The following is a 57,671-nucleotide window of genomic DNA, read 5'->3' on the forward strand; positions in this document are numbered from 1 at the left end:
GGGGGGGGGGGGGCTGCTTTACTATTGTGACACAGTCTGTTGTCCGGAATCGTCACTTAAATGGTTGTTTTATGATGATTTTGCCTATTCTGAGATATAAGGACAGATTCCGGACAAGCCGGAATGACAGACAAAGAAGAGAACAGTCTGGAAATCATTGCAACTTCCCATGAGAACTTGTTTTATCCGTCAGAACAAATTTACCGTGATATTGGAGGGCTGGGGGTGTAAGAAAATCATTGAAAAAACTTCTGGTTATAGTTATAATAATCATCATGAAAAGAGACGAATCGGTGGTTAAGTATCCGCTTAAAGATGGGGCAATAACTTGTGGATTTCCATTGCGTAAGATGCGCGATTCCTTGTTGGACATATACAAGGAGTGCTCAAGCGTGGATTGGGACGGTTATGGCGCATGTGCCGTTACCGAAGACGCATTCGAAGAGGCGCAGAGGATAATTGACGCGCTCGCTTTTTCAATCCCACTTTCAATCCCAGCACCGGAGATTGTTGCCGAGCCAACCGGCGACATAGGTTTTGAATGGTACAGAGGAAATGGGCAGGTTTTTGTTATGAGCGTAAGTGGTAAACAACGAATTACTTATGCGGGACTATTTGCCGGTAATAAGGTGCACGGCTCAGAGCGTTTCAGTGGAATATTGCCGAGTACGATTATACAGAATCTTATGAGATTATATTCGTTGTAATATGGTTAAGGTAGATACGTCAGAAAATTTAACGAGGTTCATATTCTCCAAAAATGATTTTAGAAGTTCGGATGAACATGTAAGATATTCCGCTTTTATGCCGCCATCAAACAAACTCTTATCTGTGTTTCGCATTTTCGATCTTGCCGACCCTGAAGTGTGGGAGCTTGGTGATAAGGTGGGAATCCTTCGTGAACGTACATTGTTGGCACGTGCGGATATCAAAGTATCAAATGTGAACGATTCGGGTCTTGATGTTGACGCCAATGATGACCCTCCTCGTCATGCCAACATAGTGGGCTGGCCTGAGGAAAAGTCTGAAATCAAGTTGAAAGCGATAGAACTGGCGGACAGAGCACAGCTTCATTTGAGACGGTAGAATATCATTATGAAGCCGCTTGAAGAGGACTTAACGGAAATCATAAATGGCGTGGAAGTGCTGATGACATTTTTAAGGACTAATAACCCTATGTCGAATTGCTCTGAGCATGACTTACTATATTAGCGCTACACCGGGAAGGCTTAGAATTCAGAGTCCACGTCTCCATAACAACCGTGAGGAGATTAAGGGGTTCGAAAAGTTCATAGCCTCAGTTTCCGGCATAGAAAAGGTTGAAACGAATTATTATACCGGCAGTGCCTTAATGCACTATAACGAGAAAAAAATGAACTGCGAAAAGCTCATCGGCATTTTGGAATCTAACGGCTATTTTGATCTGATGAAGGCAGTAACCTCCGACGATGTGGTTGAAGAAGGCGCTGAGGAGGCAGCCAGGGTAATCGTAGAGATTATTTCTGACGGATTGTTGTAAAGATAATGTTACTGTTTTACAAAACGCCCTCTTACCAGGGCCAGCTCCTCCTCGGCTGTGGTGAGGGTTCCCCTTAGTTTTTCTTCCAGTATGGCCGTAAATATCTCTGTGTATATCGGGCCGGGGGGGATGCCTAGGGTTTTTAAGTCGTTGCCCTTTAGCTCCGGTTTCATGTCCTTGTGCTCTGTCAGAAAAATGGATATTGATTTTCTCTTTTGGTCGTTTTCTGCTGTTGACATCAAAAATATCGCCGTCTCTAACGATGTGCCCATAAGGTGGTTATACACCGAGACAGGGTCTTTGTAGTAGAACGGCTCGTTGAGTTTGGCCAGGCCTAAGAGGATGTGTTTCTTAATTGTGTCAGGGGTTGCAAGCCTCTGAAGGGCGGCCTCACGGTCATCCGCTGTCAGCGGCACAATCAGCGCCATCAGATATAACACCCCAATGTCAATCTTGTCCTCCCTGAACAGCAAATTGTACCACGAGATTGTCTCCCTCACCCGCTGAAATAGTGCGACTGACTCCCTCGAAAACCGTAGCTCCGCGTGGACGGCCCTCAGGAGGCCAAACCCCTCAAGCCTCCGCAGTGCCTTTATCGGGTCGGCCTCCCTGAATATCAACATAAGCTCATCGTAAAGCCGTGCACCCGATAGCTTCTCAAACAGGTTAAACCTGATTGCCGTCTTTATCAGCCTCTCTGTGTGCTTGCTTATCCTGAAATCAAATCGCTCGGAAAACCTCACCGCCCTAAACGCGCGCGTCGGGTCCTCTATGAAACTCAGATTGTGCAGTACCCTGACCGTCCGTTCCTTCAAATCGCGCTGGGCGCCAAAGAAATCTATCAGACGCCCGAAATCCCTCTTATTAAGAAACACGGCAAGGGTGTTAATCGTGAAATCCCGCCGATATAAATCCTTCTTGATGGAGGACATCTCCACTTGCGGCAGGGCGGCAGGGCTTTCATAGTACTCCGTGCGGGCAGCCGCGATGTCTATCGAAAAATCACCGCAATTATATAATTTAATATCGAATACCTTTGCTGTCTGAAACCGTTCGTGCGTCTTTAGTTTGCCATTTAAAACCTTCGAAAGCGCTGAGGCAAATTTGATTGACGCGCCCTCAATTACTATGTCTATGTCGAGATTCTGCTCCCCTCTTAGTAAATCGCGCACTGACCCGCCTACCAGATAGGCCGACACGCCGACTTCCTCCGCCACCTCCGCCACGGTCTGAAGTATCTTATACACATACGGCGGGAAACGTTCCCGCATGATTGTGGCGAGAGACCTGCCGGTGGGATGTTTACTCTCGAATTGGGCCTGTTCTATGCGGCTCCTCCTGATGTGTCCCTCGTAAAGAGAGCGAAGCAGGTCTGTCCTTGTAATTGCCCCTATTATCATGGCACCGCTAATAACGGGCAAAAACCGCTGATTGCTCTCAACCATCGCGGCCTCAACATCTCCTATGGCGGCCTCAGGGGGCATCGTAATCGCGTCGGTCGTAATAAAGTCGTCTATCTTGCTCGTCCTAAAGCCGTGAAACAGCGCCTTTTCCACTATCTCTCTTGATATTGTACCGGCGTACTGCGCGTCTTTTATTACGGGCAGGACATTTATCTCGTATTTGGTCAAAAGCGCCTCGGCCTCTTTAATAGTCGAGTCCCAGACAATGGAAATAACAGGGCTTGTCATCACGTCCCTTGCCGACTTTTCCGGCCTGATTATTTCGTGAAGGGTTGTAATTACCATTTCTTTGACTATATCTGCGATGGTCTCTTTCATTGAGGCGGACGCCGCCGAGGGGTGCCCACCGCCGTTAAAGCGCCGCATGACATCGCCTATGTTAAGTTCGGACACCCTGCTTCGTCCAATGAGCATGGTCTTACCGGCCATGTTTAATATCAACACCACCGCGTCAATGTCCTCCATGTCCATAATGGCATGGGCTATGAAGGCGGCGTCTCCTGAGTAGTTTTCCCTTGAGGCTGCCCCTATCTTCACCCTTATGCCGTGGACTATGGCCTCAGACAGAGACGCTAATAACTCATTTAATAGCTCAAGGTCGTCTCTGCTCAACTGCGGCCTGATGAATGTCGAGACGATATTGAGGTCTGCGCCGCGCCTGAGCAGATAGGCCGCTGCGAGCATGTCCCGTTCAGTTGTCGAGGAGAAGCGCATCGAGCCGGTCTCCTCATATATGCCCAGACACAATATAGTGGCCTCTATCGGTGATAATGGGATGTTTTTTGAGTGCAATATCTCAGTGAGCAGGGTTGCCGTTGCCCCAATGGCCCCGACTAATGAAACCGTGCCTGCAATATCTCCTTGTCGGGCGGCATGATGGTCGTATATAAATGTCTGAATGCCCCGCTTGCCTAATATCTGTTTAAAATCGCCAATCCTCTCAGGGTCTTTTGTGTCAACGATTATCAGACGGGTAATCAGGGAGATATCTATTTCCTTCACTTTTGAGATTTCAATCGGGAAGGCCTTTAAGAACTCCCTAAGCGGCCTTTCGGCGGCGCCGGGCAAGACTATCTTTGCCTCAGGGAAGAGTTTCTTTGCCGCAACCATAGAGGAAAGACAATCAAAGTCGGCATTTGTGTGGCATGTGATGATGTCCATTGCCAGTTACCGCGGCTCGTGCATGTCAGACGGTCTTTTTCTTGTTTATGTAAACCTGCTGAATTATGCTCAGTACATTGCTTACCAGCCAATAGAGCACCAGCCCGGAGGGGAAGCTCAAAAACATAAATGTAAATATAACGGGCATAAACATCATGACCTTCGCCTGCGTGGGGTCCATAGTGGTAGGCGTCATCTTCTGCTGCAGGAACATCGTGCCGCCCATGATAATGGGAAGCACATAGTGTGGGTCCTTGGCCGAGAGGTCTGTTATCCAAAGCATAAACGGCGTGCCCCTAAGTTCAATGGACACGAGCAGCACCTTGTAGAGGGCAAAAAACACAGGTATCTGCACGAGCATCGGCAGACACCCGCCCATTGGGTTTACCTTGTGTTTCTTGTACAGCGCCATCAGTTCAGTCTGCATACGCTGGGGGTCTTTCTTGTATTTCTCCCTGATTTCATTCATCAGGGGCTGCACCTTCTGGAGTTTCTTCATTGACGATTGCCCCTTGTTTATCAATGGAATAAACGGGATTCTTATGATAAGGGTAAGCAATATTATTGACCATCCGAAGTTGCCGATGTATTTATTTATGAACATCAACATCCAGAAAATCGGCCTCGCTATGATAGAGAAAAAGCCAAAGTCAACGATATGCTCAAAGGAGGCGTTAATGGATTTTAAGACCTCGTACTTCTTCGGGCCGGCGTAGAACATGAATTCGTTTGTGCCTGCGCCGGTCTTAATCGCGCCGAGTATTGATTTATCGCCGTCATTCCACATCTGAGCGCCTTTGGTCGGAGTCAATGGAGCAAGGGCGTCGAAAAAGTACTTATTCTCCTGTGCTATCCACTTGATGTTGCCGTCGTAGAGTTTTATGCCGTCCAGTTTTTTGTCAGTCTTAAGTTCTATCCTGTCCATATCCTTGAGGATTACAGGGCCGTTGTGGGCACCGTAGCTGTCGGCACCCTCAGAGCTGAAATCGCTGCCAGTGGTAATATAGTAGTCGTCTATGCCAGCGACTTCGTCCTTTAAGGTAATCTTATAGCTGTCGCCGTAAAACGTGAATGTCCTCTTTATATGGACATCGTTGTAGTCAAGGGCAAAGGCCAGTTGTTTGGTTTCCTGTCCGGTGAGCGTGAGGCTGTCCGGTGAGGTCGTAATAAAGGCGGCCTTCATAAATGTAAAATCGGTATTATAGCCTGAGGCAAGGGCGGGGATTTTTGCCTTTTCATCAATAAGATATATCTCGCTGCCGTTTTTGTCTTTATAGTCCTTGAGTTTAAGCGACGTGACAACGCCGCCGTTGGTGGAAATTTGGGCGGTATATAGTTGAGTGTCAACCTTAATAGTCCTGGCCTGTGGGGCTGCTGCCGCCGGAGGGGCTATAGAACCCGCCTCTGTCTTGCCGGCCGCGGGGGCCACGGCGGGTGAGGGGGGGGGGGATGGTGGACGGCTGCGCCTTTGATGAGGCCACAGCAGGGGCCTTTGTGCGATTGTCTATGGCGGCGGCAATCCTTGATGCCTCCTTCATCCTCGGATTGACATAAAAAAACTGGTACAGCATTAAGATTGAGATAGAAAGAACGATTGCAACGAGTGCCCTTTTTTCCATAGTTATATAGGTTACCTTTTAATATTCATATTTTTGAAACCTGTAAATGTCCTTCTAATAAAAGAACTATTTAACGGGGTCATAGCCGCCTTCGCTAAAGGGATGGCATCTCAAAATCCTCAGAACGGCCATGCCGGAGCCTTTCAGCGCGCCATACTTTTCGACGGCCACCGCGGCGTACTCTGAACACGATGGATCAAACCGGCAACTCTGCGGCAGAAACGGTGAGACCGCCGCCTTATAAAGCCAAATCACAAAGATGATTATCTTTTTCATTTCAACGCCGCATAATGCCTTTCAAGCACGAACCCCAATTCCTTATAGATATCTCTATAAGCGGCCTGAGGGGTAGTCGGCCCGGCAAGCAGCACAATGTCCAAAGGCACACCAAAGGCGTCAACCACGGGAAGATTCCTCATCGCCTCACGAAACCGCCGTTTAACCTTGTTCCTGACAACGGCGTTACCGACGCGTTTGCTCACGACAAGGCCAACTCTCACTCCGCGTTTCTTACCCTTTGAGATATAAACGCCAAGGTGGGCGGCCTTATACCGCCTGCCGTTATGGAATACGTATTTGAATTCAAAACTCTTTTTAAGGCTTTCTAATGTGCTCAGGCGCTTAAGCTCTTGCGTCCCTTTGCCCTCCTGCGATTAATCAGCTTACGTCCAGCCTTAGTACTCATGCGATGCAAAAAACCGTGCTTGCGTCTCCTCTTAATCTTATGAGGATGATACGTAGTATAAGCTCCACCCATATTCAGTTCCTTTAATGACCGTTATTTTTTTGAAACTGAATTATAACCGGTTAATCAACTTTTGTCAAGGCAAATAAAACTTTTTCAGCGATTGCGCCGCAGTATTGACAAAAAACCTCCCTTCGTATAACATAGATGAAATGTTTGCGATAGTGGTTTTCCCGGGCAGCAACTGTGACCATGATTGTTATCATGTTGTCAGACACGTCATTGGCCGTCCTGCGCGTTTTATCTGGCACAAGGAAAGCGGCATAGATAAAGACGTGAAGGTCGTGGTCTTACCGGGTGGGTTTTCCCACGGCGACTATCTGCGGGCGGGGGCGCTTGCCAGGTTTTCGCCGATTATAAAGGCGGTTACAGACTTCGCAAACGACGGTGGATTTGTCATCGGCATATGTAACGGTTTTCAGATACTCCTTGAGTCTGGTCTCTTGCCGGGGGCGATGCTTAGAAACAGGGCGCTCAAATTCATATGCAAAGACGTCTTTGTAAAGGTGGCCAACCCGAAGAAGACCCCTTTTGCCTCCGGATACAAAGAGGGCAGGGTGGTCAGGCTGCCAATTGCCCATGCCGAAGGCAATTATTTTGCCTCTGGCAGCACAGTTGAAAATATTATAAAACACAATCAGATTATCTTCACCTACTGCGACAAGGACGGCAATGTCTCTGATGAGGCAAACCCCAACGGCTCGCTCCTTAATATAGCCGGAATATCAAATAAGGAAGGCAATGTCATTGGCATGATGCCCCACCCGGAGCGCGCCTCAGAGGAAATCCTTGGAAATTCTGATGGTAGGCTGCTCTTTGAATCCGTTGTACAATACATAGAAAGCAGCACATAGAAGGTGCATAAGACATTGAACGAAAATATAAATAAGACAAAATCGGCCATACTGAAAAATATCCCGTCAATTGACAGCCTGTTAAAAATCCCCAAGGCCATTAAATGGCTAAAAGAATACCCAAGAAATCTGGTACTGAAGGCCTTGCGCGACGCCGTTGATACGAAAAGAACAGAGATACTAAGCGGTGAATCTCAAACAGTCACGGTGACATCTCTCATATCAATAGCAAAAGACCGGCTCTCAGCGCACACATCCTTTAGTCTGCGCCCGGTGATAAACGCAACCGGCATAGTGATTCACACGAACCTCGGCAGGGCACCGCTGTGTAAATCGGCCATTGAAAACACCGCCCTTGTTGCCTCAGGATATTCGACCCTTGAGTATGACCTCAAAACTGGCAAGAGGGGCAAGCGCTACGTCCACATCCAGGGCATTTTAAGGGATTTGACGGCGGCAGAGGATGCCTTTGTGGTAAATAACAATGCCGCGGCGGTGTTTTTGTGTCTGATTGCCCTTGCTAAAGGCCGGGAGGTCATTATATCAAGGGGAGAGCTTGTGGAAATCGGCGGCTCGTTCAGAATCCCTGACATAATGGCACACACAGGTGCAGTCCTCAAAGAGATAGGCACTACGAACAAGACGCACCTCTATGACTACGAAAGGGCGATAACAGAAAATACTGCTGTAATATTAAAGGTACACCGCTCGAACTTTCAGATTACGGGATTTACGGAGGAGGTGGGTATTGAGGAAATCGCCGCCGTCGCTAAGCGGGCTGGCATTCCGGTAATGTACGACCTTGGAAGCGGCTGCCTCGCAGACCTTCTTCCCTATCGTATGCACGATGAGCCGGTGGTTGGGAACATTGTAAAAAAGGGTGTTGACATAATAACATTCAGCGCTGATAAGCTTCTTGGCGGCCCGCAGTGCGGGGTAATCGTGGGAAGGAAAGATTTAATTGAGGCCGTGAGAACGCATCCTCTGGCGCGCATGGTGAGGGTTGATAAGTTTGCCATATCGGCGCTTGAGGCCACGTTGATGGAATATGTGGACGCTGACAAATCATTCAAGAACATACCCGTTTTAAGAATGCTCACCGAGGACATAAAAGAGATAAAGAAAAGGGCGGTGCGCCTTGCCGCTGGGATAAAGGGCCAAACCTCCGGTTCTTTGGAAGTGGCGATGATAAAGGATTCGTCGTATGCGGGTGGCGGGTCGCTTCCAGGGCATGAGTTCGCAACGTATGCCGTCACGTTGAGGCCCAAGGGGCAGACGGTCAATGAGCTTGAGGCCCGCCTGAGGAGTTCAAATCCCCCTGTTATTGCGAGGATAAGAGGCGATATGCTTGTCCTGGACGCCAGAACAGTAAATGATAAAGAAGTCAAGGCCATAATAGATATGTCAAAGACATGGCGTGTGGCCTAAGTGATATTTGAAATAGATATTTGCCGTGCCAACAATGTATAATAGAGCGGGTTAGTAATCCGGGAAATCGGGGCGTAGCGCAGTCCGGTAGCGTACACGGTTCGGGACCGTGTGGTCGCTGGTTCGAATCCAGTCGCCCCGACCAAGGTTATAGAAAATCTGTTGAAGGCGCTGAATGGTTGGCTTTACGCCGAACGAATATTTATCCTCCATGTATGCGACAATGTTTGTGTCTAAAAGATATTGTTGCATCGTCTATTCAGTAAGATTACTTTTAAAAACAAAATCATCTCTAAATGTTTTTGTAAATTTCAAGAACTCCTCACTTTGCCCTCCCAACAAATTCTCCTCTGCAATCGCTTGTGCTATTGTTGCCCATTTACCCGTAGCGCAAGCGTCATCATTGCTATCATTTTCGATGGTTACTTTCAATCCCTTACCCTCCGGTAGTTCCACACATTCTCTTCCCGAGATATTCCCCCGTTGCCGAACGCTGGTTTTGCATAATCTCCTCCGGTGTGCCTTCGGCTATGATGTATCCGCCGTGGTCGCCTCCCTCAGGTCCGAGGTCTATAATATGGTCGGAGAATTTAATCACGTCAAGGTTGTGTTCTATTACTATTACCGTATTGCCAAGCGCCACGAGACGATGGATTATTCGCAGCAGCCTTTCGACATCCACAAAGTGAAGCCCCGTGGTGGGTTCGTCAAGGATGTAGAGTGTCTTGCCGGTTGCTCGTTTTGTTAGTTCACGCGATAGTCTGAGGCGCTGTGCCTCGCCCCCTGAGAGCGTGGTTGCAGGCTGCCCAAGGTGGATGTAACCCAGTCCGACCTCCTCCAACAGCATTAGTTTTTCCCTTAACGGCGCAATCGGCGCGAAAAACCCGCCCGCCTCGCTTACCGTCATTGAAAGTATGTCAGATATGTTTTTCCCCTTATAACGTACGCGCAGTGTCTCACGATTGAACCTCCTGCCAGCGCATGTGTCACATTGCACATGTGCGTCCGGCAGGAAGTGCATCTCATATTTTCTTATCCCCGCCCCCTTACATGTCTCGCATCTGCCGCCTTTTACGTTAAAACTGAATCGTGAGTTTTTATATCCCTTTGTCTTCGATTCGAGCAGTGCTGAAAACAGTTCCCTTATATGGGTAAATATGCCGGTATATGTCGCAGGGTTGGAGCGCTGGGTCTTGCCAATTGGCGATTGGTCAACGCTAATAACCCTGTTAATCTGCTCTGTGCCGGTTATGCCCTTGTGGCGTCCTTCGCTAAACCCGCTCCGTAGTAGTGTGTTGCAGAGGGCAGGGTAAAGCGTATCAAGAATGAGCGTACTCTTCCCCGAACCCGATACCCCTGTTACCGAAATAAAGACCCCAAGGGGGATTTTAATGTCAATGTCTTTCAGGTTGTTTTCACATGCCCCGGTTATTGTTATGTAACCGGAGGGGGTTCGCCTTGTGTTCGGGGCGTCGGGGATTTCGATTGTCACGGCGCGGCTAAGGTATGCGCCGGTCAGTGAGTTTTCGTTTTTCATTATCTCATCAGGACTGCCCATGGCCGTCACATGCCCCCCCCTTAGGCCAGCACCCGGCCCGATGTCAATCACTACGTCAGAGGACAGGATGGTTTCCTCGTCATGCTCCACGACTATTACGGTGTTGCCCCTGTCTCTTATCTCCTTCAGGCCATCAATCAGCCTGGCGCAGTCGCGCGGGTGAAGCCCTATGCTTGGCTCATCAAGGACATATAATACCCCTGATAACGAGGAGCCGAGCTGCGTGGCAAGGCGTATACGCTGCGCCTCACCCCCTGACAGGGAAAACACAAGCCGGTTCAACGTTAAATAGTTGAGGCCGACCTTTTCCATAAACATGAGGCGGTTGGTTATCTCTTTGAGTATGCGCGCGGCAATAAACCTGTCCCTGTCGTTGAGAGCCAGGGTAATCAAAAAATCACCGGCGGCCTTTATAGACATCCGCGTCAGTTCCCCGATATTCAGACCTCCGATTTTAATGCTCAGCGCCTCTTTTTTCAATCTCAGTCCGCCGCATAAAGAACACGTTTTAAGGGAAAGCAACGGTGTGTCATCGTCTTCATTGAGGGGTTCATAGCCTATCCCCCTGCACTCAGGACACGCGCCGAGGTTACTGTTAAATGAAAAAAACATCGGCGTCAGCTCCGGTATATTTATGCCGCAATCAGGACATGCCATAGTCTTTGACAGGACTATATCAGTGTTGTCTTCAATCAGGTTTAGTACCACAATAGAGCTGAATCTCATGGCGGAGTTCACCGCCTCCCTGAGTTTTCTATCTACGCCGGTCTTGATTATCAGCCGGTCAATGACGATTTCTATGGTGTGGCGCTTGTTTTTGTTTAGGGTTATGTCCTCGGTCAGGTCACGCATTTCACCGTCTATGCGGGCGCGCACAAAACCCTCGCGGCGCATTGCGAGAAGTTCTGCTGTATAAAGTCCCTTGCGCTCTTTGACTATCGGGGAGAGTATTTGTATTCTTGTGCCCTGCGGCAGTGTTTTTACAGTCTCAAGGATGGTCTCAGTGTCTTGTGATATGATGGCCTTGCCGCAGTTGTAGCAAAAGGGTTTTCCAATTCTTGTATAGAGCACTCTCAGATAATCATAAACCTCTGTGAGGGTTCCAATTGTGGAGCGCGGACTTCTGGATATAGTTTTTTGCTCAATCGCTATGGACGGCGAAAGTCCCTCAATTGAATCCACATCAGGTTTCTGCATCTCGCCAAGGAACTGCCTCGCATAGACTGAAAGGCTCTCAACATAGCGCCTTTGGCCCTCGGCAAATATCGTATCAATGGCAAGCGTGGACTTGCCCGAACCAGACGGCCCGGTGATTACGATAAACTTATTTCTCGGTATATCGAGATTTATGTTTTTGAGGTTGTGTTCCCTTGCCCCTTTTATAACTATATTTTCTTGCATAGTATCGTAAATACAACTGCTAATATAACTTATTTGGCAGCAACCGTGCAATTCTTTTAAAGGATTAACGACGAAGGGGGGGTAACCCCCCCTTCACCCCGTAAATCTCGCCACGTTTTGTCTATTTATTTCTGGCTGCCGCCCGTTGGCGGCTTCAGTACTCCGGGGGGGCTTTTACTGATATTGTGTAATATGATACAATACCTCTGATGACAGAGAAAGCGAAGTCCTCACGGGCACTGCAGATTAATATTGCGGATTACAGCGTCAATGTGGACATTGACCCTATGTATGAACCTATACAAGAAGTCATGGCGCGCTATCACGGACTTCAGGACGGTCTTACCGTTTATTTAAAAGAACTCTGCCACCCCTACAAGAACTGGCAGTACATCGTCAAAGAGACATGGACGTATTGCCTGGGATATTTCTATGAGCTTAGCACCCATCCAAAAGGGCCTGAGGCGGCGGTACTCTATATGAATGTTATTTTTGAGGCCATCAACTCCGCAAAAGACGAGCAGGTTCGCTCCGACGCCTTCAGCCTCTTTTATCTGTTTAGCCAGAAACTTATTAAAGACGCCCCTAAGGACATTGAAAAAAAATATATTTCTGTTGCCAATCGCGGTTTTGTACTGGCAGACGAGCTGCCAGATGAGCGGTTTATTATCATTGCTAAAAGCCACTACCGATTAAACAGACTTGCCGGATTGTTTTATGACTGTGTTGCTGAGGATTCAGAGTTCGATAAAATTAACTCACTTATGATTCATTATCTGCGGTTTACCTACTCATACTGGCTCACCGAAAAAAATCCAAAGGACTGGTTTGCCGAGGACATAGGCAAGGAAATTAACCCGCTGATGTCAGATATATTGCAGCCCATCTCCCACGAGGGAATTAATGGTTACGCCTCATGTCTTGATGGTATTGTTGACAATAAAAACAAAGCGTTACTAGATAAACTTAAAGAAATGATTGACTTGCCTGGGTACGGGGACATCGTCGCTCATTTTAATAAGATCCCCTCGGTTATATACCAGGGCCAATTAGATGAATTGGACGAAAAAATAAAACATCAGTATGAGCTTATCTTCCTTTTTCATATAATGAACACCCCCGGGCTTTCCACAATTCACGAAGAGACTATCAGGGAGATTAACAGGATAATCAAATACCTGATTAACCACGATGACTATGACAACAACAAGGCGCTGATACAAAAAACAATCAGCATACTGAAAAACACCGTAGGGCAATACCCTGCCACAGTGTTGCGCAGTGTGCTGAACATGGGCAAGGGCGTTTACGAAAGTAATAACACCGCGCTTGTGAATTTCTTTAACCACTCGATTCTATCGCTTGGATTTCAAACCCCGGATTTCGGGGGCATCAGCAACGATTGGCAGATAATCGGCAACTCAGCCCACATAGATAACATTCGCACATATATGGAACTCATAAGGCTCAACCCCATGTGGTCTAAAAAACTCATCTCATCTCTTATCGTAAACCTTTCCCTCTGCGGCGTTATAATCAAGGACACGGATTTATTCCCGCGCGATATTACGAATTTCTTAAATTCTGATATACGCCTGGTCTATAACTTAGTGAAGCAGCTTATGAGGCTTTACCCCGCCTATTTTAACGAATTGGGCGCAGAGGGGCAACTGCGGGATATCTCCACCAGAATGGACGAGGCCTGTAACCGCCATGACACCCTTGTCCACTTTCTCAGAAAACAGAGCCACGTGGAAAGCTCCAACAAGATTCTCTCTGTCGTGGAGGCCGCCCTTGAGTTCTGGATGACCCGTAATAAGGAGGTGCTCAGGCAGTACCTACCGCCGGATATCTATTCGGAGCAGGAAAATTCAGGCCAATACGTTGACGGCGTCCATACGGTTATTAATCAGATATTTCAACTACATGGGCTGCGATGTGTCAGCGATTTATTAACCCTTGGGGATGATTATTTTGGTGGCGTTGTCAATGCTATAGGGCAGGATTACGCCGCTGATGTTGAGAAGGTTGCCCTTACTATCTCCTTTTATAAACTCCTTCACCAGAAATACAGCTCCGGCTTCAGTGAAATAGACAGTGTAATTGCGCAGGTTCACAGCAGCGCCTTCCCCGAGCTTGGCAACCTCGTTAAGGCTATTTCGGAGCCAAACACCTACGACAAACTTGCAGGAGTACTTGAACATTTAGTAAAACTTAAAGAGCTGATTCAATCGCCAACGCAATTCGAGGTGCGTGAGGATATTTACCGGAAGCGCCATATCTCCACTGAGATACCCTCCATGTACGGCAGCTACCATGAGGTGAAATTCGACGCGCTTGGGCTTACCTTCAGGCTCGAAACCCTTGTCAATACCCTCTTTGAGGAGCTGATAGAAGGGTTTGATCTGAATTTTATCACGCGCGCCACACTATGCAGGATTTACGATTACCTGAAACTCTACAAACAGGCCCTGATAATTGACGGCATTGCCGTCCGGGAGTTCGACAGGCAACTCTATCTGCTTGGGACGGCCTTGTCGGTAAGGGGATTTACGTTTTCTCAGTTTGTTGATATATTTAAGGAATTATCGCATGTTATGAGAAATATTGTAAATGATTACTTTAATAATATGCACATGGAAACCCTCAAGACTATTCTGGATATATTGCCTAAGGAAAAGCTGCTTCCCAAGTATCACGCCGAGGATGATTCCAGATTATTTAACAGGGTATCGGAGATATTTCTGAGGGACACTATTGCATCGTCGTTGGGGCTTCAGAGCCTTGATGTGTTTATAACCAGAATCCTCAGCACACTGCGGCGTGAGGCACAGAGGATTCCCCCCGATAAGCACCACCTGCTCGTAATGTATAATCCAGAGGAGGCTGTCACCTCAATCGTTGAACCTGTTACCGCTGTATCTACCATCATTCACATGGGCGGCAAGGGGTTTAATCTTATGAGAATGAGGTTGCTGGGGCTGAGAATTCCCCCAGGTTTTTTGATAACTACCGATGCCTTTAAGTGCCGGGAACTGTTCGATATATATGAATCTGCCGATAAGAATTTCAAAGAACGGGTGGATGTCGAGATTGCCAGACTGGAAAAACTTACAGGCAAGGAATTTGGCAATCCTGATAATCCGCTTCTTGTCTCCGTAAGGAGTGGCTCTGCCATATCGCAGCCCGGTATGCTTGATTCCTATTTAAATGTGGGTATGAATGAGGCCATAGTCAGGGGGATGATAGAGGCCACAGGCAGGGGTATGAACGCAGGCAGGGAGTGGTTTGTGTGGGACTGCTACCGGCGGTTTATCCAACACTACGGCATGTCCTTCGGCTTAGACCGCGACAGCTTCGACGCCATAATGAATCTTTATAAAGACCAATACCATGTGTCTTTCAAAAAGGTTTTTACGTCGGCGCAGATGAGAGAAATAGCCATGTCCTATAAGGACTTCGTAGTTGGAAAGGGGATTAACGTAGAGGAAAGACCTAAAGAGCAGCTTTATATTGCCATTAGAAAGGTATTGGATTCATGGGATACAGATAAGGCTAAAAGTTACAGAAAGATAATAGGAATCTCTGACGACTGGGGTACAAGCGTGACGGTTCAACGCATGGTATACGGCAATATTGATGACAAATCAGGCTCTGGGGTACTGTTTACGCACAATCCCAAGCTCTCGGAGTATGAGCTTAAGCCGTGGGGTGATTATGGCATATGTGTCCAGGGCGATGACATCGTCTCCGGGTTGGTGCAGACACATGCCCTATCCATTAATCAGGCGAGGCGGGAAAACAGGTCTGTTGAGGATTCTCTTGAAAAACGCTTCCCTCAGGTATATGAAGAGCTTGTCAAAACTGCCCGTTTCCTGATAGAAGACAGGCAGTGGAATCCCCAGGACATAGAATTTACGTTTGAGGGCGGACTTAAAGAAGATGTTTATATATTGCAGTCCAGAGATATGGAAATAAGGGAAAAACAGCATGAACATCAGTTTGAGATAACCGCAGAGTTATCAGGGCGTCTGCTTGGGCATGGCATCGGGGTAAGCGGCGGGGCGATGGCAGGGCGCGCGGTATTTACGATGAAAGACATAAGATATTACAGAGAGACAGAGCCGCAGACGCGGCTGATTCTGATAAGAAGGGACACCGTCCCGGACGACATCAACGAGGTCTCTGCCTCAGATGGCCTTCTGACAGCGCGCGGCGGGGCAACGAGCCACGCGGCAATTGTGGCATACCGGCTGGGCAAGACATGCGTGGTTGGCTGCGTAGAGATGCTATTTTATGAAAAGGAAAAGAGATTTGTCCTGAACCAGAGGACTGTGGCCTCAGGGGATTTTATAAGCATAGACGCCGCTGATGGGGCTGTCTATGAGGGCGAGATGAAGATATGCAAGAAGGGGATAAGATAGAATGAGGATAAGCAAAAAGGAGATGAGATAGAATGGGTGGAAGATTAGGCATAAACGGGCTTGGAAGGATTGGGAAACTCGTATTGTGGCGGCATGTGGCGGCACGGGATTTTGATGAGATAGTGGTGAATGTTGGTCGCGCCGTTGGTACGTCGCTTAATGACATCGCCTATTACATCGGCAGGGACTCCACGTATGGATCGTTGGGGAAGTATCTGTATGGCTTTAAAGACCAGCCGGCAATCGCCAACATTGATGACGGTACGGGGACGATGACGATAAACGGTGTAAAGGTCACTGTGTTGAGGAAATCGAGAAACCCCAAAGACATAGGCTGGGCAGGGCACGGAGTGGAAGTCGTTGTTGAGTCATCGGGGGCGTTTGTTGATCCCACCATCCCCGCCGACGACCCTAAAGGCGCCCTTGCCGGGCACCTCGACTCTGGTGCGAAGAAGGTCATTCTCAGCGCCCCGTTTAAGATAAAGGACAAGTCCAAACCCATGCCGGATGACGCCGTAACGGTTGTCATGGGAATAAATGAGCATGACTATAACCCGGCCAGGCACAGATTTATCTCGGCGGCCTCGTGTACTACGACTTGCCTTGCCCACATGTTTAAACCACTGATAAATAAAATAGGGCCAAAGAAGATTCTTACCGCCTCAATGGCCACCGTCCATGCCGCCACAGGTACTCAGGAGGTGCTTGACCGCCTTGCCAAGCCCAAAGACAAGGATTTAAGAAAGAACCGCAGCATTTTTAACAACATTATCCTTACGACCACCGGCGCTGCTGACACTCTTGCGCTTGTTATCCCTGAGATGTCGCAAATTGGGTTTATCGCCGAATCTGTAAGAATCCCCACGACCACCGGCTCACTCGTCATTCTGGTCGTCAATATTCAGGAGGAACCCGACAGGATTATAGTTGACCGTGACTACATCAACGGTATCTATAAAGAGGCCGCCGAAAACTCCCCGCACAGGCTTGTCGTTTACTCTGAGGAGCAAAACGTGTCAAGCGATATAATCTCGATGCCCCTTGCCGCCGTGATAATTGAGGCGCACGAGACGCACACGCGCACGGCCGAGATAACCTTCGACGCGGGGCGTCTGGTTGGAGTGAAGAAAGAAATACTTGAAGGCCTGAAAGACAACATGGTACGCATTCCCCTGACTCAGGCCGTGATATACGGCTGGTACGACAACGAAATGGGTAGTTACGTAAACGCCCTCTCAATGCTTACAACAATGGCTGCGGAGGATTTTTAGCGGGCTGTGAACAGGGCTGGAGACAACCGTCTGTTCAGCAGGGAGATTTTCAGTTGGTGCCTTTATGACTTCGCCAATTCAAGTTTTTCCGCCATCATCGCCACAGTAATATTCCCTGTTTATTATGTAAAGGTCATCGTAGGAAACGCCTCCGGACTTGGGGATTTGTGGTGGGGCAGGGCGATTTCCCTGAGTATGGCGTTTGTGGCCCTGAGTTCCCCATTTTTAGGCGGCATAGCTGATTATGGTGGGCTTCGTAAAAAGTTTTTGATCGGTTATTCAGTATTGGCGGTTGTTTCTGTTGTGTGCATGTCGGCGCTTGTGCCGGGGATGGTGGTAACGGGGTTTTTGTTGATGGTTGCCGCCAATATCGGCCACGAGGGCGGGATGGTGTTTTATAACTCATACCTGCCGGTGATAGCCGAAAGGTCACATCAGGGGAGGGTATCGGCGTGGGGGTTTGGATTAGGCTATATTGGGTCGTTTACTGCCCTGATAATGGCGCTGCCGCTTGTGAAGTCAGAGAATTTAAGCCTTCTGTGGCCGCTTGTGGCGGTGTTTATTGTTGTATTTGCGTTGCCGGCGTTTATTAATTTGCCCGGCGATAATAAGACGCAAGGGGCTGGCAGACCCATTGTTGAGGCTGCCATATACAATGCCACGCGGATATTAGGGTCACTGCGGGAATTGTTAAGGCAAAGGGAGCTGAGGCGATTTCTCCTCTCTTTTTTCATGTACCAGGACGGTATGAACACGGTAACCGTGTTTTGCAGTATATTTGCCGCCGCGACGTTGAATTTCGATAACGCCGAACTGATATATTTGTTTATGACGGTGCAGGTGACGGCCTTTGCGGGGTCAATGATTATGGCAAAGCCGATAGATGTGTGGGGGCCGAAGAGGGTCATATCCATATCGCTGGTGTTGTGGAGTGCTGTGGCGATAGTGTCATATTTCGTCACGACGAAGGCGGAGTTTTTTGTGGTAGCCACCACGGCAGGGCTTGGGCTTGGGACGGTTCAGGCGGCGTCGAGGGCATTTTTTGCGGGATTTATTCCAGAGGGGCGAGAATCCGAGTATTTTGGCGTCTATTCGATGATAGGAAAGACTTCGGCCATATTAGGGCCTTTGTTATTTGGCATGACGTCTGCGTATTTCAAGAGCCAGCGCCCGGCAATAGTGTCTATTTCAGTGTTTTTTGTTGCAGGACTTATCTTATTGTCGAGGGTTAAATCCCCGCAAAAAACATAAAGATTCCTTCGGAAAAAAACCTTTAATATCACGAGTATTGACAAGCCTCATATTTTTATGGTTGACTAGTGCGGCGGGGGCCGTTGGCATAGTCGGCGGCTTTGGCCTATGCTGAGAGGGATTGGCACGCGGGGATACACGAGAGGGTTGCACACGCAAAGGAAAGGATTGAGCACGGGATTCGGGACGGGTCGCTCACACATCATGAGGCAAAGAGGCTGCATGGTGAGTTTGACAGGATTCTTGGTGATATTGACCGCATGAAGGCAGAGGGAAGGCTTACTCATCATGATAAAGAGCGGGTACATCACGAGCTTGACAGGTTGGAGAGCGATATCAGCAAACTAAAACATAACGATGAACGCCGCCACTAGGCAATTATAGTCTTTGCCTGGCGCGCTGTGTGCGGTATCGCGCCGGGTTTAGTCTCAGTTGCCGGATATGGCGTTAGTGCTGAGCTGAGTCGGCTTGATAAGCGTTGAGGCATTACTTTTTTCAGAGTCTTTATCTGCGAACACCTCTTTCTTCCAGCGTCTGAAGGAGTCGAATCTTTTCCTCCAATAATAGAGCCATCCCTCGGACTGTGTTGAGCGTTCTATGACGCCTGAGGAGGACGACGCCTGGACAAAAAATATCGTGTCGTCTTTTTTCTGGGTGATAAGGCCGAGGTGGTTTTGCTTCTTTTGCACATCTCTAAAGAAGATTATATCACCGGGTCTCGTCTCGGATTTTTCGATTTCATACGTATATTCATATATCTTCCACGAGGGGAAGTAGTAGGGCTTAAACTCGTAGTTGGTGCCGATCAGGCTGTTTCTTGCTATCGCGCATACAAGATGGGAACAGTCTGACTCAACGAGTTTGTCAGGGTTTGCGCCCAACTTGTAACCCTTGCCGAGATAAATTTTCGAGAGGGTGGGTACATTTTTCTCCATAACGTCATATGGGTCTTCCACCGGTGGGGGGGCAACAACGGGCGGGATAGTCCTTTTCACCTCGCGGGTAGCAGAGGAGCAGCTTGTTAACACAATTAATGAAATAATAACCACAAACGCCTTATAATGTCGCCTAATCATAATATATAACCTCCGTCAATTTATTGGCTGCCACCGTCGTGTTCTCACACGCCATAACCGCAAAGACACAGGCCGATGTGCCAATGTCTTAGTTCTAATTGCTGACTCACATGTTTTATATGCAATTGCCGTACCAGTTTTTTAACTGCTGCTGGTCAACACCGTCATGGAAAACGCGGTGTGCGTTTTTTAAAGAAATGTGTCAACTTCTCGTTGCTTTGTTTAGGCTGGATGGCTCTTCGTCAAATTGACAAAATCATTGGCAAAGGCATAACATTTACTCGTGGCCGGATTAACCAAACTAAAGGAAGGCACGGTTGTCGTGCTGCTTTGTGTGCTTTTGATGGGGGCGTATTCTTTCGGCGCTTATATTTATTTTAAGACGGCAGGGATAGAGTTCAGCGATTCCGCCCGATTTGGCTGGGATACGTGGGAGTATCAGTCAATGGCGGCGAATTTTGCCGCTGGACATGGCCTGAAATTCGGCGCTATCGAGGAGTTTAGTTTCTATAAATTCACCCAGACCGGCGACCAGGTCTTTGGCGATGCCGGACTTAAAGGCTATGAGAGTTTTCTTGAGATTGGAAGCCGCGGCGGTAGTTATAATTTCTACAGGACACCCGGATACCCCGTCTTTCTCGGCCTGTTATATAAGATATTCGGCGTATCGCCAAAAGTGGCGCGGGTTTCTCAGGTGTTTCTCGTAATCTTAATTGCCGCTTTTCTGCCCTTTGTTGGCTTTGCATATTGGCGGTTGAGTGGGTTTGCCGCGGGGGTCGCCTCCGGCGCTATCTTGATGAGCACGTATGTGTATATCCACAATATGCAGGACGAGCTGTTGACTGAGCCGCTTATTATGTTTTCAGCTTTTCTCTGTGTGCTTATGTTCGTTCTATGGGAAAAAAGAAAGTCGTCTGCCGCCGCCGCTGCCCTGCTTGGTGCTGTCATGGGGGCGGGAATTCTGGTTAAGGGTTCTCTTATTTTCACGCCGGTTCTGACGTTTTTTTATTTCCTGTATTTGGTTAGACGGCGGCGGCTTGGGCCTGTGCCGCTTTTGGCCTTCGTATTGGGGGTCGCGTTTGTTATCATTTCGTGGTCGGCGTTTGCCAGCGTAAAAGAGGGTAGGGCAATCTTTATCTCCACCGAGGGCGGGCAGCTCCTGCTTGAGACCAACAGCACTGTCTCAAAAGACGGCACATGGCACGCCAAACCCCTTGACGCGTTTTATCAAAGGCCAGAAATTAAACCGCTTCCAGGCCCGATTAAGGTCGTTTTGTATTATCTGAACCATAGAAATCTGTTGCCCTCAATATTCGTCAACAAGATAAACTCAGGATTTAGCGGGTTCTTTTTTTTCAAAGCCGCCGTCCTGTTTCTCCTTTACGCAATGATTATGAGTACGCTTAGATTTTTTGATAGCGTTAGTAAATGGATAAAAAATATTTTGGCGTTTTTGTTGGTAATTTATATAGTATGGACAGTCTTTGCGGTTTGTGTGGTGGTGTTTAAATTAAATCTGCCACCGGTTGCCGCGCTGGTTTTTGCTAATATTATTAATCTCATGCCAGGTGCCACACTTCTCATCTATATATTTATCGTGTATTTTTGCGTATCCTATGTGATTACTAAGAAATCTTACGTCAATGTCCCCGCGTCATTTGCGATATTATTTTTGAATTTCTTTCTGATTACGATAATCTTCTACGGGCATCCGAGGCATGTCAAGGTCATTGATTTTATATTTATTCTGATGGCAATGCAGGGTGTCTTCAGGGGAATAAGGATCAACGACGAAGGGGGATAATCCCCCTTCACCCCGTATTTTTGCCAACGTTTTATTTATTGATTTTCATCTGCCGCCCGTTGGCGGCTTCAGGACTCTGTGTCTGCACGTACCATTTCGGCAGGTTATAGCCTATGCCAATTGTCGTGGGTTTGATACCCATGAATTTTTTGTTCACGACAACAAGTGCATCAGGGACATAGAGAAACACGTACGGGAGTTCATCAGCAAGGATTTCCTGAATTTTATAGTATGCCGCCTTGCGCTTTTCAATGTCGAACGTACGCCGACCTGTCTCAAGGAGTTCATCAACTTCGGGGTTAGCATAACTTACGAAATTGAACTCCTTCTCCTTTGTCTTGCTTGAGTGCCAAATATCATACTGGTCGCCGTCCATCCCTATCCCCCAGCCAAGGATTACGGCGTCAAACCGCTTTTTGTCAATAAATTCATTCAGAAACGTGCTCCACTCAAGGGCGCGAATGTTTACCTTTATGCCGACTTGCTTGAGTTTCCACTGGATAATCGCGGCGGTCTTCATTCTGAGGGGGTTGCCCATATTCGTAAGGATGGTAAACTCAAACGGGACGCCGTTGTTAGTTAAAATACCACCAGCGCCGTCCTTCCAGCCAGCCTCAGCAAGCAGGGTTTTTGCCCTTTCGGGGTCAAACGGGTATTTTTTTACTGCAGGGTTGTATGGCCATGTGTTCGGTACGTACGGGCCGGTTGACGCCGTGCCAAGTCCATAGAGCACAATGTCTATTATCTCCTCTTTATCTATCGCATAGGCGATTGCCTGTCTGACCCGTTTATCTGCGAAAAAAGGATGCTTTAAATTGAATCCGAGGTATGTATAGGAGAAGACCGGATAGCGGTATTTATTAAAATGGGCATTAAAATACGGGGAGTCAGTCTGCCTCTTGTATTGAATCGGCGTAACCCCCATGAGGTCAACCTCCCCGGCCTGAAGCGCCATAAACATGGTGGATTGGTCTGGTATTACCCTGTAAACATACTTGTCTATATAGGGGCGGCCCTCGAAATAATCATGGTTGGACGACAGCGTAAGCTCCTGCCCGCTGACCCATGTGTCGAGTTTATACGGCCCCATGCCGATGGGATTTCTGATTAACGGGGTCTTGGTTATATCCACACCCGCAAGGAGGTGTTTTGGTAAAATCACAAGGTCACCCCAACTGTTCAGTGCCGGTGCGAAGGGTTTGCCGTATGTCACCCTGAATGTGTGGTTGTCGGGGGTCTCGGCGGTCTTCACCTGCAAGAAATCCTCTTTATATGGCGTAGGGGTCTTGTCGCTGATGATTGTCTGATAGCCGAAGAGGACATCTTCGGCGGTAAATGCTGTGCCGTCTGTCCAGTGGACGTCTTTTCTCAGGTGAAAGGTAATAGTGAGGCCGTCGGAGGAGATGTCCCAGCTTTCTGCAAGGTCACTAATAGTGCTGAGGTCAGGGGCATATTTTACGAGGCCATTAAAGATATTGCCGGAGACGGAGTGCGAGGCGCTGTCACCAGCCAGCACGGGCAGAAGGACATTCGGCTCTGCCGTCACGCCTTCAACCAATGTGCCCCCATAGGCGGGCTTGCCATCTGAGGCAGGTTGAGGCAAAGGGGCTGCCTGATTTTGCCCCCCCGTCCGCGAATCACACTCGCACAGGATAAGGGTCAATATTAAAAATAATATCTTTGCGATATGTATGGTTTTCATTATAATTTTAGTTTCTACAGATGATCAGATATTTAACAAACCATTTTCGAAATCAATCTCTTCCTGAAAAGGGATGTCTGGTTGTCCTATAATCAGTGGAGGCTTGCCTATTTTACCATTAAGGTTTATCAGATATTTATCAAAAGTGTCTATAATGGGGATTTCGGCCTCTATAGCGGACGCTATATGTATTGCGTCATTAGGTCGAAGGGCACCGTAATCCCATAATAGATTTCTTGATGATTCCGCGATGTGACGGTCAACGTTAATCAGGACGATATATTCGTTATCAAAAAAACTACAAATCTCATCTGACTTACGTCGGTCTATTTTTGGCTCAGTCCTTAAATAGATTACCTCAGCCATAGTCAATACGGATGTCACTATTTTAATCTCTCCCGCTTCGGCTTTTGCAATGACTCCTTCACACTTCTCATATCCCGATTCTTTTTTTAGCCAACGTAAACAACAACACGAATCCCAATACCGTAGTTTCAATAACTATTCTCCTAATATGCCGCATATTTGCTCGGCAGATGGAATATCTTCTTTTTTCCTAAACAATCTCAATTTACGGACTTGAATAGTTTTAGGTGTCCCATATTGATCATAACTAATCATACCGAATACATATATGCGTTGTCCAAACGCCTTAGCCGCTACATCCAATGCCTCGCAACGGAGGTTCTCCGGAATATAACATCTGACAGGTCTATCGTCTAAAGAATCATAAATCGTAAATTTAAGGCCGCCTCTTTCTGAGATAGTTTGTAGTGTCCCCTCTACCGAACCTAAACTCTTGTAACGCAAACCCAAAATTGTATCAATGTTAGCGGTAGCACGCCTTGTTAAGACATGGAAACCTCTATTAATAGCGATATTAATTTCAGTGAGTTCATCGCTTCCCGCACTCGAAACAGACACAAGATTCTGTAAAAGTTCCAATGCCTTATCAGTAAAATATGCCGGTCTCTCGGTTTTATTTTCTAAATTAGTGATGCCATAGTGTAACGCGTCAACTGTTTTTTCAATAATATCGATATTTTCTTCTTTAACTACTGGATTATTAAGTAATATTACACTACCATGCCTGACAGTTACAATCCATTTTACAGGTTCTCTCATGCCAGAGACTTGTGCCGATATCTCAGTGACAAAGTCATAAAACGCGCTGATGCTGTCCCTCAGCTTATCAGACGTAATATTCTCGCCCTTTAAGGCAAGCGCAATTGTATTGTTTATTGTTTTGCCCATCATGCCGGAGGATATTCCAGATTCTGTCACTATATGTCCTGTCATAGTCTCCTCTTCTTGGGTTTTCACACTACTTGCTGCCATGATTATAGAGTAACAATTATGGTTGGGCTTGTCAAGGGTGCAAGTGTCTGAAGATAACATATTCCAGCACCGGTACGATAAGATAAAGCAGGACTGCCGGGATTATTTTTTTATACAGCCCCCATACGTCCGCCTTAAAATAGTACCTCGTCAGAATCAGGCATACGTGCACCGGCGACAACAGCACACCCGCGTAACCGGCCGCAAAGGCAAATGAAAACGAATGCGCGTCAAGCCCCGGCAGGCTCATAAACAGCGGAAAGGCACTCCCCACAAAGGCCAGCGTAAACCCCGTCAGTATCCCCGTCACAAACGGCAGCACGAACAGTATCGGCATAAGCGGTATATGGCGGGCTATGAAATAATTATTGATATTCACCACGGCGCCTGACCTGTCAAGGGTGGTAAGAAACAGCATCACCCCCAAAATCAACAGTACTACCTCCCTGTTAAACCCATAGCGCAATACCTCCAACATCTTCGTAAAACTGTACCGGAAATAAATCATCAGCATGAAGACCATCGCAACCAGGGCATAGTGCAGCTTTACGCCGAATACGATAACCAGCACAAGCAATATAACAAAGGGCATAAAACTCAGTAGCGCCCTGTATGACCGGTTCTCGACTTTAGGAAATTGACCCCTTACGCCCTTCATGCAAAACAACAGGCCTATTGCCATCATGGCCACGGCATAGCTGAGGTTTAAGACAACCATCTCCCTCATCCCGACATGGGTAATCAGCGTGGCCAGTATGAGGCCCGGATAAAGCGGCAGGATGGACTCCCATGGATGTCTGTACCAATAGTTGGTAAAGGCCTTATCCTCCTGAGTTAAATCAAGCCCCCTTGCTGAGTCATCCACCATCGGACAGGAAAAATACGCCCCACCTATTGACGGCAACATCCCGATTAACAGGGGCATAGAGATGAGTACGCATTTCTTGTTTCGTAACACGCCCTTTACCGCCTGGGTCATCACGTTGAGTATGTTGTTCTCTCTTAGAATCATCTCAAGCATCCTGATAAACGCCAGGGCAACAGTAAGCTCAAGTGTTTTCTGAGACACTATGGCAGAGTAAACAGTCGCGGCTATGGCGGCCGGTCTCATCAGATATATGGCAAAAATGATTGAGGAGGCGGCGGTCAACACATAGCCGACGTGCCATTTCATCCTAAGAAGCACTATCATCACCACAAACACCGCGGTTATCCCGATTATGTCAAACATCAGCTCATCCCCTTTGCACGAAGGAACTCCTCAACCAGTGAGGCGGCCTTGTCCTTTGAGTCTATCACCCCCTCAAGGGTTTTTAATTCGATAGCGCTAAGGATAACGCTAAACAATGGCGACGGAGCAAGGCCAAAAGTCTCTATTAAATCCCTGCCTGTGATAAACCGCGGGGCGGTCTTTCGGGGAAGGTATTCACACTCGTAAAAATCCAGAATGTCCCCGCATATGATTAGGGTATCTTCATGGCCTTGGGGCTTTGCGCTTGCGTCCGCCGCCCACACGATAACAAGGGCGTAGATATTGTCTCCAACGGCGTTTAAAAGCCTGATGAGAGGTTTTTTCATTGAGGCAAGGACGTGGTGCCCAGCTTGTTTGAACGCCAAAATCCTCATGTGGTGCTTTACGAGCATGGTTACGAATTCGGTCTCTTTTGCGGAGGCCTTAAATCTGCTCAATACCTCGGCGGCAATCCCCGTGCCTTCGTGTTCGTGGCGATGAAACGTGCAATCTCCATCTGCTGAGAGCCGCCGCGTTGGATATTTCCCTGCGTCGTGAAGCAGTATGGAGAGTTTTATGAGGGCACCTTTGTGTGGTGACATTGCCAGCCACGCATCAAGGTTGCCGGGAGTCTGCAATGGATTGTTAATTATCTCGTCGGCAGCCTCATATGCGGCCATCGTGTGGTCAAACACGTCGAGGTGATGAAAGCGGTTTTGTTTCAGGCCCCTGAGTGGTTCAAGCTCTGGCAGCAGCACCAAAAGAAGGCCGGTCTCACACGCTGATTTTATAATTTCTGTGCAGTGGCCGGTGCTCAGGAGCATCTTAAGCTCTGCCCACAGACGTTCGGCGGCAGCCACTGAAATCAGCCCCCTGAGGTCAGAAATTGAGGTAAGTGTATCGTGTTCGATGGTAAAGCCTAGCTCTGCCGCCACCCTGAAGGCCCTCAACAGCCTGACAGGGTCTTCGGCCAGATTATCCCTTGAAACCATCCTGATTATTTTGTTATCAATATCGGCCAGTCCGCCAGTTACATCAATTACGGTATGCGTGGGATCAAAAATCGAAACGGCAAGGGCATTGACCGTAAAATCACGGCTGCTGAGGTCGCTCCTGATGCTTCCTCCCCTTAGGGAAGTAAAATCAAATATGCAGTCCCCTTTTACGACCCTTGCGGTTGGAAATCTCTCATGCAGCACCACATATGCCCCGTTTATGGCGTCGGCAAAGCGTTTCGCATTAGAAAAAGGACTGTCGCCAAGGACAAAATCGTAGTCCCGTATCTTCCGGTTCAGGATGAAATCCCTGACCGTACCGCCCACCAAATAAGCCTCGCGGCATGAGCCAAGGTGCCTCATCAGGATGTCAATATAGGGTATCTTATTAGTCACCGCTGCAACCGGGGAGTTTGTCCTTCTATATGAACGCCCTTGACTGGATTGCCGCTATGCGGGCTGTTGAGCTGTCCGTCAACCCGGCCAAGGCAGCCTCATCGGTATCAAGATGCAGCTCAAGCGTATAGTCAGGGCCTACCCTGACAAAGACATCACTGAGTATGGTGTCTGAGATGGCCACACTTATGACGTCATGGTCTCTGATACCGTACGAAAGGGCGTCTTCGGGGCTCATGTGGCAATGTCTCCGGGGGCAGATGGCACCGTTGTCAACTTTTACTGTGCCGACAGGCCCAACAATCGTAACAGAGGCCGCGCCGTCAAGGTCGCCGGAGAGCCTTACAGGGGCGTTTATGCCGAGTTTAAACTCCTCCGTGCGGCTTATCTCCACCTGCGTCTCTCTTTTGAACGGGGCAACTATCCTGACGTCTTTTATTGTGCCCATAGGGCCTGCCAAACTAAGTGTCTCTTCGGCGATAAACGACTGCGGCTGCCTGAGCTGGTGTTTCTTTGTAAGTGTCTTTCCCTCGCCAAAAAGCGCGGTGAAGTCTGCTTCGCATAAGTGGACATGGCAGCCTGTAACATAAACTGGAATCTGTCTTGTTGTTTTCGGGGTGGGTGTTGTCTGTCGCAGGGCCAGGGCATGGAGGGTCTCTCTGGCAATCATTCGTTCTTCGTCAGCGGCTACGACAAGGATTTTAACTGGTGCGCCTTCAGCGGAGATTTCCTCAATATGGCCCCTCTTAACCTTTGCCCTCTCGTTTGCCTCTTTTGAGATGATAAGGCCAATATTGTCAAGGCCGTGGCATACCCTGCCGCGAATCGCCGCCGAGTTTTCGCCGATTCCAGCCGTGAATATCAGCGCGTCAATACCGCCCAACACAGCCGCATACGCGGCAATGTATTTTTTTAGCCGGTAGCAAAACAATGACACCGCGGTCTTTGCCCTGGCGTTACCGGCGTCGGCGGCGTCAAGTATTTCTCTCATATCGTTACTAAGTCCTGTGAGACCTTTAAGCCCACTTTCCTTGTTCAGCAAGTTATCAATGTCCTTGACGCCGAGCCCGGCGTTTAACAGATAAATCAGTACTCCTGCGTCAATATCGCCGCTTCGCGTGCCCATGACAAGGCCCTCCAAAGGGGTCATCCCCATGCTCGTGTCAACACTCGTGCCGTGGTCTATGGCGCATATGGAGTCCCCGTTGCCAAGATGGCATGATATGATTCTCAGTTCCCGCACGCTGCGCTTAAGATATGCCGCCGCCATCAATGAGACGTAATTGTGGTTCGTACCGTGAAACCCGTAACGGCGGATGTTTTCACCTATGTGGTATTTTTCCCCAATATCGCGGGAGATGGCGTATAAGAACGCGCTCTCAGGCATGTTCTGATGAAAGGCCGTGTCAAAAACCGCTACCGCGCCCTTGTGCGGCAGGAGTTGCCGCATCGCCTCAACTCCGGCAAGGTTATAGGGATTGTGAAGCGGTGCAAGGGGGATACACTGCCTGATGCCCTCAATGACATCGTCAGTTATCACCGCCGAGTTCTTAAACTTATCCCCGCCATGCACTACCCTGTGCCCTATGGCGTCTATTTCGTCAAAGGCGGCGATAGCGCCCATTGAAGTGTCGGTCAGGGCGGCCTCCATGTCAGCGAAGGCCTTAGGGAAATCATGGACTTCAACTTCTCTTTTCACCTCTGATTTTTGTGATTTTATCTTGTGGTATGACGCGCTTGTGCCGATTTTCTCTATAAGGCCCTCCATAAGGGGGACGGGATTAGACGTGTCAAAGAGCGAGTATTTTAATGAAGAGCTGCCGCAGTTAATAACCAGAATCTTTGCCGGTTTAAGCACGGATGAGAAGTTTAAATCATAGGGGTCGGGGTTTTCCTGTCTTGACGCCTTGTATAGGGCGATAATGGCCTCATTCTGAGCCTTTTGAAGCATTCTTTTATTAATCAGCGCGGCCATTTTAGCGATGGCCGCTGTGTTTGCCACAATCACCTGAGATAATATATCGCGGTCAAGGGCGATACAGCGTGTGGATGCAACGGCAATAACATCGGCCACCTCAGGCTCACCCGTGATAATGGACATCTCACCAAATACATCGCCTGATTTTAATGTGGCGGTGAATAATTTACCGCCCATGGAGTCCATAAAAATCACCTCGCCCCTGCCTTCTATGATGATATAGAGAAACCTGCCCGGCTGCCCTCGCGATATTATCTTTTGTCCTGAGGAGTAGTCAGCAACCGTTGAGACCGCAAGTAGCTCATTAAGTTCACTATCCGTAAGGTCTGAAAAATAATGACTCGCCATAAGAAACGCCTTTGTATCCATTTCGCCACACTCCTTCTATTTAGTAATACATTTAACTATCTCACCCACATACATCCTGTGATAATCCTTCAGCGGGTAGTTGGCCTCTATTGCCGGGTCAATGAAACGGCCTGGGTCTATGTCGTGGGTATATATCTTTCTGCACAGAAACACGAGGCGAGCCTCCTTAAAATATACCGTCTCGTCGCCAGCAATGGGGGTAAGGCCAGTCCCGGCCATCTTGTCTGTGTCTCTGCCTGAGTGCGTGCCGCAGAAAAGGAGCGTTTTCTTGTACTCCTCCGCAAAGAAAGAGAGACTGAACATGGGGGATTTTTCCATAAAGCCATACGTATGGCGGGTAGGGCGCACGACACAGGTGCAAATCTTTTTTGCCCACATGACGCCAAACCCACCCCAGCTTGCCGTCATCGTGTTAAAAGACTCCGCAGTGCCGGCCGTAACGAGCATCCACTGGCTGCCAATGGCCTTAAAGGGATTATCCGGCAGCTCCTCAGGGTCTGCCTCAATGAACTCATCTGACATAAATATCTCCTTATTGCATTTGTTATCAACTGTTTAATATAACATACCTAAGCAATAAATTTATCGCCTGCTGAGTTTGTAAAGAAGAGGGTGGGGCGGGTGTGCCGTAAGCCCAAACGTGTGAAAAAAATTATCCTCAATTATCTATTACTACCATGACACTTTCAGGTGAAATACTGTACAATACCACAAGAGGAGATGTCTGCCGGCTGAAACGCAATGGAACAAAATCTTTACGACATGATAGCGGATTATATGGAGAAGGGGTTTTTGGACAACATCATTGATATGTTCAAATATGAGCCGGAGGTCTATCCGGCGGTGCTCCGGCTGATGGGCGACGAGCGAATGCGTGTGCGCATTGGGGCTATAGCCCTTCTTGAGTCCTTGGCCGGGATGAACTTTGTCCATCTTGGGGAGATTGCCGATTCTATAGCGCCACTTTTGAAATCGGAGACTACACTTATCAGAGGTGACTCGGCCTATGGCCTTGGCATAATAGGCGTAAAAAGACATATACCGCAGTTGCAGTGCCTGTTAAACGACGAAATACCGGACATAGTCGAAACGGCCATTGACTCAATCGCGGCGATAGAACAAAGGGAGGCATGAGGTAACTAAATGATTAAGGGGCATAGGCGTGGATAGAATATCTCAACCGTTGTTTGTCATAGCGGCACTGGTGGTGTTTGCCGCCGCGGCAGCCATCATATATGTATATCTGAAGAGGAAGGAAAAGAAAGAGGCCTTTGATGAGATCGTCGAAAATGCCGGCAGGCTATTTGAGGAGCGCTCCTCCTCAAAGGCGCTGCAGGGGCATCAGAACGTCCTGGAACAGATAAACAAAAAGAGTAACCCGTTGCTCTACGCCCAGGTAAATCATCGTATTGGAATCAGCTACAGAAGGCTTGCCGAGGAGGCAGATAACGAGAAGAATCTAATCCTGGCCATAGACTCATATGAAGAGGCACTGTCGGTATATGCCGGAGGCACGGTGGCAACAGTGCCAAATGAAGAAATGCCGTCCGACGAGTATGCCATGATATGGTTTGATATAGGAAACGCCCTGTGGGCGCTGTCGGAACTGAGAGACGAACAGGTAAACATTCAAAAGGCAATCAACGCCTATGAGCATGTATTAAAGATTTATAACATGGAAAATAACCCCGTGAAATACGGCACAGTGCAAAACAGCCTTGGCCTTGCCTACTGGGAGTTGTCGCCGCTCAGCAACAAAGAGGAAAATCTGTCAAAAGCCGCAGCGGCCTATGAAGAGGCTATAAGAAGCGGGACGTTCGATAAGTACCCTCGTGCCTGTGCCGAGATTAACCACAACATAGGCCTCGTCCTTTGGGAACTCTCCGCGCTCAGAGACAAAAAAGAGAACCTGACAAAAGCAGCCGACTTCACCGAGGCATCCATACGGTTAATTGACATGGACAAAGACCCTGTCCAATATGCCATAGCACAAGACCACCTTGCCGGCATCTATGACGACTTATCAGAGGTAACTGACAACAAGGCCGAAACCCTGATAAAGGCCGTCGCCGCCTACGAAGAGGCCCTAAAGGTTCGCACCCCGGTCGAATATCCGATTGAATACGCAGTCCTAAAAAACTGCATGGGAAACACCTTTGGGGCATTAACTGACAGTGGTGGCAGTGAAGTATATATGATGAAGGCCGTAGCGGCATTTAAAGACGCCCTCAAAATATACACCCCCGAAGACTTTCCGAAAGACTACGCCATGACGATGAACAACCTTGGCAATGCCTATACGCTCCTGTCAGAAAAACAAGAAACAGAGGGGAATCTTAAACTGGCTGTCTATGCGTTTAAAGAGGCGCTCAAAATATTCTCGCCAGAGGAATTAGAGTACTTCTATACACAAAGCAACATGGGAAACGCCTTCCTTGCCTTGTCTGAGGTGTGCGACAAAGAGGAAAATCTCATGAAGGCAGTACGCTCATACGAAAAGGCGTTGAAAATCGAAACCGCAAATCAGTTCCCGTTTAAATATGCCCAAACACAGTATAATCTTGGAATTGCCTGCCATGCCCTGTCAAATATGCAAAATAAAAAGGAAAATCTCAACAAGGCCGCATACGCATTCGAAAAGGCTATGGGCGTCTACACCCCCGAGGACAACCACATGAAATACGCTGAAATAAAGAACAGACTTGACTCTATCCTCCAAAACCTGACTACGATAGGGCAATAGCCACATCCTGCAGAGGGGGATTGTCCTTGTTATCTAATACCTGGTTGCATCCAAATGAGTAATAATCATTCTTATAACATAATCATCGGCAATGTCACACAACGCGCACATATAACAAAGGCGGTTAAGCGGCAGAGACATTTTATAGGCATGACGGTTTACTTATTAATGGGTACGTAAGTATGAGGACATGCTCTCGCACAAAATGGCCTTTCATTCATGGTTGACTTGTCGTCATTCCGGCTTGTCCGGAATCCGTTTCTACGCATCCTCAAGGCAAATAAGATTCCGGACAAGCCGGAATGACAGACTAAGGTAAATTCATTGCGATTTAGCAGTAGGCAATGTCACCTTACTAATGTACGCCTTAGTACTTATGTCCCTAATTCTATCACAAACTCCGCCCCGCCATCTACATTGCTGACCTCAAGGCTGCCGCCCATGTTTGTCTCAATGATTGTTTTTGACATATATAGTCCAATCCCAGTGCCCTTTTCCCCCTTTGTCGTATAGTAGGGGTCAAAGATTTTGTCCATTATATGCTCTGGTATGCCGCCACCATTGTCTTTTATCGAGATTATTATCTTATTTCCTTCTGTATTATTAATTATATTAATATCAATCCGCCCCTGTATCGTATCTCCAGCGTCTCTTTTTGAAGTAATGGCGTCTTTTGCGTTATTAATAATATTCAGTATCACCTGTTTAAACTCATTGGGGTATCCTTCTGTAACAAGTATTGTATCTTGAGAAGTTATCATGGAAATATCCACATCGCTTTTCTTAAACATCTGTTCAAACATTGAGAGAAGTTCCTGTATGGTAGTTTTTATATCGAATCGAACTTTTTTCTTTGACGGCTTGAAAAAGTCCTTGAAGTCTTCTATCGTTTTTGACATAAAATACACTTGATTCATGGTTGTATCAACGGTCTCCTGAATATACTTCTCGTTGAGTTCTCCGTAGTTATAGGCCTCTTTAATGTCCTGCACCACCATACCTATGGCATTTAGGGGCTGCCTCCACTGATGCGCTATCAACCCTATCATCTCACCCATGGCCGCCATCTTGGATTGTTGTATAAGCATTTGCTCCTGCTGCTGCCTCTTCTGTGTTTCTTCAGCTACCAACTCCATAAGATGGTCATTTAATCTTTTCAACCGTTCTTCCATTATTTTACGCTCTGTGATGTCGGTGGAAACACCGCACAGCCCATATATTTTCCCCTCAGCGTCATAAAGAGGGCGCTTTATGGCCAAATAAATTGTTTTTTCCCCACTATTTTTCAGTATGAGATATTCTTCTATTTCAACTATTTCATTATTCTCAATTACACGTCTATCATTGCGCGAAAGTTCCTCAGCCGCCTCAGCGGTGAAGAATTTTGAATCAGTGCAACCAAGCAACTCTTCCATTGTACTGTTGGTGACTTCCAGTGCAAGACGATTCGCGTAAACATATCGTAAATCCATATCTTTGATAAAAACGCACGTGCCGACATTATCCAGGGCATCGAGAAGCCGTTTGTTATAATCATATGATTGTTTCAAATCCTCTTCCATTCTTTTACGCTCAACAGCCAGGGCGTAAATCGAGGCAAGGCGTTTTATAACATTTAAATCATCGTCGTTGTAATCTCTTTCGGCATTTGCCAGGGCAATCTGTCCTATAAGTGTATTTCCTATCACCGCGGGTACAGAGAGAAACCTCTTTATTGGAACGTGTCCTTGTGGAATTACTCCTTTATAAGACAAGTGTGTCTGAGGATTATTTGTGTAAAATCCTTCTTTTGTGTTTAACGAATGTCCCCACATTGCGTTATAACCATTCTTACCTTTGGGGAAAGCCAAACGGGTGCGCTTCGTATCCACCCTGCATATCTCCTGATTTGCCATATCACTGAAAATATGCCCGACATCCTCTTCTGTAATGGGGTCAACCTCGGACACATAACCGTGCAAACTTTCTGTGAGCCGCATAGATTTTTGATGGACTATCGCGGCAATATCGTATATGGTCTTATCAGGAGACAGCAGCGCCGCGGAGACCTCCGCGACAGCCGTCTGAAAATCAAGTTCCCTTTGAATCATAGCCTGAGCGTTTTTAATATCTGTAATATCATGAAATATCTCGAATTTATATATCGTCCCATCACTGTTTCTTAATGGAGTGTCAAACAGCGAATATGTCCTGTTATTCTTTAATGAGTGCCATTGCCACGTAACGCTTTTACCAGAAAATACCTCTTCATTTTTACACCACGCGCATGGCTCGCTCTTATCGTGGAAATACTCATGGCATTTACGTCCTTTCACTTCTCCAAAGTCGCGCATCAGCGCTCTATTGATAAAATATATTTCATGTTCTTTGGTTGTTATATACACACCGTCTTCCATTGTATCCATTATTGATTTGAGCTTGTCGCGCTCGGCACGGAGTTCTTCTTCCATGCGCTTATTTTCGGTGATGTCCTCAATCATGGCTATGCAGTAATCAACGCTACCGTCTGCGCGGCGCTTGCAATTGACAAAGAGCATCGTGTGGATAATCGCACCGTCCTTGTGAATAAATCTTTTTTCCAAATTATAGCCGTTTATTTCCCCGGCAAGGACACGGTTAAACTGCGTCACGTCTGGCTCAATATCGTCGGGATGAGTTATTTCAGCCCATGTCATACCGCGTAACTCGTCCTTGGAATAGCCAAACATTTTGGTCACTTTGTCGTTAACTTCTATCCAGCCCTTTTCTGGTGATGTTATTGCCGCCCCTACTGTGCTGAACTCAAATGCGGTGCGAAAGCGTTCCTCTGCCTCTGTCAATTCCTCAGTGCGTTTTACAACCATACGCTCAAGTTGATTTTTGTATTCTCTCAATTCCTCCTCTGCCTTCTTTCGCTCGGTAATGTCCTGAGTTGATCCTCTCAATTTCACTACATTGCCGTCAGCGTCCAACAAAGGTTCCCCTATAATGTTAGCGATTATTTCAGATTTATCAGGACGGCAAATGCGTATATCTAACTCATAAGGTTTACGTAGTTGCACCGCTTCCCCTACCACATCGTCAAAGCGCTGCCAGTCGTCGGGGTGGATATAGTTTTTGAGATCGGGGTAGAGCAGTGGGCCTTGTTTGGGATCTACACCCCATATATTGTACAGTTCTAATGACCATTTCGATTGCTGGCTTACCGGGTCATAAATAAATGTGCCAAAGTGAGCCTTAGCCTGTGCCTCTATTACGTCAAGTTCCTTTTCTTTCAGCGCGGCTTCCATCTCTTTCTTCTCTGTTATATCCTCAACTATGGCAAGATTAAGTTTTGGTTGATTTGATCGCATTTCCAATGGGATACTTGTAATGGTTACCCATGTAATTCTATTACTCTTGTGAATATATCGTTTCTCCATGCTAAAAACTGATATATCGCCTCTGTACAAACGTTCTAACCCTTCCAATTGCCGCTGAATATCATCGGGATGCGTGACTTCCTGATGTGTGCGGCAAGTCAGCTCCTCACAAGTATAACCGATAATATCGCAGTACTCCTCATTAACCTGAACAAAATTGCCGGAATCTGCCTCTGTAATGGCAGCCCCAATCGGCGCTTTCTCAAAGATAATCCTGAATCTTTGCTCACTCTCTCTAAGTTTGTCTTCTAATTCCTTTCTCTCTATCGCAACCGCATATATCGCCGCCAACCGCTCGATGACATATACGTCTCTGTCTGTATAATCCCTCGTGGAATTTGCCAGCGCTATTTGACCGACTATCTTGTTTCCCGATTTTACGGCAACGGATAAGAAATTCCTAATATCAACATGCCCGGGTGGAGTACAATTCTTATAGGACTGATGCCCTTTTGGCGTGTTGGTGAAGAAACTCTCTCCGGTGTTTAATGAGTGCCCCCACAGGGCGTTATAACCATCGGGGCCTTTAGGAAATCGGGCCGTTCGCCGCTCTTGTACAACCGTGCAGTTATTAGCCATCATCTCTGTAAGATTAATGGCGACGTTGTCTTCATTTTCGTCTATCAACGACACGTAGCCGTGTTCACTTTCGGTAAGTATTAACGACTCACCGTGTACGACTTTTGAAATGTCGTATTTATTAAATGCTGGATTTAACAGGGCTTCTGTCACCTTGGCGATTGAGGATTGAAGTGCTAATTCCTGTTTTAATTGTTCCTGCATTGCCCTTTGTTCGGTGACGTCATACACGGAGCAATAGGTTATGCCTTCTTCCGGGACAGGATTCGACATCCACATCAGACGCTTATACGAGCCGTCTTTACATAAATATCTGTTTTCAAACCGCATGACCTGATTGCCCTCAGACAATTGTTTGATTGCGTCCAATGTTGATTCTATGTCGTCGGGATGTACAAATTCCAGATATGGTTTCGATCTAAGCTCTTCAGCCGTATATCCAAGCGTTTTTTCAAACGATGGACTAAGCATTCTAAAATATCCATTAATATCGGCGGTACATAACATACTTATTGAAAGGTTAAAAAATCTGTTCAACTCTTCCTGCGCCTCTTTAGTCCGGGTAATGTCGGTGTGTATTGATATCCACACCGTGCCGTGGTGCGTATCCTCAAAAGTCGAAACGGTTGCAGAACACCAAAAATGCTCGCCTGTCTTTTTGATATTATGCACTTCGCCATGCCATGAATTTTTGTTATTTAATGATTCTATTATTTCATTTGCCACCTCTTCGGGAGTTTTATCGGTGGGGGCGTTGACTACGGAGATATTCCTGCCGATTAACTCGCCGGCATCATAGGCAAACATCTGCTCAAACTTCTGGTTGCAATAAAGGATTATTCCATCGTCGGCCCTGATAAGAACGACGCCCTCAGCCATATTGGACATTACTTCGTCCTGAAGCCTATGCTCTAAGACTAATTTATCCTGAGACGCCTCAAGCTCTCCCACCCTTGCTTGTAGCTCTTCTATAAGTTTGTCTTTCGCCTTATCGTCGTCTTTCACAAAGAAACCCCGCCTTTAATTGAATGTACGTTCTGATGGATGCTGACAAATAAATTCTACCACATATTGATGGGGAATTGCAAAATAAAAAGAGCATCCTTCGACAGGCTCAGGATGATTCGATTGTGGATGATTCGATTGTTCAAGTAACTTATATCTGTTCAAGTACCTTATATCGAATCATCCTGAGCCTGTCGAAGGATGCCCCGCACCCAACGTTATCACGAACTCCGCCCCGCCATCTACATTGCTGACCTCAAGACTACCGCCCATATTTGTCTCGATGATTGTTTTTGACATATATAGTCCAATCCCCGTGCCTTTTTCCCCCTTTGTTGTATAGTAGGGGTCAAAGATATTATTTATTATGTGCTCCGGTATGCCGCCGCCGTTGTCTTTTATTGAAATTATTATCTTGTCTATTTCTGTATTATTGATGATATTAATATCAATCCGCCCCTGTATCATTTCACCATCATCTCTTTTTGAAGTAATGGCGTCTTTTGCATTATTAATAATATTGAGTATCACATGTTTAAACTCATTTGGGTACCCATCTGTAATAAGTATTGTATCTTGCCCTGTTCTAATAGAAATATCTACATCGCTTTTCTTAAACATCTGTTCAAACATTGAGAGCAGTTCCTCAATTGTAGTTTTTACATTGAACTTTACCTTTGCCTTTGACGGTTTGAAAAAGTCCTTGAAATCATCTATCGTCTTTGACATAAAATGTACTTGATTCATGGTTGTATCAACAGTATTTTTTATATAATCCGCATTGAGTTCTCCGAAATTATAAGCCTCGTTTATGTCTTGTACCGTCATGCCTATGGCGTTTAGAGGCTGCCTCCATTGATGGGATATCATGCTTATCATTTCACCCATCGCCGCCATTTTTGATTGCTGAATCAGCATCTGCTCATGTTGCCGCCTTTTCTGGGTTTCTTCCACTACTGCACTTTCAAGTTCGATATTTAACCTCCTCAGTTCCTCTTCCATGCGTTTACGCCTTGTGACGTTACGAACAACATGCACCGCGCCCATTACCTTGCCCTCAGTATCCCGGACTGGACTGAAATGAAGCTCGTACCAACTTCTGTCCAGCTTTGTGTCTCCAAATTGTTGTGTAACCGTGAAATCCTCACCGCCAAGGGCGCGGCCCCAGAAGTCCATCGCATTGGCAAGATCATCCGGAAGGTCTGCAAGCGCTTGTCTCATCGAGTCGCCTTTGTTGAGATCCACGCCAAATATGCGCTTGAACTCATCGTGGAAGGCGGTATTAAACATCACATACCGGTACTCTGTGTCCATCATAGCGATGACATCCCTTGTGCTTTCCATGATTTTAAAGAGTTGTTCGCTGACCCCGTTTAACTCTTCCTCCACGAGCTTGCGTTCAGTGACATCCTGCAGGATTCCAACGGCCTCCTTCGCCCTGCCTTCATTGTCAAACAGGAATTGAACCCTTACATATACCCATTTTATCTGGCCATCCACAATGATGCGGTGTTCCCATTCACCCGGACCTCCACCGTTCATTGCAGCAGACCACGATTTCATGACAGACGCCTTGTCTTTTGGGTGCATACTGTCAATGCCCGTCTGCATTGTGAGTTTCATATTGCGTGGATGTCCATAGATATTGTACAGTTCATCTGACCCGCTCCACTTGTCCCCATCGTCTGAAAAAACCACGCGCCAACTGCCAATGTGGGCGATTGACTGCGCTAAATCAAGGTCTGACTTACTGTTTTTTAGTTCCTCTTCCATCGCCTTTTGTTTTGTAATATCATAAGAGAAGCCGCACACACCAGCAATATTATCTCTCTCATCCTTCAGGGGAAACTTTAATGCCAGATAATATTTGCATCCCGTTTCATGTAATCCCTTTGGGTATCCTACTTCCTCAAACTCCATCACATTGCCGGTATCCATAATATGCCTGTCATTGGCACGAAGCTGTTGCGCCATCTTATTATCAAAGAAATCGTAGTCCGTATATCTCCGGTTTCCTAATTCCGCCCTGGTTACATTAAACAATTCTTCCGTCATTTTATTGATAAAGGTATAATTGCTATCCTTGTCTTTAATATAAACATAGGCGTTGATGCCATCCATATATGATGAAAATAATCTCTCTGATCTCTCCAGCGCTATTTTTTCTTTCAGCAGTTCAGACGTGCGCCAGGCCACCTGCCGCCTAAGTATCATTATCCACGAGGAGATGAGAATAAGCACCACGCACATGATGCCTGCCGCCCATTTTACCTCATGCCAAGGGATTTCAGCATCCACGCCTCTTCCTGCCTCCTGACTAAAAAAACTACCTTCTTATGAAAATATTGTAACACAATCATGATCAGATCATATAGCCTCCAGCCGGAGTGCCGAGGCCGCCAACGGGCGGCAGCCCAAATTAAGTAGATAAAACGTGGGCGAGATTATGGGGTGAAGGGGGGTTACCCCCCTTCGTTTTTAATCCTTTACTCCGCGCCAATACCAATATATGCCCGAAGTTTTTCCTTTTCGAATTTCTCCTGCGCCTCTGGCTCACTGCTCATCAGCGACACCAGAATGCCTATTAAGAAGGCGGCGCCCATGGATATGAGTCCGGGGTTTTTGAGGGGAAATATGGCCTGTGGCATTTGAGCTGTCAGCTCCTTTTTCTTTGCGGCAAAGGCGGCCTTCTCATCAGTTACCGCCTTAGGGTCGGCGGCAGCCTTTTCTAACTCTTCCACCTTAGCCTTTGACTGTGTCTCGGCCTCGCTTATCTGCTTTTCTATGGCGGCCTTTTCCTTTACGTGGAATACATCAACCCACACCGTCGGGCTTATGATAATAAGTCCAACTGCCAGAATAAGACCCGTCCATATGCTGGCAACAGCGCCCTTAGTAGAGAATTTCTTCCACATTATAGACATGACAAGGGCGGGGAAATTGGCGCTGGCTGCCACAGCAAAGGCAAGCCCTACCATGAAGGCCACATTTTGCCCCTTAAACAGTATGCCCAGGAGCATGGCAGATACGCCAAGCCCGATTGTGGCCATTTTGGCAACCCTCACCTCGTCCTTTTCGTTGGCCTGCCCCCGTTTTATTACGCCCACATAGAGGTCGTGAGACAGCGCCGATGCCCCGGCCAGTGTTAAGCCCGCCACTACGGCAAGTATTGTGGCAAACGCCACAGCGGCCAAAAATCCGAGAAACACATGCCCGCCAAGTGCCTCAGCCAGCAGAGGGGCCGCCATGTTGCCGCCCTTGTCTATGGCCATTATAACCTTCTTTCCAACCAGCACCGCGGCACCAAACCCTATCGTCACCGTGAGGATATAAAAATACCCGATGAAGCCGGTGGCGTAGAAGACCGATTTTCTTGCCTGCTTAGCGTCAGGTACAGTATAAAACCTCATGAGTATATGAGGAAGGCCGGCAGTGCCAAACATTAGCGCAAGTCCCAGAGAAAACGCGTCTACGGGGCTTGTAATAAGTCCGCCGGGTTGCAGAAACTCAGGCCCGTACATTTTGGACGCACTGCCAAAAAGCTCCCCGTAATTAAACCCAAACTTTGACAGCGTAAGTATTACCAGTATCGTAGCGCCCCCAAGCAACAGTACCGCCTTTATTATTTGAACCCATGTGGTGGCCAGCATACCGCCAAAAAGGACATAGGCTATCATCAGGCATCCCACTATTAGTATGGCCCACTCATAAGGAAGCCCAAACATCAGCTTTATCAGCGTGCCTGCCCCAACCATCTGGGCAATCAGATAAAAGAGCACCGTAATGAGCGACCCCGCGGCAGCCGATGTCCTGATAGGCATACGCTTGAGCCGGTAGGCAACTACATCGGCAAAGGTATATTTGCCGAGGTTGCGAAGGGGTTCGGCTATCAGAAACATTACTATTGGCCAGCCCACGAGCCATCCAACTGAATAGATGAGGCCGTCGTAACCTTTTGTCGAGACCAGTCCGGCGATTCCCAAAAACGAGGCGGCGCTCATATAGTCCCCCGCCAGCGCCAGGCCGTTCTGAAACCCGGTGATGCTCCTTCCCGCCGCATAAAACTCCTTCGTCGTCCTCGTGCGCTTCGCCGCCCAATATGTGATACACAGCGTAGATAGCACAAACACAAAGAAAAACGCTATGGAAACAGGATGTACCTGTCCTATGATTGACTGAGCCATTGCTTATCCCTCCACCTTATCTCTTACTTTTTTTACCAGCGTGTCGTAGGTGTTATTTGCCCAGTAAACGTAAATACCGGTCAATACGCACGACATCACTATGACGCCCACGGCTATGGGAATCCCTATGGGAACACGCTCTGTGAGCATGGATGACAGAAAGGGCTTGTTAAAGGCTATCAGGCCGATGAATCCGAAGTAGAAGAATAGTTCAAGTATGGTCAGAACTATGGACACTGCGGATTTCTGTCCTGAGAGCTTTATGAAATCTTTGTCGTCCTTAAAGTTAAAGACTGCTTTGTTTGTTGACATATATAATCCTCCTTTTGTATTTTTACGGCATACAGGGCTGGCCTGTAGTACTAATTAGAAATTACTGAATTCTCCTGATTTTATGGCACCTCCTTGATTGCCAATCCTCAGCAAGTCGCCAATTCGCTCTACGCCGCAGCAGGCCAGGGCGGCAATAAAGCGCTGAAAAAGCTGGGCCGTTATGTAGGCGTCCATTATGGCGTTATGGCTGACTGACGTGGGTATGGCAAAATGTTTAGCGATTTCATAAAGTGAAGGGTTTGTTTCCAAAGAAATACTATCTGAGTGGTAATGTCTGTCTGAAAGCCATTTATAGACGGCCAGCGTGTCTATGGATTTGTTTCTGAACGGCCGTCCGGTGAGTCTTTTGGTTTCCCTGCCCAAAAAGGCCAAATCAATCTCCACGCAGTGCCCGATGATAACGCCATCCCCACAGAAGTCTATTAACTCCTGCAGCACCGCCTCTATGCCCTCTGAGGCCTGAACATCTGACGGCGTGATGCCGTGAATAGTAACGCTTGGGCCGCAAAGGGGGATTTTGGGATTGACAAGCCTGTAAAAGGTGTCTGTGAGGAGAATCCTGCCGCCTGACATTTTCACTGCCCCTATGGAGACAATAGCGTCTCGTTTGTAGTCAAGGCCGGTAAGTTCCAGGTCAAGCGATACTGCGTCAAGCGATTCAATTGTGGCGTTACGGCGCGTCCCGCGGTTGTTGAAGAGTCTGTCTATGAACGCTACCATATCATCTCCCTGTACCGCTCTATGACCATGCCCTGAATCTTTGATATTATCTGAAATGCCTCCTTTACAGTTCTCTTCTGAAGATTTGTTAGTCTGTCCGGTCTGATAAAATTATCAGGCGGCAGGGCGTTTCTTATCTTTTCGTACTGGTGCTGGATTCTCAGGAGCATTATAAACTCAAAGGCGTGGATAAGCTCCTCGGCATATTGTTTTACTATGCTGTGCTTATCCGCAAGCTCCTCTATGCGTTTAAGCGTGGGAGTTGAGCCTACTCCTTTTTCAAGGGCAAACAGTCTGACAAGGTCAACTATTGGCGACACTCCCTTGACCTTCAGATTGAGCATGTCCTTGTGTTCGCCGCTTTTTTCAACGACAAAGGTCTTGAGAAAGCCGATGGGCGGGGCATTTTTTATGGCCAGGCTTGCCGCCTTGCCAATCAGCAGTCTGTTGTCCGCTATGTGGGACTGAAGGTGTACTCTGAAGGCGTCTGCGAGGCCATCTTCACCACAGATTGCCCTGAAGTCGAAGAGGGTTACGGCATTGAGGACGGCCTCTGGCGTGGGTGTGGCAGTCCAGTTAGCGGCGTACCTCTTCCACGATTTCAGCGGTTGGCGCCACATGGGATTAGACGCCATGTAGTTGGCAGGGCAGGGCGGGAAGCCGACCTTAAACAGGGCGTCGCGCACTAATGCCGAAAATCTGGAGAAATAGTCCTGAGCCTCACGCGCCTCTGCCTCGTTTACCGGGTCGCCGTAGATAATTGCATTGTCCTGGTCTGTCTTAAATGTCTGCTCTTTCCTGCCCTCACTTCCAAATCCAAGCCACACATAGGCAACCGGAGGAGGGCCAAGCTCTTTTTCAATGAGCGTTATTACCTTCCTTACGAGCCTGTCGTTTATCTCGGTGATGATTCTAAGGACATTGCCAGCCCTTGCCCCGTCACTAAGCAGCATATTATAGACGCCATTTATCTTGCCTGAGACGGGGATAAGCCCGTTGACAGACGACTGCGCCTCTATGTCCTTTACGATGGCAAGCGGCGAGGTGCCCTGCAAAAGCATTAAATCATGGTTTGTAAGTATGCCCCAGAGGCGCTTTTCTTTCATTACTAAGAGATGGTGGACGTTATTTTTGACCATGCTCAACACCGCCTCATAGCAGTACTCATCCGCGTCCACGCTTTTGAGGGAATGGCTCATAACTGTGTTAACCGGCTCGTTTACATCCTTGCCACGGGCGACAACCTTATCGCGCATGTCGCTGTCGGTGACGATTCCAACAGGGGCACCACCGGCGTCGAGAAAGATTAGTGAGCCGGTATGGCGTTCTGTCATAATGCGGGCTGCCTCTCTTATGGATATGCCGTGCGGGGCGGTTGAGAGATTTCTCTTTGCCACCGCCCCCACGCGGGTGTTAAAGAGGATTTTATCGCCGCAACTGTAAGTGAAATGCTTGTATTGGAGTTCCATCACGGCATCGTTGGCAACGGGATGCAGAAAAGACTTCGAGAACAGGTTTCTTGCCTCGTCGTCAGTGTCAATGAGTTTCTTTATCTGGTCCTTTCTCAGCAGATAGCATATGGTGTCATCTACGGCCTTAACATCAGTCCAGGGCACGTCTTCACCAAAAAGAGAATGGTAACCGATGACATCACCTTCGCCCTTGTAGTCAATCAACACCTCTTGTCCTTCGTAATCCAGAGAGTGTTTTGCCCCGCCTTTTCTTATGACGAACAGATAGGCCTCGCCGGGGCCGTCTTTCTGAGTGATTACCGCGCCCTTAGGGTAGAACTCTGACGCTATGCCCCTAATAGCGCTGGTGAGCGCCCTGTCGCTCAGAAACTGAAAGGGTGGAACCTTCCGCAAAAACAGGACTATATCGTCTAAAATCATACAGACTCAGACAGAAAGATTGCCCTAACTTGCTCCACGCCACCCATACCCACGCCACCCATACCCACTTCACCCATACCCAATTGTAATAAAAAAGCGATTTGTACTAAAAGTATCTCTTTAGCAATCCCTCAAAAACCTGTCCATGGCGCGCTTCGTCTTTACACATTTCGTGTACTGTGTCATGGATGGCGTCGAGATTGAGCTGTTTGGCCTTTGTGGCAAGGTCTTTTTTACCCTTACACGCGCCGTTTTCCGCGTCAACACGCGCCTTCAGATTATCTTTGGTGCTTGCTGTGAGCACCTCGCCGAGGAGTTCCGCAAATTTAGCCGCGTGCTCAGCCTCTTCAATGGCTATCCTTTTGTAGGCCTCGGCAACCTCTGGAAAACCCTCCCTGTCGGCCTGTCGGCTCATGGCAAGGTACATGCCCACCTCGGTACACTCTCCCATAAAGTTGGCCCTTAAACCTTCCAAAATCTCATTGTCCACGCCCTTGGCTACCCCTATTCTGTGCTCGTCTGCCCACTGTAGGGCACCGTCGCTCTTTTCGATGAATTTCTCAGCAGGGGACCCACATTGCGGACACTTATCAGGCGCCGCCGTCCCTTCGTGCACATAACCACACACGGTACATATAAATTTCTTCATGAGCTATACCTCCTTATAGTGGCGTTGATTATAGACGATTGTGCCTGTTTTAATCAATAGAAATGTAAACATTAATTAATCGGGCTTTGCTTATTGCCGCCGGTTTGATTATAATAATGCCGGTTGAGGACAGAAACATTTTACAGGCATGATAAACAATTAAGAGGTATCAAATGAAAAGGAAAAAGGTAAGCATAATTGGCGCGGGCCATGTCGGGGCATCAACGGCACAGTTGCTCGCGCTTGCCGGGATTTCAGACGTTGTGCTTTTTGATGTTGTTGAGGGGATGCCCCAGGGCAAGGCACTTGACCTCTCTCAGGCATGTTCGATATGGAATTCCGCCGCTTCAGTTATAGGCACAAACAACTACGCCGACACGGCAGGGTCTGACGTGATTGTTGTAACCGCGGGGATTGCCAGAAAGCCCGGCATGTCCAGAGACGATTTACTCAGGACGAATGCCGGGATTGTCAGTGCCGTCGGGCGCGGGATTGCCGGTGGCAGCCCCGACGCGGTTATCATAGCCGTTACCAATCCGATGGACGTGATGGCGCATCTGCTGTATAAGACAACGGGGTTTGCTCATCACAGGGTGATGGGAATGGGCGGTGTGCTTGACGCGGCACGCTTTAGTACGTTTGTCGCGTGGGAGCTGAATGTCTCCCCCGGCGCTGTAAATTCAGTTATACTGGGCGGGCATGGCGACCAGATGGTCCCAATGCCGCGATTCACGACCGTTAACGGCGTGCCGGTTACCAAACTCATACCAGAGGACAAAATCGAGGCCCTTGTAGAGCGCACCAGAGGGGGCGGGGCGGAGATAGTCTCCCTCCTGAAGACCGGAAGCGCATACTATGCCCCTGCGGCGGCCACGTTTCAGATGGTCAAGGCCATACTGTTTGACGAAAAAAGGCCGCTTCCCGCCGCGTGTTACCTGACAGGGCAATATGGGATAGAAGGACTTTTTGTCGGCGTCCCGGCCATTTTGGGGGCGGGCGGGGTTGAGAGAATCATTGAACTGAAACTAGACGATAAGGAACGGGAGGCATTTGTTAAGTCAGCGGGTGCCGTGTCTGGCCTTGTCAAGACACTAGATATTTAAATTGCCTATGCAGTTAACTCCGATATAGGGTTCTCTGGATTCCTGCTTTCGCAGGAATGACAGACAAGGCAGGGCAAATGAACACATAGACGTGTCATTCCTGCGAAGGCAGGAATCCAGTTTTTGGTTAACGGAGCTAACTGTATAGGCAATATATTTAATAATTTTAAAGGAGGTAAAACACATGGAAAGGACTTTCTCAATAGTGAAACCAGACGGAGTGAAAAAGAATCTTATAGGCGAGGTAATCAGCAGATTCGAGAGGCAGGGGCTGACAGTCGCCGCCCTCAAGATGCTGCATCTGACGAAAAAAGAGGCCGAAGGATTTTACGCGGTTCATAAGACAAGGCCGTTTTTTGACAGCCTGACGACCTTTATGTCCGAAGGGCCGATTGTGGCGATGGCCATAACAGGCAACAAGGCCATAGAAAAAGTGAGAGAACTCATGGGGGCGACGAACTTTAAGGACGCCGCACCGGGGACAATAAGGGCGGACTTTGCCTCAGACATTGAGCATAATATCGTTCACGGCTCGGATTCCCCTGAATCGGCAGCCTTTGAGATTTCATATTTCTTCTCTTCGCTTGAGATATTTTTTTAAAGTAAAACTTTAAGAAATCCAATGGAGGGGTGTTATGGCTAAAAAAACAGGTTTTCTATACAGCGATGTATATCTGAAACATGAGATGCCCGAATCTCATCCTGAGTGCAGCGACCGGTTAAGGGCGATAACGGCGGATTTGCAGGTATCGAAGATGTGGCCGTCGTTGATTAAGATAGCGCCTGAGCAGGCCTCATACGAGGCAATCAGGGCAGTACATGCCGACGAATATATTCAGCAGGTACAGCGTATGAAGAGGGGTTATCTTGACCCTGATACCTTTATGTCTGAAAACACGTACGAGGCGGCGGTCTATGCGGCCGGGGCGATTATTACGGCTATAAAGAAATGTAGGGATGGCGAACTTGAGCGAGCATTTTGTGCCGTCAGACCGCCGGGACACCATGCCGAGGAAGACAGGGGGATGGGGTTTTGCATCTTCAATAATGTGGCTATTGGGGCGCGGTTTGCCCAAAAAGTTGGGTATAAGAAGGTGTTTATAGTAGATTTTGACGTCCACCATGGAAATGGCACTCAACACATGTTTTATGACGATGACACGGTGTTTTATTTCAGCACACACCAGTATCCCCACTATCCGGGGACGGGTGGGGCGGCTGAGGTAGGAGTAGGGAAGGGCATGGGGTTTAATTATAATATCCCGCTGCGCGCTGGTTCAGGCGACACTGAAATGCACGAGGCGTATCACGTAAAGCTCCACGAGCAGGTTGCTAAATTCTCACCCGATATAATCCTTGTCTCAGCCGGGTATGATATCCACCGCAGTGACCCGCTTGCTGGCCTGAATGTCACTAACGCCGGTATCAAAGACATAGTGGAAGGCATACTAAGCGCCAAGAGGGGGATTCCTGTAATCTTCACCCTTGAGGGGGGCTATAGCCTTGAGGCCCTTGCCGCGTCTGTCCTGATAACGATGGAGGAGCTGCTGAACTTTGAGTGATACCAAAATACGATGAATGAAGTAAGTATCTGTCTGGTTTTTGGCTTATGTGCACATGTACGCTGTATAGCGTTATGTACCGAAAGATGGGCAATAGGAAAAGGAATGGACGAACGGGTGAAGCTGTGTCGCACCTGACACTTTTCGCGCTCCTTTCGATGAAGGAGAAAAAGATTGAATAAAGGAAAAATACAGGTTCAGGATGTTGATCTTGCTAAGGCAGAGATTGCGCTGTGGCGTGCGGCTGTCAAAGCGAAAAAGATTGCCGGGAAAACGAATACCCCGCTGGTTGTGTACGAAGGAGGATGTATAGTCAAGAAGTTTTCCGAAAAGCAAGGCACTCCAAACCATCGCAGTCGTAAGAGTTGAGATAATTTCAACTCATCAAAAATAAGGATTGGGAAACAATAGTGACACATCCCAATTAAGGCAAAATCTTCCTGATAAAGGCGTCCGCATTATAAGTCATTAGGAATAATTAGGAATGAAAGAACGCGTTTCTCAGGTTGGAGGGACCCTGCATATTAAAGGGGCTTCCGGTACCGGGACGGTGGAACAATCTCTGCACAATGATGTATAATTAAAGAGCATGGTCTTGTCAATATGATAAAATATAAAGATATCAACCACTTGGCACTAGTGACTTCAGACATGGACAGAACGATTCGTTTCTGGCGGGATTTGCTGGAGCTGAAACTCGTCGGCGGTGTGTCGAAACGTGGCAATAGACAATATTTTTTTCAGATTTCTGAAAGTTGCCTGATAGCTTTTTTCGAGTGGCAAAACGTCAACTCGTGTAAAGAGAAAGAGGCAGGTTCTCCGGGTGAGGAGTGCACCTCATTCGATCACGTATGTCTTGAAGTAGAGACCGCGGACATTCTATGGTTGTTAAAAGACAGGCTTGATGCCGCCGACATTTGGGTGTCGGAAGTCATAGACAATGGTTTTATCCACTCCATATTCACTAACGACCCTAATGGTATATCTGTGGAACTCTGCTACAGGGTGCCAGGGGTGGATATGTCGCAAGACCTCCACATAGTTGATTCCACACCCAGCGCAGTAACGCTTCAAGGTCGCAACCCCCAGTCATTTTGGCCGGAATTGAAAAAACCGACTTCACTGAGTGAACGTAAGGTTTTCCACGGTGAGCTGAGCGTCATTGTCAGTGGTGAGGATGCCCTGCCATGGGAATGAAATTAGGGACACATCCAATACTGTCCGGTATGATAATTGCTGAGCGAAACAATTTGCGGCGGTGAGGGGGGTCTCAGGATTTTGAGTAACCTAACGGGCGATGTCGATGATTTAAGGCATTGTCAGCAATGCCGTTAATCGAACATAGCTCTCGCCATGATAGCTGCGGAGAAAAAAATACCCCTCAGCTATTTATCAGATTTTTTGCAAACTTTCTATATGTTATTCTAATTCCCCGTCAGTAGACACGCCCATAAAGTGAAAACACAGCATTTCATATGTCCGCTTCGTGGGCTTTCTGCCTATCATAGCTCAATTTTCGTCATGACATGCCCACGTTAAAACGCTTCCCCCTTCTGACAGCCTGTAAAGCAGCATATTTCCTAAATATAGGTAAGGCCAAAACTATACAAAACGATTACGCTTACTCCGCATTTTAGAATTAAAGCACCAACGCCGTCATATGTCTATATAATCTATAAGGTCAGGGATTTGTTCTTTTACCTGCTTTTTAGATTTCTTTACCGCGCGCTCAAAAAGGCGCTTTATGAGCAGCTTGCCTCCGGCATCCCGTATGTCGTATTTCAAGTGATCAATGATTAATTCTATTGTGCTGCGGTACTGTATAGGGTCTTTATTTTTATCAATGCCGCGCAGTACTTCTATGCACTGGGCTATGGCCTCAACGCCCGCCAGCGCCCGGGCAAGTTCAGATTCAGGGTTAGATTTGGTCACTGCATCCACAACGCCGAACTCCAGGGTTTCATTTAACAGGTATTCTTTTATCATCGAAAGCGTTATCCTGCCTACCAGCTGATGCTTTATGTGCGGCGCTGCGAGGACCAAAAACCGGTAGTATTCATTAGCCAGCGTATTTGCAAACTCACGCGGAAGGTCTTTTATGGTAGTTATCTCAGACCGCATAAGCTCTTCACATAGCGGCAGCAAATCCTCATCAGGCGTCAGTTTATCAGTCGTCACACTGTTTCCCCGGGATTAAAGTCATGTATTTTTGATTCCTTTTGATTTGTATCATCACCGCCGCTCCTAATGGTTGAGTATAAGTGAAAGGCGCAGTCAGGACCTATCAGCCGTGCCGCCCCCTTGTAGTGAATCCACACCTTGCCCTTCATAATCATCGTCCTGTACTTGTACCTGATTCTCATTTGCTCGGCCTTTTCTGTCTTCATACCCCTATCCCTCGTGGTTCTTTTTTTCGATGGCCCTGCGATAAAGTCCTTCGTATTGCCTTGCGGCGGCAGCCCACGTAAAACGCTTGCTCATCGCCCTTTGGATAAGGCACTCCATCAGGTCTTTGCGGTTGTAGTATGTATAGACCGCCCACTTAACCGTGTTTATGAGGGCGTCGGCGGTCAGGTCATAGAATTTAAATCCCGTGCCGGTATTATCCAACTCGCTGAGGTTTTCTACGGTATCGTTAAGACCCCCGATTGCCCTGACAATGGGTAGCGTGCCATAGCGCATACTGTACATCTGATTCAACCCGCATGGCTCAAAGCGCGAGGGCATAAGGAAAAAGTCCGACCCCGCCTCAATCTTATGCGCAAGCGTGTTGCTATAACCGATGTAACAGCCAAACTTATCTTTATGTAGGTTGGGTATATCGCCAAAGAAGAAGTGCGCCCACACCTCGCCCGTCCCCAGAAGCACAACCTGAACATCCAGCTCTAAAATCCCGTATATCGCCTCGGCAAGGATGTCTATGCCTTTTTGCTTGACCAGACGCGTTACAAGCCCTATGACAGGGACGTCCGGCCTCTGTGGCAGTCCGAAAACCTTCTGTAAATCGGCTTTACAGAGCGCCTTGCCCGCGAGATTATCTATTGAGTAGTTGGCTGATATGTGTGAATCGGTTTCGGGATTCCAATTTTCGTAGTCAACTCCGTTTAGGACGCCATATAAATCTGCCGCCCTGTCTCTGAGGACGCCGTCAAGGTCAGCGCCAAACTTAGGTGTCTGGATTTCCACGGCATATGATTCGCTGACTGTGTTTATGAGGGTTGAATGATATATACCGCCTTTGAGCAGATTGGTCTTGCCATCCCTTTCAAGTTCGAGGTAATTAAAATGCTCCCACCCGACCCCGAGGACGTCCATGAGGCCCTCGTAGAACTCCCCCTGATGCAGCATGTTGTGAATGGTCAACAATGTGGCGGTACTGCTGAAAACGGGGTCGTCTTTGTAGGCGGTGTTCAGGAAAACTGGTATAGCCGCGGTGTGCCAGTCGTTTACGTGGACGCAGTCTGGCCTGAACCTCAGTGACCTGCAAAGTTCTATCGCAGCCCGCGAAAAAAATGTAAAACGGTTGTCGTTGTCCATGTAGCCGTCGCCGTCAGCAGTTGAATAAAGCCCACCCGGGCGGCCAAAGAAATATTCGTTTTCAATAAAATAGACAGTAGTCTGTGTGCCGGGCAATTTGCCTTCCATCACAGAGGCCTCCACTGTGCCGATTACCCCCATAGGGACTGAAAGCCTCTTTTTACGTGCCTTTAATTTGTATCTTCTGGGGTCTATCTGATAGTAGAGCGGCAGGACGAGCCTGACATCGTGCCCTATCTCTGACAGCGCCGCTGGCAACGCCCCCGCAACATCGGCAAGCCCGCCTTCCTTCACGAAAGGGACGGCCTCGGAGGCCACTATTAAAATCTTCAATCGTGACTCAGCCATTGCTGATATTATTATAACATTTATTGGGCAGTGTCATTGTGAAAGATTTCTACAAATATTTATACCGGCGCAATCTTAGTATAACGGGCAGACGCGATGCCGCGATGGTGGAAATTATTATTGAATTAGTTAAATATTTACTGTTATACTTATTGAAGTCATATAAATCACCAGTAAACATGGGGGGCATCAGCATGAAATTAAAAATCTATCTATTAGCGGTATTATTATATTTCGTTACGGCATTTCCTGCATGGGCGTGGCCAGTCAGCGTTCCTAAGACCGGGCAGACAAGCTGCACTGATAATGCCGCTTGTACTGGCACAGGGCAGGATGGTGATACACTTTCTGGATATGCCTGGCCAAGTCCAAGATTTACGAACAACGGCGACGGGACTACAACCGACTTATTAACCGGCTTGATTTGGGTTCAAGATATTTATAAAGCTAGTTCTACAATTAACAGGTGTTCCGGTGGTAGTTATTATGATAACTGGAAGCCTGTGTTGAATTATATTGTCTGTGCGAATACTGTCGGCTACCTTGGACATAAAGACTGGCGGCTGCCGAATATTAACGAGTTGGAAAGTTTGCTAAATTATGGTCAGGCAAATAATGCCACATGGCTTCAAAATGCAGGTTTTAATTTTTATGGCAGTGACGCATTCTGGTCGTCCACTACTGCCGCAGACAATTCGTCATCCGCATGGCAAGTTTATATTGATGAATGGCGAGTTACAAGAGAAAATAAGGACCAGACTACTCTTTCCGCTATGTTAGTGCGAAGCGGTGTGAATTCGGGTACGTCCACCGTTTGGGCAACCGGCCAAACAAACACCTACTATACAGGCGATGATGGGGTAAAACAGACTGGAACCGCATGGCCAGTTCCAAGATTTACCAATAACTACGACGGTACGGTAACTGATCAGCTTACCGGCCTGATGTGGACTACTAATGCAAACATAAATGGAGGCGGCTCATGGCAGGATGCTCTCAATTACATAAAGACTATTAATTCAAACAATCTCTACAGCCATAATGACTGGCGTCTGCCAAACATACGTGAGCTTAGAAGCCTTGTGGATTATTCACAGTCCAATCCTGCTCTACCATCAGGACATCCGTTTACCAACGTGCAGTTGGGCGCCTCGGGCTATTATTGGTCTTCCACCTCAGCCCATGAATCATGGAACGCGCTTGGCGTACTCATGAGCACTGGCAATTATTATGAGAACTATAAATATACCAGCCCATACTACGTGTGGCCGGTACGAACCACAACCGGCAATACTGGCAATAAGGTTTATTTAACAGTTATTATGATGGGCACGGGCTTAGGGGTTGTAACAAGCACCGATGGAAAAATCTACTGTAGTACTTATAGTAACTCCAGTTGCACAGTCTCATATACTGCGCCATTTACAACAACATTGGACGAGACTGCAGCATCCACCTCTACAGTCTTTCAGGGGTGGGATGGCGGCGGCTGTTCCGGCGTTGATCAAACTTGTACAATAAATTCAAGCGACAACGTAACCGTAAGGGCATATTTCAAGGATACTACCAAAGACCAAATCCATCCCGTTGAGGACTATAACGGCGATGGGAAAAGCGATCTTTTATGGCAGGCATGGAATCTTTCCCAAGGCGTGAAAAACTTTTTCACATGGTTGATGTCCGGCGGTATTGTTACGAACACCGCTTATAGCAACATACCTGTTGACCCGAATTCATATGTATCGGGAAGCGGAAACTTTCGCGGTAATGGAGTGTGGGGCGCGGTAACGGTCAATAAATCAACCGGCGCGGTTAGCATTATCTGGCCATATGATAATACCAGCGGCACTATCAGCACATCTGTGGACTCCACTTGGCAAATTAAAGGAACGGGGGATTTTGACGGCGATGGCAAGAGTGATATTTTATGGCAGAATTCGACAACGGGTGCTGTAGCCGCTTGGTTTATGGACAATATTACGATTAAAAACGCGGGCGTTGTTATCTCATCAATGGACTCCGCCTGGCAGATAAAGGGTGTCGGGGATTTCAATGGCGACGGCATGAGCGACGTTCTATGGCAGAATTCGACAACAGGCGCTGTCGTCATCTGGCTTATGAACGGGACTACGATTAAAAGCACTGGCGTTGTCATGTCATCAATGGACTCCAGTTGGCAGATAAAGGGCGTTGGCGACTTCAATGGCGATGGTATGAGCGATATACTATGGCAAAACTCAACCACAGGTGCGGTTGTCATCTGGCTTATGAATGGGACTTCTATAAAAAGTTCCAATGTCGTGGCGTCATCGGTTTCCTCCGACTGGCAGATAAAGAAGGTGGGGGATTACGACGGCGATGGTATGAGCGATATACTATGGCAAAACTCAACAACGGGTGCTGTTGTCACATGGCTTATGAACGGGACTTCTATAAAAAGTTCCAACGTTGTGGCGTCATCGGTTTCCTCTGACTGGCAGATACAGTAACCAGATGCTTAATTATATTTGAGTACTTTTCTTTCTGAATGGACTGGAAACTCCAGGCCGTCCTTGTGAATATATGCGAGCTTGGCCTCAATCTTTACGAGTTTTTCATGCTCTGGAAAGACGGCGTAATATTTTTCGGTCGTAGTCATTCTGGGCTGAAGGGAATAGTCAAGGATGTCCTTTATTTCCCATGTGTCATAACGCCTGTTGCCCTCTATGTCGAGTCCTGGCTCAAAGAACTCCTTTTTTGCCGACCAGATAACCTTGTCATTTTCGTCTGTGGCCGTCACTGTAAGGAGCACTCGTGATGTCCACATGCAGCCGTCAGGTACTCTGTGGCCGGCCTTATTGGTTATATCCACCGTTATGGCCGCCGCCGGTATCCACTTCTTTTCGCCGTATGATTGACTCTTAAACGCCCTTGCATTTAACTCAAGGAGCATTCCCTCTTTGAGCATGTCCGGCACATAGGCACCGGGAAATGTGTGTCCCCGATTGTTTTTTCTCATGTGGCACTCCTGACAGTTCGTCTGCCCACCTGCGGCAACGTACTGGTCCCTGTAGCTTTGGGCAATGGTGCTGCAAATAATCCTTTCACTGTCAGGGGCGGTGTAAACCCCATGGCACTGCATACAGAATATGGCATTATCAAGATACGTTGTCTTTTTAACGTTGTGATATGTCGTATTTCCTTTGCTGACATTGCCGGGGCCGTAAACGGTCTGCTTTTCGGGCGTATTGGGTGGCGGCACGGCCTTCATGTTGTGGCATGTATAGCAGGATACGTTTAAGTGGGATAGTAAATCTTTTGCCTTTTTCTTGCCTTCAGGGTTTGCAGACTTGCCGCCCGCTAGCTTAATGGCATCCACCACCTCCCTTACAAATTTCTCGGAGGCATACTCCATAACAGGGGCGTGGCAGGTCAGGCATTTCATAAGCTCCGTCCTCAGGGGCAGTCCCTTTCTCACAGGGTCTCTCTCTATGCCGTCAACTATATATGAATATATGCCGTCTATCGAATGAAGCAGCGATGAGGAGTGTACCGACATCTTCCATTGCATAGAGACTTCGCCGTGGCAAGAGGCACACGCCTCCGACGAGTTTTGGATGTCCTGCTCCTTGTCTATCTTATCTGCCAGGCCGACGGCGGAGCCGGGCGCTACCATCAATAATAAATTTAACATTAATGCCAACATCAGGTATCTGTTCATAACCGTAACCTCATTTTATGATTATTTGTTATTGTATATCCATAGGCCGGATAAACTTGATATAGACCATAGACCAGTTCCCAAGTATTATAAAGATCATCGTAACGAAACTCGACACCGCCAGCGTGGACGCCCCTGTCAGGCCGTGGCCAATGTTACATCCTCCGCCCACAACGGCGCCAAATCCCATGAGAAGACCGCCCAAAAAGGCGTCTAACGTCTCATTTGCCCCGCATGATTTCAGCTTACACTCCCCAATTTGTTTGCTGCTTAAATATGAACCGAACACCACCCCGAATATAAGAAAAACACTCCACGTAGGGTCATCCCCCTGCATAACCCACCTAAACAGTTCCACTGTCGGGCCAGTAAAAGACATCCCACGCGCCTTACCCCCATAGTAATCCGACGCCCACCATGCGGCTATCCCGATAATGCCCAATACCGGCCCGGCAACATACCATGAGTATCCTCTGCGAGACTTCTTAAAATCTCCTCTGAGGATAACAAACAGAAATACCGCCCCAAGCACCGCAATAACTATCCACTTATTGACGCCGAACAGGTTATAGAGCGTCAGCGGGTAGATGTCGGCATGGGTTGCCCATGACTCATCAACTTGCCTGGCGGTCAGGAGTTTCAGGCCGTCTCCGGTAAGCCAAATCTGGTAATTGGACAGCGATTGGTAAAGCCTGAGAAGCATCCCCTCTGACGTGGTTAAAATACCGACAAAAAATCCAAGCACGCTAACCCATGCCGGCACTATCCCCTCGCCAATCTTAAACCATATACCGCTGGCACACCCGCTTGCCATCACTATCCCGATGCCAAACAGATAACCGCCCATAACATTGGCCACAGGCATAAACCCCTGCCTGTAAAGTACCTTAATAACACCGGTATCCTCAAGTATATTCGCCCCGATTATCATTATTAAAAGCGCGGCAAGATATGCCCTGAATATCTCAGTGTTTTTCACTAAAATCATGTCCCTGAAGGCCGAGTTCATACAAACCCTGCCCCGCTGCAATACCCACCCCAACAAGGCCCCTACAACCAGCCCGGATATTACCATCTTAATCATCGTATCTCACCACTGCCCCCAAACGCCAATGCCACCAACGCCCGTGCTTATAAGATACACACTGTGATACATTATAGCAACAACCCTGATGCTTTGAAAAGGGGGGGCAGGTTCGTGGATGAATTACCGCATGGGGTAATCATAATTATTTATGGTGGTGGTTTGCCAAAGGCAATACTATTTTGATACAATAGTGAGGTTGTGAGTTACTACGGTATGGCGTGGGATTCGGTTAATTTCAGAGCCAGGGCAAAATGGTGGATCTCATAAATTAATTAAACGCGTTTATGTGGAAAGAGAGGTAGGCTATGAAAGATAAAATGCTTAATGACTTGTGTTTTGCCATTGACAAATTAAGCGCTCAGGAGAATGCGGCACATACGATTCATGAAATAATCTATGAGTTAAAGAATTCGCTGGATATAGTTTCTGCGGTGCTTGTCGAGAAGAATTCACACGACGACTACCTTGAGATTAAAAACAGGTATAACGTGTCGGAGCAATTTACCCGCTCTTACAAGCGAGGAATTGGTACCGGCGTAATAGGACGGATATTTTATAACGATGAGCTCGCCGTAGTACTCAAGGGGGAAAATGAAGACGATTATAAAGACCTCATGATAGAGCACGACTATGAGATGGCGATAGTATTGAGGGTATCGGTTGAAGGCCGGGTGCTTGGATTTCTGGCCCTATATTTTTCCAATAAAGTTGTAATTACGGAGCAGCTCAGGAAATTCCTGATCTCAATAGTTAAATTGTGTTCTGAGGCAATACGAAAAGAAAAGTTGCTTGGTTTTGTAAAGGAAATGCGCAGTGTTGACCCGCAAACAGGCCTGCTATATTATCACTTCTTTTACCAAAAGTTAAAAGAAGAGTTCGATAAGAATAGAAGAATGAACATCCCGATGACTGTTGCCATAATGGACATGGACAATTTTAAACGTGTAATGGGTGTCTATGGTCTGGATACCGCTCATGAGTTATTCAAAGAGCTGGCCGATGAGCTGCGTGCCTTTGTCAGAGGAATAGATATGCTGGGGCATTACGGCACAGACGAGTTCATCATATACATGCCGAACACAACACTGAACGATGCTGAACTGGTACTCAACCGTTTCCTTGATAATCTCATCCATAAGAGATTCACCCCGAATAATTTATGCACGTCACTTTCTATGGGTATCGCATCCCTGCATCAGGATGACTCATTGGAAGATTTGCTTAGCAACACCCAGCGTGCCCTGT

Annotated in this window: 45 protein-coding genes, 1 tRNA gene and 1 pseudogene (1 of these 47 running past the window's edge); 20 read left to right on the forward strand and 27 right to left on the reverse strand. The window is 47.6% G+C overall.

Going from position 1 to position 57,671, the window contains the following annotated elements:
• The first annotated feature begins 239 nt into the window (after window positions 1–239).
• From AB7D94_RS00745 to AB7D94_RS00755, 3 genes are all read left to right on the forward strand, one after another.
• Window positions 240–707, forward strand: coding sequence for a hypothetical protein (locus tag AB7D94_RS00745; RefSeq protein ID WP_420263728.1), 468 nt, complete (start codon window positions 240–242; stop codon window positions 705–707).
• Between the two features lies 1 nt (window position 708).
• A complete protein-coding gene (locus tag AB7D94_RS00750; RefSeq protein ID WP_420263729.1) occupies window positions 709–1,086 on the forward strand; it encodes a hypothetical protein in 378 nt (125 codons plus the stop codon).
• Window positions 1,087–1,195: 109 nt separating this feature from the next.
• Window positions 1,196–1,519, forward strand: coding sequence for an HMA2 domain-containing protein (locus AB7D94_RS00755; RefSeq protein WP_420263730.1), 324 nt, complete (start codon window positions 1,196–1,198; stop codon window positions 1,517–1,519).
• A gap of 8 nt (window positions 1,520–1,527) precedes the next feature.
• Here AB7D94_RS00755 and AB7D94_RS00760 read toward each other — a convergent pair whose 3' ends face one another.
• From AB7D94_RS00760 to rpmH, 5 genes and pseudogenes are all read right to left on the reverse strand, one after another.
• Entirely contained in the window at window positions 1,528–4,143 is a 2,616-nt protein-coding gene (locus tag AB7D94_RS00760; RefSeq protein WP_420263731.1) for a CBS domain-containing protein, read from the reverse strand.
• A 25-nt stretch (window positions 4,144–4,168) separates the two neighbouring features.
• A pseudogene (yidC, locus tag AB7D94_RS00765) lies at window positions 4,169–5,533 on the reverse strand (membrane protein insertase YidC); the annotation flags it as partial.
• A 295-nt stretch (window positions 5,534–5,828) separates the two neighbouring features.
• Entirely contained in the window at window positions 5,829–6,038 is a 210-nt protein-coding gene (yidD, locus tag AB7D94_RS00770; protein WP_420263733.1) for a membrane protein insertion efficiency factor YidD, read from the reverse strand.
• The gene (rnpA, locus tag AB7D94_RS00775) at window positions 6,035–6,379 is read right to left on the reverse strand and encodes a ribonuclease P protein component (RefSeq protein WP_420263784.1); all 345 of its coding nucleotides are present in this window, start codon (window positions 6,377–6,379) and stop codon (window positions 6,035–6,037) included. The genes yidD and rnpA overlap by 4 nt, the downstream gene beginning before the upstream one ends.
• A complete protein-coding gene (gene rpmH, locus AB7D94_RS00780) occupies window positions 6,376–6,519 on the reverse strand; it encodes a 50S ribosomal protein L34 (RefSeq protein ID WP_085052390.1) in 144 nt (47 codons plus the stop codon). The genes rnpA and rpmH overlap by 4 nt, the downstream gene beginning before the upstream one ends.
• Before the next feature lie 140 nt (window positions 6,520–6,659).
• Here rpmH and purQ point away from each other — a divergent pair, with 140 nt between their 5' ends.
• From purQ to AB7D94_RS00795, 3 genes are all read left to right on the forward strand, one after another.
• On the forward strand, window positions 6,660–7,361 hold the full coding sequence (purQ, locus tag AB7D94_RS00785) for a phosphoribosylformylglycinamidine synthase subunit PurQ (RefSeq protein WP_420263786.1): 702 nt from the start codon (window positions 6,660–6,662) through the stop codon (window positions 7,359–7,361).
• 15 nt (window positions 7,362–7,376) lie between these two features.
• Complete coding sequence (gene selA / locus AB7D94_RS00790) at window positions 7,377–8,789, forward strand: L-seryl-tRNA(Sec) selenium transferase (protein WP_420263734.1); 1,413 nt, start codon at window positions 7,377–7,379, stop codon at window positions 8,787–8,789.
• Window positions 8,790–8,857: 68 nt separating this feature from the next.
• A tRNA-Pro gene (locus AB7D94_RS00795) sits at window positions 8,858–8,934 on the forward strand.
• 110 nt (window positions 8,935–9,044) lie between these two features.
• Here AB7D94_RS00795 and AB7D94_RS00800 read toward each other — a convergent pair.
• Together AB7D94_RS00800 and uvrA are read right to left on the reverse strand one after the other, a co-directional pair.
• Window positions 9,045–9,221, reverse strand: coding sequence for a hypothetical protein (locus tag AB7D94_RS00800; protein ID WP_420263735.1), 177 nt, complete (start codon window positions 9,219–9,221; stop codon window positions 9,045–9,047).
• Between the two features lie 4 nt (window positions 9,222–9,225).
• Window positions 9,226–11,748 (reverse strand): excinuclease ABC subunit UvrA, encoded by a 2,523-nt coding sequence (gene uvrA, locus AB7D94_RS00805; RefSeq protein ID WP_420263736.1) that lies wholly within the window; start codon window positions 11,746–11,748, stop codon window positions 9,226–9,228.
• 209 nt (window positions 11,749–11,957) lie between these two features.
• Between uvrA and AB7D94_RS00810 the strand changes: the two genes are divergently transcribed.
• The 4 genes from AB7D94_RS00810 (at window position 11,958) to AB7D94_RS00825 (ending at window position 19,068) form a co-directional block, all read left to right on the forward strand.
• Complete coding sequence (locus AB7D94_RS00810) at window positions 11,958–16,172, forward strand: PEP/pyruvate-binding domain-containing protein (RefSeq protein ID WP_420263737.1); 4,215 nt, start codon at window positions 11,958–11,960, stop codon at window positions 16,170–16,172.
• A 32-nt stretch (window positions 16,173–16,204) separates the two neighbouring features.
• Complete coding sequence (locus tag AB7D94_RS00815; protein ID WP_420263738.1) at window positions 16,205–17,443, forward strand: type I glyceraldehyde-3-phosphate dehydrogenase; 1,239 nt, start codon at window positions 16,205–16,207, stop codon at window positions 17,441–17,443.
• A gap of 6 nt (window positions 17,444–17,449) precedes the next feature.
• Window positions 17,450–18,694 carry an MFS transporter gene (locus AB7D94_RS00820; protein WP_420263739.1) on the forward strand — a complete coding sequence of 415 codons (1,245 nt, stop codon included), beginning with the start codon at window positions 17,450–17,452 and terminating at the stop codon, window positions 18,692–18,694.
• A gap of 101 nt (window positions 18,695–18,795) precedes the next feature.
• A complete protein-coding gene (locus AB7D94_RS00825) occupies window positions 18,796–19,068 on the forward strand; it encodes a hypothetical protein (protein WP_420263740.1) in 273 nt (90 codons plus the stop codon).
• A gap of 54 nt (window positions 19,069–19,122) precedes the next feature.
• Here the strand turns inward: AB7D94_RS00825 and AB7D94_RS00830 are convergent, their stop codons facing one another.
• A complete protein-coding gene (locus AB7D94_RS00830) occupies window positions 19,123–19,770 on the reverse strand; it encodes an NlpC/P60 family protein (protein ID WP_420263741.1) in 648 nt (215 codons plus the stop codon).
• A 283-nt stretch (window positions 19,771–20,053) separates the two neighbouring features.
• On the opposite strand from AB7D94_RS00830, the gene AB7D94_RS00835 reads away from it, so the two are divergent.
• Window positions 20,054–21,574: a glycosyltransferase family 39 protein gene (locus AB7D94_RS00835; RefSeq protein WP_420263742.1), complete on the forward strand. Its 1,521-nt coding sequence runs from the start codon at window positions 20,054–20,056 to the stop codon at window positions 21,572–21,574.
• A 31-nt stretch (window positions 21,575–21,605) separates the two neighbouring features.
• Here the strand turns inward: AB7D94_RS00835 and AB7D94_RS00840 are convergent, their stop codons facing one another.
• The 7 genes from AB7D94_RS00840 to AB7D94_RS00870 all read right to left on the reverse strand — a co-directional run bounded on the left by AB7D94_RS00840 (window position 21,606) and on the right by AB7D94_RS00870 (window position 30,105).
• A complete protein-coding gene (locus tag AB7D94_RS00840; RefSeq protein WP_420263743.1) occupies window positions 21,606–23,177 on the reverse strand; it encodes a peptide-binding protein in 1,572 nt (523 codons plus the stop codon).
• A gap of 123 nt (window positions 23,178–23,300) precedes the next feature.
• Window positions 23,301–23,774 carry a type II toxin-antitoxin system VapC family toxin gene (locus tag AB7D94_RS00845; RefSeq protein WP_420263744.1) on the reverse strand — a complete coding sequence of 158 codons (474 nt, stop codon included), beginning with the start codon at window positions 23,772–23,774 and terminating at the stop codon, window positions 23,301–23,303.
• Window positions 23,775–23,777: 3 nt separating this feature from the next.
• Window positions 23,778–24,575 (reverse strand): hypothetical protein, encoded by a 798-nt coding sequence (locus AB7D94_RS00850; protein ID WP_420263745.1) that lies wholly within the window; start codon window positions 24,573–24,575, stop codon window positions 23,778–23,780.
• 70 nt (window positions 24,576–24,645) lie between these two features.
• Window positions 24,646–25,845, reverse strand: a complete 1,200-nt coding sequence (locus tag AB7D94_RS00855) for a DUF401 family protein (RefSeq protein WP_420263746.1) — start codon at window positions 25,843–25,845, stop codon at window positions 24,646–24,648.
• Entirely contained in the window at window positions 25,845–27,236 is a 1,392-nt protein-coding gene (locus AB7D94_RS00860) for a CCA tRNA nucleotidyltransferase (RefSeq protein ID WP_420263747.1), read from the reverse strand. Before AB7D94_RS00860 ends, AB7D94_RS00855 begins: the two co-directional genes overlap by 1 nt.
• A 25-nt stretch (window positions 27,237–27,261) precedes the next feature.
• Window positions 27,262–29,583 (reverse strand): acetate/propionate family kinase, encoded by a 2,322-nt coding sequence (locus AB7D94_RS00865; protein WP_420263748.1) that lies wholly within the window; start codon window positions 29,581–29,583, stop codon window positions 27,262–27,264.
• 15 nt (window positions 29,584–29,598) lie between these two features.
• Window positions 29,599–30,105: a flavin reductase family protein gene (locus AB7D94_RS00870; RefSeq protein ID WP_420263749.1), complete on the reverse strand. Its 507-nt coding sequence runs from the start codon at window positions 30,103–30,105 to the stop codon at window positions 29,599–29,601.
• A gap of 219 nt (window positions 30,106–30,324) precedes the next feature.
• Between AB7D94_RS00870 and AB7D94_RS00875 the strand changes: the two genes are divergently transcribed.
• Both AB7D94_RS00875 and AB7D94_RS00880 read left to right on the forward strand, forming a co-directional pair.
• Entirely contained in the window at window positions 30,325–30,717 is a 393-nt protein-coding gene (locus AB7D94_RS00875) for a HEAT repeat domain-containing protein (protein ID WP_420263750.1), read from the forward strand.
• 28 nt (window positions 30,718–30,745) lie between these two features.
• The gene (locus AB7D94_RS00880; protein ID WP_420263752.1) at window positions 30,746–32,326 is read left to right on the forward strand and encodes a hypothetical protein; all 1,581 of its coding nucleotides are present in this window, start codon (window positions 30,746–30,748) and stop codon (window positions 32,324–32,326) included.
• 374 nt (window positions 32,327–32,700) lie between these two features.
• Here AB7D94_RS00880 and AB7D94_RS00885 read toward each other — a convergent pair whose 3' ends face one another.
• From AB7D94_RS00885 to AB7D94_RS00915, 7 genes are all read right to left on the reverse strand, one after another.
• A complete protein-coding gene (locus AB7D94_RS00885) occupies window positions 32,701–37,311 on the reverse strand; it encodes a PAS domain S-box protein (RefSeq protein WP_420263753.1) in 4,611 nt (1,536 codons plus the stop codon).
• Between the two features lie 180 nt (window positions 37,312–37,491).
• Window positions 37,492–39,609: a PAS domain-containing protein gene (locus AB7D94_RS00890; RefSeq protein WP_420263755.1), complete on the reverse strand. Its 2,118-nt coding sequence runs from the start codon at window positions 39,607–39,609 to the stop codon at window positions 37,492–37,494.
• Window positions 39,610–39,797: 188 nt separating this feature from the next.
• Entirely contained in the window at window positions 39,798–41,495 is a 1,698-nt protein-coding gene (locus AB7D94_RS00895) for a sodium:solute symporter family transporter (protein ID WP_420263756.1), read from the reverse strand.
• Window positions 41,496–41,498: 3 nt separating this feature from the next.
• Window positions 41,499–41,807 carry a DUF485 domain-containing protein gene (locus AB7D94_RS00900; RefSeq protein WP_420263757.1) on the reverse strand — a complete coding sequence of 103 codons (309 nt, stop codon included), beginning with the start codon at window positions 41,805–41,807 and terminating at the stop codon, window positions 41,499–41,501.
• A 54-nt stretch (window positions 41,808–41,861) separates the two neighbouring features.
• Window positions 41,862–42,548: a 3'-5' exonuclease gene (locus AB7D94_RS00905; protein WP_420263758.1), complete on the reverse strand. Its 687-nt coding sequence runs from the start codon at window positions 42,546–42,548 to the stop codon at window positions 41,862–41,864.
• Window positions 42,542–44,440, reverse strand: a complete 1,899-nt coding sequence (locus tag AB7D94_RS00910) for a DUF294 nucleotidyltransferase-like domain-containing protein (RefSeq protein ID WP_420263759.1) — start codon at window positions 44,438–44,440, stop codon at window positions 42,542–42,544. The genes AB7D94_RS00905 and AB7D94_RS00910 overlap by 7 nt, the downstream gene beginning before the upstream one ends.
• Before the next feature lie 106 nt (window positions 44,441–44,546).
• A complete protein-coding gene (locus tag AB7D94_RS00915) occupies window positions 44,547–45,089 on the reverse strand; it encodes an NADH peroxidase (protein ID WP_420263760.1) in 543 nt (180 codons plus the stop codon).
• A gap of 173 nt (window positions 45,090–45,262) precedes the next feature.
• Between AB7D94_RS00915 and mdh the strand changes: the two genes are divergently transcribed.
• From mdh to AB7D94_RS00940, 5 genes are all read left to right on the forward strand, one after another.
• Window positions 45,263–46,192, forward strand: coding sequence for a malate dehydrogenase (mdh, locus tag AB7D94_RS00920; RefSeq protein ID WP_420263761.1), 930 nt, complete (start codon window positions 45,263–45,265; stop codon window positions 46,190–46,192).
• Window positions 46,193–46,376: 184 nt separating this feature from the next.
• Window positions 46,377–46,793 carry a nucleoside-diphosphate kinase gene (ndk, locus tag AB7D94_RS00925; protein ID WP_420263762.1) on the forward strand — a complete coding sequence of 139 codons (417 nt, stop codon included), beginning with the start codon at window positions 46,377–46,379 and terminating at the stop codon, window positions 46,791–46,793.
• 34 nt (window positions 46,794–46,827) lie between these two features.
• Window positions 46,828–47,754 (forward strand): histone deacetylase family protein, encoded by a 927-nt coding sequence (locus tag AB7D94_RS00930; RefSeq protein WP_420263763.1) that lies wholly within the window; start codon window positions 46,828–46,830, stop codon window positions 47,752–47,754.
• Between the two features lie 174 nt (window positions 47,755–47,928).
• Complete coding sequence (locus AB7D94_RS00935; protein WP_420263764.1) at window positions 47,929–48,123, forward strand: hypothetical protein; 195 nt, start codon at window positions 47,929–47,931, stop codon at window positions 48,121–48,123.
• Between the two features lie 261 nt (window positions 48,124–48,384).
• Window positions 48,385–48,951 (forward strand): VOC family protein, encoded by a 567-nt coding sequence (locus tag AB7D94_RS00940; RefSeq protein WP_420263766.1) that lies wholly within the window; start codon window positions 48,385–48,387, stop codon window positions 48,949–48,951.
• A gap of 459 nt (window positions 48,952–49,410) precedes the next feature.
• On the opposite strand, the gene AB7D94_RS00945 is transcribed toward AB7D94_RS00940, so the two are convergent.
• Genes AB7D94_RS00945 through glgA form a run of 3 tightly spaced genes read right to left on the reverse strand, consistent with a single transcriptional unit; the run spans window position 49,411 to window position 51,639 of the window.
• Complete coding sequence (locus AB7D94_RS00945) at window positions 49,411–49,932, reverse strand: hypothetical protein (RefSeq protein ID WP_420263767.1); 522 nt, start codon at window positions 49,930–49,932, stop codon at window positions 49,411–49,413.
• Entirely contained in the window at window positions 49,929–50,141 is a 213-nt protein-coding gene (locus tag AB7D94_RS00950; RefSeq protein ID WP_420263768.1) for a hypothetical protein, read from the reverse strand. The genes AB7D94_RS00945 and AB7D94_RS00950 overlap by 4 nt, the downstream gene beginning before the upstream one ends.
• Before the next feature lie 4 nt (window positions 50,142–50,145).
• Window positions 50,146–51,639 (reverse strand): glycogen synthase GlgA, encoded by a 1,494-nt coding sequence (gene glgA / locus AB7D94_RS00955; RefSeq protein WP_420263769.1) that lies wholly within the window; start codon window positions 51,637–51,639, stop codon window positions 50,146–50,148.
• 194 nt (window positions 51,640–51,833) lie between these two features.
• Between glgA and AB7D94_RS00960 the strand changes: the two genes are divergently transcribed.
• The gene (locus AB7D94_RS00960) at window positions 51,834–54,128 is read left to right on the forward strand and encodes an Lcl domain-containing protein (protein ID WP_420263770.1); all 2,295 of its coding nucleotides are present in this window, start codon (window positions 51,834–51,836) and stop codon (window positions 54,126–54,128) included.
• An 8-nt stretch (window positions 54,129–54,136) separates the two neighbouring features.
• On the opposite strand, the gene extKL is transcribed toward AB7D94_RS00960, so the two are convergent.
• Together extKL and AB7D94_RS00970 are read right to left on the reverse strand one after the other, a co-directional pair.
• Window positions 54,137–55,339, reverse strand: coding sequence for a multiheme c-type cytochrome (seleno)protein ExtKL (gene extKL / locus AB7D94_RS00965; protein WP_420263771.1), 1,203 nt, complete (start codon window positions 55,337–55,339; stop codon window positions 54,137–54,139).
• Between the two features lie 28 nt (window positions 55,340–55,367).
• On the reverse strand, window positions 55,368–56,423 hold the full coding sequence (locus AB7D94_RS00970; RefSeq protein WP_420263772.1) for a YeeE/YedE family protein: 1,056 nt from the start codon (window positions 56,421–56,423) through the stop codon (window positions 55,368–55,370).
• Window positions 56,424–56,731: 308 nt separating this feature from the next.
• Here AB7D94_RS00970 and AB7D94_RS00975 point away from each other — a divergent pair, with 308 nt between their 5' ends.
• A protein-coding gene (locus AB7D94_RS00975; protein WP_420263773.1) for a sensor domain-containing diguanylate cyclase crosses the window boundary here: on the forward strand, window positions 56,732–57,671 show its 5' portion. Its footprint extends 47 nt past the window's final position; the window shows 940 of its 987 coding nt (coding positions 1–940); its start codon is at window positions 56,732–56,734; the stop codon falls past the right edge of the window.

The sequence above is a fragment of the Candidatus Magnetominusculus dajiuhuensis genome, assembly GCF_046044395.1.
GTDB lineage: Bacteria > Nitrospirota > Thermodesulfovibrionia > Thermodesulfovibrionales > Magnetobacteriaceae > Magnetominusculus > Magnetominusculus dajiuhuensis.

Excerpts from the sequence above, each read along its gene's own strand:
- AB7D94_RS00750 (WP_420263729.1), top strand. The coding sequence starts at position 709 with ATGGTTAAGGTAGATACGTCAGAAAATTTAACGAGGTTCATATTCTCC.
- AB7D94_RS00755 (WP_420263730.1), top strand. The coding sequence starts at position 1,196 with ATGACTTACTATATTAGCGCTACACCGGGAAGGCTTAGAATTCAGAGT.
- AB7D94_RS00760 (WP_420263731.1), bottom strand. The coding sequence starts at position 4,143 with ATGGACATCATCACATGCCACACAAATGCCGACTTTGATTGTCTTTCC.
- yidD (WP_420263733.1), bottom strand. The coding sequence starts at position 6,038 with ATGAAAAAGATAATCATCTTTGTGATTTGGCTTTATAAGGCGGCGGTC.
- rpmH (WP_085052390.1), bottom strand. The coding sequence starts at position 6,519 with ATGGGTGGAGCTTATACTACGTATCATCCTCATAAGATTAAGAGGAGA.
- purQ (WP_420263786.1), top strand. The coding sequence starts at position 6,660 with ATGTTTGCGATAGTGGTTTTCCCGGGCAGCAACTGTGACCATGATTGT.
- uvrA (WP_420263736.1), bottom strand. The coding sequence starts at position 11,748 with ATGCAAGAAAATATAGTTATAAAAGGGGCAAGGGAACACAACCTCAAA.
- AB7D94_RS00810 (WP_420263737.1), top strand. The coding sequence starts at position 11,958 with ATGACAGAGAAAGCGAAGTCCTCACGGGCACTGCAGATTAATATTGCG.
- AB7D94_RS00815 (WP_420263738.1), top strand. The coding sequence starts at position 16,205 with ATGGGTGGAAGATTAGGCATAAACGGGCTTGGAAGGATTGGGAAACTC.
- AB7D94_RS00830 (WP_420263741.1), bottom strand. The coding sequence starts at position 19,770 with ATGATTAGGCGACATTATAAGGCGTTTGTGGTTATTATTTCATTAATT.
- AB7D94_RS00850 (WP_420263745.1), bottom strand. The coding sequence starts at position 24,575 with ATGACAGGACATATAGTGACAGAATCTGGAATATCCTCCGGCATGATG.
- AB7D94_RS00855 (WP_420263746.1), bottom strand. The coding sequence starts at position 25,845 with ATGTTTGACATAATCGGGATAACCGCGGTGTTTGTGGTGATGATAGTG.
- AB7D94_RS00865 (WP_420263748.1), bottom strand. The coding sequence starts at position 29,583 with ATGGATACAAAGGCGTTTCTTATGGCGAGTCATTATTTTTCAGACCTT.
- AB7D94_RS00870 (WP_420263749.1), bottom strand. The coding sequence starts at position 30,105 with ATGTCAGATGAGTTCATTGAGGCAGACCCTGAGGAGCTGCCGGATAAT.
- AB7D94_RS00875 (WP_420263750.1), top strand. The coding sequence starts at position 30,325 with ATGGAACAAAATCTTTACGACATGATAGCGGATTATATGGAGAAGGGG.
- AB7D94_RS00895 (WP_420263756.1), bottom strand. The coding sequence starts at position 41,495 with ATGGCTCAGTCAATCATAGGACAGGTACATCCTGTTTCCATAGCGTTT.
- AB7D94_RS00900 (WP_420263757.1), bottom strand. The coding sequence starts at position 41,807 with ATGTCAACAAACAAAGCAGTCTTTAACTTTAAGGACGACAAAGATTTC.
- AB7D94_RS00905 (WP_420263758.1), bottom strand. The coding sequence starts at position 42,548 with ATGGTAGCGTTCATAGACAGACTCTTCAACAACCGCGGGACGCGCCGT.
- AB7D94_RS00910 (WP_420263759.1), bottom strand. The coding sequence starts at position 44,440 with ATGATTTTAGACGATATAGTCCTGTTTTTGCGGAAGGTTCCACCCTTT.
- AB7D94_RS00915 (WP_420263760.1), bottom strand. The coding sequence starts at position 45,089 with ATGAAGAAATTTATATGTACCGTGTGTGGTTATGTGCACGAAGGGACG.
- mdh (WP_420263761.1), top strand. The coding sequence starts at position 45,263 with ATGAAAAGGAAAAAGGTAAGCATAATTGGCGCGGGCCATGTCGGGGCA.
- ndk (WP_420263762.1), top strand. The coding sequence starts at position 46,377 with ATGGAAAGGACTTTCTCAATAGTGAAACCAGACGGAGTGAAAAAGAAT.
- AB7D94_RS00930 (WP_420263763.1), top strand. The coding sequence starts at position 46,828 with ATGGCTAAAAAAACAGGTTTTCTATACAGCGATGTATATCTGAAACAT.
- AB7D94_RS00950 (WP_420263768.1), bottom strand. The coding sequence starts at position 50,141 with ATGAAGACAGAAAAGGCCGAGCAAATGAGAATCAGGTACAAGTACAGG.
- glgA (WP_420263769.1), bottom strand. The coding sequence starts at position 51,639 with ATGGCTGAGTCACGATTGAAGATTTTAATAGTGGCCTCCGAGGCCGTC.
- AB7D94_RS00960 (WP_420263770.1), top strand. The coding sequence starts at position 51,834 with ATGAAATTAAAAATCTATCTATTAGCGGTATTATTATATTTCGTTACG.
- extKL (WP_420263771.1), bottom strand. The coding sequence starts at position 55,339 with ATGAACAGATACCTGATGTTGGCATTAATGTTAAATTTATTATTGATG.
- AB7D94_RS00970 (WP_420263772.1), bottom strand. The coding sequence starts at position 56,423 with ATGATTAAGATGGTAATATCCGGGCTGGTTGTAGGGGCCTTGTTGGGG.